Annotated in this window: 54 protein-coding genes (2 of these 54 cut by a window edge); 16 read left to right on the top strand and 38 right to left on the bottom strand. The window is 69.7% G+C overall.

Annotated elements, in window-relative coordinates; all coding sequences use genetic code 11:
* The 8 genes from FIU83_RS08200 to FIU83_RS08235 form a co-directional block, all read right to left on the bottom strand.
* A protein-coding gene (locus FIU83_RS08200; protein WP_253939571.1) for a formate dehydrogenase subunit gamma crosses the window boundary here: on the bottom strand, nt 1-89 show its 5' portion. Its footprint begins 973 nt before the window's first position; the window shows 89 of its 1,062 coding nt (coding positions 1-89); the start codon lies at nt 87-89; its stop codon lies off the left edge, out of view.
* Between the two features lie 10 nt (nt 90-99).
* A complete protein-coding gene (gene fdh3B, locus FIU83_RS08205) occupies nt 100-714 on the bottom strand; it encodes a formate dehydrogenase FDH3 subunit beta (RefSeq protein WP_152483599.1) in 615 nt (204 codons plus the stop codon).
* Between the two features lie 10 nt (nt 715-724).
* A complete protein-coding gene (locus FIU83_RS08210; protein ID WP_152483600.1) occupies nt 725-3,580 on the bottom strand; it encodes a molybdopterin-dependent oxidoreductase in 2,856 nt (951 codons plus the stop codon).
* Nucleotides 3,581-3,604: 24 nt separating this feature from the next.
* Entirely contained in the window at nt 3,605-3,808 is a 204-nt protein-coding gene (locus FIU83_RS08215) for a twin-arginine translocation pathway signal (protein WP_152483601.1), read from the bottom strand.
* A gap of 79 nt (nt 3,809-3,887) precedes the next feature.
* The gene (locus FIU83_RS08220; protein ID WP_152483602.1) at nt 3,888-4,490 is read right to left on the bottom strand and encodes a molecular chaperone; all 603 of its coding nucleotides are present in this window, start codon (nt 4,488-4,490) and stop codon (nt 3,888-3,890) included.
* Between the two features lie 4 nt (nt 4,491-4,494).
* A complete protein-coding gene (locus FIU83_RS08225; RefSeq protein ID WP_152483603.1) occupies nt 4,495-6,210 on the bottom strand; it encodes a 4Fe-4S binding protein in 1,716 nt (571 codons plus the stop codon).
* 185 nt (nt 6,211-6,395) lie between these two features.
* Nucleotides 6,396-6,953 carry a DUF3306 domain-containing protein gene (locus FIU83_RS08230; RefSeq protein ID WP_152483604.1) on the bottom strand — a complete coding sequence of 186 codons (558 nt, stop codon included), beginning with the start codon at nt 6,951-6,953 and terminating at the stop codon, nt 6,396-6,398.
* Nucleotides 6,950-7,381, bottom strand: a complete 432-nt coding sequence (locus tag FIU83_RS08235; protein WP_152483605.1) for a DUF3305 domain-containing protein — start codon at nt 7,379-7,381, stop codon at nt 6,950-6,952. The genes FIU83_RS08230 and FIU83_RS08235 overlap by 4 nt, the downstream gene beginning before the upstream one ends.
* A 205-nt stretch (nt 7,382-7,586) precedes the next feature.
* Here FIU83_RS08235 and FIU83_RS08240 point away from each other — a divergent pair, with 205 nt between their 5' ends.
* Nucleotides 7,587-8,432, top strand: coding sequence for a formate dehydrogenase accessory sulfurtransferase FdhD (locus FIU83_RS08240; protein ID WP_152483606.1), 846 nt, complete (start codon nt 7,587-7,589; stop codon nt 8,430-8,432).
* A gap of 15 nt (nt 8,433-8,447) precedes the next feature.
* Here the strand turns inward: FIU83_RS08240 and FIU83_RS08245 are convergent, their stop codons facing one another.
* Nucleotides 8,448-9,080 carry a helix-turn-helix domain-containing protein gene (locus FIU83_RS08245; protein ID WP_152483607.1) on the bottom strand — a complete coding sequence of 211 codons (633 nt, stop codon included), beginning with the start codon at nt 9,078-9,080 and terminating at the stop codon, nt 8,448-8,450.
* A gap of 153 nt (nt 9,081-9,233) precedes the next feature.
* On the bottom strand, nt 9,234-10,169 hold the full coding sequence (locus tag FIU83_RS08250) for a histone deacetylase family protein (protein ID WP_152483608.1): 936 nt from the start codon (nt 10,167-10,169) through the stop codon (nt 9,234-9,236).
* 111 nt (nt 10,170-10,280) lie between these two features.
* Between FIU83_RS08250 and FIU83_RS08255 the strand changes: the two genes are divergently transcribed.
* Nucleotides 10,281-13,028: a bifunctional acetate--CoA ligase family protein/GNAT family N-acetyltransferase gene (locus tag FIU83_RS08255; protein ID WP_152483609.1), complete on the top strand. Its 2,748-nt coding sequence runs from the start codon at nt 10,281-10,283 to the stop codon at nt 13,026-13,028.
* An 86-nt stretch (nt 13,029-13,114) separates the two neighbouring features.
* On the opposite strand, the gene pdxH is transcribed toward FIU83_RS08255, so the two are convergent.
* From pdxH to FIU83_RS08270, 3 genes are all read right to left on the bottom strand, one after another.
* Nucleotides 13,115-13,756, bottom strand: coding sequence for a pyridoxamine 5'-phosphate oxidase (gene pdxH, locus FIU83_RS08260; protein ID WP_152483610.1), 642 nt, complete (start codon nt 13,754-13,756; stop codon nt 13,115-13,117).
* A gap of 93 nt (nt 13,757-13,849) precedes the next feature.
* Nucleotides 13,850-14,197, bottom strand: a complete 348-nt coding sequence (locus FIU83_RS08265) for a branched-chain amino acid transporter permease (RefSeq protein ID WP_152483611.1) — start codon at nt 14,195-14,197, stop codon at nt 13,850-13,852.
* A complete protein-coding gene (locus FIU83_RS08270) occupies nt 14,194-14,895 on the bottom strand; it encodes an AzlC family ABC transporter permease (RefSeq protein ID WP_253939572.1) in 702 nt (233 codons plus the stop codon). Before FIU83_RS08270 ends, FIU83_RS08265 begins: the two co-directional genes overlap by 4 nt.
* Nucleotides 14,896-15,018: 123 nt before the next feature.
* Between FIU83_RS08270 and FIU83_RS08275 the strand changes: the two genes are divergently transcribed.
* Nucleotides 15,019-15,702, top strand: coding sequence for a cytochrome b/b6 domain-containing protein (locus tag FIU83_RS08275; RefSeq protein WP_152483612.1), 684 nt, complete (start codon nt 15,019-15,021; stop codon nt 15,700-15,702).
* Between the two features lie 148 nt (nt 15,703-15,850).
* Here FIU83_RS08275 and FIU83_RS08280 read toward each other — a convergent pair whose 3' ends face one another.
* The 5 genes from FIU83_RS08280 to FIU83_RS08300 all read right to left on the bottom strand — a co-directional run bounded on the left by FIU83_RS08280 (nt 15,851) and on the right by FIU83_RS08300 (nt 18,329).
* Nucleotides 15,851-16,321: a cytochrome c gene (locus tag FIU83_RS08280; protein ID WP_152483613.1), complete on the bottom strand. Its 471-nt coding sequence runs from the start codon at nt 16,319-16,321 to the stop codon at nt 15,851-15,853.
* Nucleotides 16,322-16,413: 92 nt separating this feature from the next.
* Nucleotides 16,414-16,806, bottom strand: a complete 393-nt coding sequence (locus FIU83_RS08285) for a DUF2069 domain-containing protein (RefSeq protein ID WP_152483614.1) — start codon at nt 16,804-16,806, stop codon at nt 16,414-16,416.
* The gene (gene wrbA, locus FIU83_RS08290; RefSeq protein ID WP_152483615.1) at nt 16,803-17,426 is read right to left on the bottom strand and encodes an NAD(P)H:quinone oxidoreductase; all 624 of its coding nucleotides are present in this window, start codon (nt 17,424-17,426) and stop codon (nt 16,803-16,805) included. Before wrbA ends, FIU83_RS08285 begins: the two co-directional genes overlap by 4 nt.
* A 37-nt stretch (nt 17,427-17,463) precedes the next feature.
* The gene (gene arsC, locus FIU83_RS08295; RefSeq protein WP_152483616.1) at nt 17,464-17,811 is read right to left on the bottom strand and encodes an arsenate reductase (glutaredoxin); all 348 of its coding nucleotides are present in this window, start codon (nt 17,809-17,811) and stop codon (nt 17,464-17,466) included.
* Between the two features lie 77 nt (nt 17,812-17,888).
* Nucleotides 17,889-18,329 carry a gamma-glutamylcyclotransferase family protein gene (locus FIU83_RS08300; protein WP_152483617.1) on the bottom strand — a complete coding sequence of 147 codons (441 nt, stop codon included), beginning with the start codon at nt 18,327-18,329 and terminating at the stop codon, nt 17,889-17,891.
* Between the two features lie 146 nt (nt 18,330-18,475).
* Between FIU83_RS08300 and smrA the strand changes: the two genes are divergently transcribed.
* Nucleotides 18,476-19,069: a DNA endonuclease SmrA gene (gene smrA, locus FIU83_RS08305; protein WP_152483618.1), complete on the top strand. Its 594-nt coding sequence runs from the start codon at nt 18,476-18,478 to the stop codon at nt 19,067-19,069.
* Nucleotides 19,070-19,153: 84 nt separating this feature from the next.
* Here the strand turns inward: smrA and FIU83_RS08310 are convergent, their stop codons facing one another.
* The 4 genes from FIU83_RS08310 to metH form a co-directional block, all read right to left on the bottom strand.
* On the bottom strand, nt 19,154-19,684 hold the full coding sequence (locus FIU83_RS08310) for a DUF934 domain-containing protein (RefSeq protein WP_152483619.1): 531 nt from the start codon (nt 19,682-19,684) through the stop codon (nt 19,154-19,156).
* Entirely contained in the window at nt 19,677-21,329 is a 1,653-nt protein-coding gene (locus tag FIU83_RS08315) for a nitrite/sulfite reductase (RefSeq protein WP_152483620.1), read from the bottom strand. The genes FIU83_RS08310 and FIU83_RS08315 overlap by 8 nt, the downstream gene beginning before the upstream one ends.
* Before the next feature lie 121 nt (nt 21,330-21,450).
* A complete protein-coding gene (locus FIU83_RS08320) occupies nt 21,451-22,779 on the bottom strand; it encodes an MATE family efflux transporter (RefSeq protein WP_152483621.1) in 1,329 nt (442 codons plus the stop codon).
* Between the two features lie 130 nt (nt 22,780-22,909).
* Nucleotides 22,910-26,611, bottom strand: a complete 3,702-nt coding sequence (gene metH / locus FIU83_RS08325; RefSeq protein WP_152483622.1) for a methionine synthase — start codon at nt 26,609-26,611, stop codon at nt 22,910-22,912.
* A 354-nt stretch (nt 26,612-26,965) separates the two neighbouring features.
* Between metH and nfuA the strand changes: the two genes are divergently transcribed.
* A complete protein-coding gene (gene nfuA, locus FIU83_RS08330) occupies nt 26,966-27,556 on the top strand; it encodes a Fe-S biogenesis protein NfuA (RefSeq protein WP_152485299.1) in 591 nt (196 codons plus the stop codon).
* 53 nt (nt 27,557-27,609) lie between these two features.
* Here the strand turns inward: nfuA and FIU83_RS08335 are convergent, their stop codons facing one another.
* Nucleotides 27,610-28,656: a DNA-binding protein gene (locus FIU83_RS08335; protein WP_152483623.1), complete on the bottom strand. Its 1,047-nt coding sequence runs from the start codon at nt 28,654-28,656 to the stop codon at nt 27,610-27,612.
* 294 nt (nt 28,657-28,950) lie between these two features.
* Between FIU83_RS08335 and FIU83_RS08340 the strand changes: the two genes are divergently transcribed.
* Both FIU83_RS08340 and FIU83_RS08345 read left to right on the top strand, forming a co-directional pair.
* Nucleotides 28,951-30,192, top strand: a complete 1,242-nt coding sequence (locus FIU83_RS08340) for a site-specific integrase (protein WP_253939573.1) — start codon at nt 28,951-28,953, stop codon at nt 30,190-30,192.
* Between the two features lie 37 nt (nt 30,193-30,229).
* Nucleotides 30,230-30,661 (top strand): SufE family protein, encoded by a 432-nt coding sequence (locus FIU83_RS08345; RefSeq protein WP_152483624.1) that lies wholly within the window; start codon nt 30,230-30,232, stop codon nt 30,659-30,661.
* Here the strand turns inward: FIU83_RS08345 and FIU83_RS08350 are convergent.
* From FIU83_RS08350 to FIU83_RS08385, 8 genes are all read right to left on the bottom strand, one after another.
* Nucleotides 30,625-31,023, bottom strand: a complete 399-nt coding sequence (locus tag FIU83_RS08350) for a ribbon-helix-helix domain-containing protein (protein WP_152483625.1) — start codon at nt 31,021-31,023, stop codon at nt 30,625-30,627. The genes FIU83_RS08345 and FIU83_RS08350 overlap by 37 nt on opposite strands.
* 93 nt (nt 31,024-31,116) lie before the next feature.
* Nucleotides 31,117-31,701 (bottom strand): DJ-1/PfpI family protein, encoded by a 585-nt coding sequence (locus FIU83_RS08355; protein ID WP_152483626.1) that lies wholly within the window; start codon nt 31,699-31,701, stop codon nt 31,117-31,119.
* Between the two features lie 99 nt (nt 31,702-31,800).
* The gene (gene yidD / locus FIU83_RS08360) at nt 31,801-32,118 is read right to left on the bottom strand and encodes a membrane protein insertion efficiency factor YidD (RefSeq protein ID WP_152483627.1); all 318 of its coding nucleotides are present in this window, start codon (nt 32,116-32,118) and stop codon (nt 31,801-31,803) included.
* Nucleotides 32,119-32,166: 48 nt separating this feature from the next.
* A complete protein-coding gene (gene hisI / locus FIU83_RS08365; RefSeq protein ID WP_152483628.1) occupies nt 32,167-32,607 on the bottom strand; it encodes a phosphoribosyl-AMP cyclohydrolase in 441 nt (146 codons plus the stop codon).
* Complete coding sequence (locus tag FIU83_RS08370; protein ID WP_152483629.1) at nt 32,604-33,074, bottom strand: Fur family transcriptional regulator; 471 nt, start codon at nt 33,072-33,074, stop codon at nt 32,604-32,606. The genes hisI and FIU83_RS08370 overlap by 4 nt, the downstream gene beginning before the upstream one ends.
* Nucleotides 33,075-33,144: 70 nt before the next feature.
* A complete protein-coding gene (locus FIU83_RS08375) occupies nt 33,145-34,107 on the bottom strand; it encodes an alpha-L-glutamate ligase-like protein (protein ID WP_152483630.1) in 963 nt (320 codons plus the stop codon).
* A gap of 3 nt (nt 34,108-34,110) precedes the next feature.
* Entirely contained in the window at nt 34,111-35,616 is a 1,506-nt protein-coding gene (locus FIU83_RS08380) for a UUP1 family membrane protein (RefSeq protein WP_152483631.1), read from the bottom strand.
* A 51-nt stretch (nt 35,617-35,667) separates the two neighbouring features.
* Nucleotides 35,668-36,519 carry an ATP-dependent zinc protease gene (locus FIU83_RS08385; protein WP_152483632.1) on the bottom strand — a complete coding sequence of 284 codons (852 nt, stop codon included), beginning with the start codon at nt 36,517-36,519 and terminating at the stop codon, nt 35,668-35,670.
* Between the two features lie 265 nt (nt 36,520-36,784).
* On the opposite strand from FIU83_RS08385, the gene FIU83_RS08390 reads away from it, so the two are divergent.
* Nucleotides 36,785-37,324, top strand: a complete 540-nt coding sequence (locus FIU83_RS08390) for a DUF3833 domain-containing protein (RefSeq protein ID WP_152483633.1) — start codon at nt 36,785-36,787, stop codon at nt 37,322-37,324.
* Between the two features lie 101 nt (nt 37,325-37,425).
* Here the strand turns inward: FIU83_RS08390 and FIU83_RS08395 are convergent, their stop codons facing one another.
* The 4 genes from FIU83_RS08395 to gorA form a co-directional block, all read right to left on the bottom strand.
* A complete protein-coding gene (locus FIU83_RS08395; protein WP_152483634.1) occupies nt 37,426-37,839 on the bottom strand; it encodes an ectoine synthase in 414 nt (137 codons plus the stop codon).
* 98 nt (nt 37,840-37,937) lie between these two features.
* Nucleotides 37,938-39,203: a diaminobutyrate--2-oxoglutarate transaminase gene (ectB, locus tag FIU83_RS08400; RefSeq protein ID WP_152483635.1), complete on the bottom strand. Its 1,266-nt coding sequence runs from the start codon at nt 39,201-39,203 to the stop codon at nt 37,938-37,940.
* Between the two features lie 117 nt (nt 39,204-39,320).
* On the bottom strand, nt 39,321-39,899 hold the full coding sequence (ectA, locus tag FIU83_RS08405) for a diaminobutyrate acetyltransferase (RefSeq protein WP_152483636.1): 579 nt from the start codon (nt 39,897-39,899) through the stop codon (nt 39,321-39,323).
* Between the two features lie 261 nt (nt 39,900-40,160).
* Entirely contained in the window at nt 40,161-41,522 is a 1,362-nt protein-coding gene (gorA, locus tag FIU83_RS08410; protein ID WP_152483637.1) for a glutathione-disulfide reductase, read from the bottom strand.
* Between the two features lie 149 nt (nt 41,523-41,671).
* On the opposite strand from gorA, the gene can reads away from it, so the two are divergent.
* The 8 genes from can to FIU83_RS08450 all read left to right on the top strand — a co-directional run bounded on the left by can (nt 41,672) and on the right by FIU83_RS08450 (nt 50,331).
* Nucleotides 41,672-42,325, top strand: a complete 654-nt coding sequence (can, locus tag FIU83_RS08415) for a carbonate dehydratase (RefSeq protein ID WP_152483638.1) — start codon at nt 41,672-41,674, stop codon at nt 42,323-42,325.
* A gap of 147 nt (nt 42,326-42,472) precedes the next feature.
* Nucleotides 42,473-44,047, top strand: coding sequence for an ABC transporter substrate-binding protein (locus FIU83_RS08420; protein ID WP_152483639.1), 1,575 nt, complete (start codon nt 42,473-42,475; stop codon nt 44,045-44,047).
* 107 nt (nt 44,048-44,154) lie between these two features.
* Nucleotides 44,155-45,201 (top strand): ABC transporter permease, encoded by a 1,047-nt coding sequence (locus FIU83_RS08425; protein WP_152483640.1) that lies wholly within the window; start codon nt 44,155-44,157, stop codon nt 45,199-45,201.
* Nucleotides 45,198-46,154 (top strand): ABC transporter permease, encoded by a 957-nt coding sequence (locus FIU83_RS08430; protein WP_216645075.1) that lies wholly within the window; start codon nt 45,198-45,200, stop codon nt 46,152-46,154. The genes FIU83_RS08425 and FIU83_RS08430 overlap by 4 nt, the downstream gene beginning before the upstream one ends.
* A 4-nt stretch (nt 46,155-46,158) precedes the next feature.
* Nucleotides 46,159-47,178, top strand: coding sequence for an ABC transporter ATP-binding protein (locus tag FIU83_RS08435; protein WP_152483641.1), 1,020 nt, complete (start codon nt 46,159-46,161; stop codon nt 47,176-47,178).
* Nucleotides 47,178-48,224 (top strand): ABC transporter ATP-binding protein, encoded by a 1,047-nt coding sequence (locus FIU83_RS08440; RefSeq protein ID WP_152483642.1) that lies wholly within the window; start codon nt 47,178-47,180, stop codon nt 48,222-48,224. The genes FIU83_RS08435 and FIU83_RS08440 overlap by 1 nt, the downstream gene beginning before the upstream one ends.
* A gap of 60 nt (nt 48,225-48,284) precedes the next feature.
* Complete coding sequence (locus FIU83_RS08445; protein WP_152483643.1) at nt 48,285-49,211, top strand: LysR family transcriptional regulator; 927 nt, start codon at nt 48,285-48,287, stop codon at nt 49,209-49,211.
* Between the two features lie 85 nt (nt 49,212-49,296).
* Complete coding sequence (locus FIU83_RS08450; protein ID WP_152483644.1) at nt 49,297-50,331, top strand: hydrolase; 1,035 nt, start codon at nt 49,297-49,299, stop codon at nt 50,329-50,331.
* On the opposite strand, the gene msrA is transcribed toward FIU83_RS08450, so the two are convergent.
* The 3 genes from msrA to FIU83_RS08465 form a co-directional block, all read right to left on the bottom strand.
* Nucleotides 50,312-50,926, bottom strand: coding sequence for a peptide-methionine (S)-S-oxide reductase MsrA (msrA, locus tag FIU83_RS08455; protein WP_152483645.1), 615 nt, complete (start codon nt 50,924-50,926; stop codon nt 50,312-50,314). The two genes, FIU83_RS08450 and msrA, sit on opposite strands and share 20 nt — an antisense overlap.
* A 41-nt stretch (nt 50,927-50,967) precedes the next feature.
* Nucleotides 50,968-54,999: a translocation/assembly module TamB domain-containing protein gene (locus FIU83_RS08460; protein ID WP_152485302.1), complete on the bottom strand. Its 4,032-nt coding sequence runs from the start codon at nt 54,997-54,999 to the stop codon at nt 50,968-50,970.
* Between the two features lie 108 nt (nt 55,000-55,107).
* A protein-coding gene (locus FIU83_RS08465) for an autotransporter assembly complex family protein (RefSeq protein WP_152483646.1) crosses the window boundary here: on the bottom strand, nt 55,108-55,398 show its final stretch. It continues 1,566 nt past the right edge of the window; the window shows 291 of its 1,857 coding nt (coding positions 1,567-1,857); its start codon lies off the right edge, out of view; it ends in the stop codon at nt 55,108-55,110.

The following is a 55,398-nucleotide window of genomic DNA, read 5'->3' on the forward strand; positions in this document are numbered from 1 at the left end:
GCCAGCGAGGAGAGCACCAGGCCGGCCAGCAGCACCAGCAGCGTCAGGAGCCGCCGGGCGGCCCCCGCGTGCGTCATCGAGATGCTCATGGTCGCCTCCTTACCCCTGCCGGGTGGCATCGTAGGCCAGGGAGTCGGCCTCGGCGCGGGGGTTGCCCGACCAGCCCCCGTCCCTATGGCCGCGCTGGACGACGCGCTGGCGGAAGATGTCGGCGACCTCCTGGGCATCCCCGGCGAGCAGCGCCTTGGTCGAACACATCTCGGCACAGAGCGGCAGCTTGCCCTCGGCGATGCGGTTGGCGCCGTACTTCTGGTACTCCTCCTCCGGAGTCTCCGCCGGCCCGCCGGCGCAGAAGGTGCACTTGTCCATCTTGCCGCGCTCGCCGAAGGCGTTCTGCTTGGGGAACTGCGGCGCGCCGAAGGGGCAGGCGTAGAGGCAGTAGCCGCAGCCGATGCAGAGGTCCTTGTCGTGCAGCACGATGCCGTCATCGCGCTGGTAGAGGGTCTCGGTGGGGCAGACGGCGATGCAGGGCGCATCGTCGCAGTGCATGCAGGCCACCGAGATCGAGACCTCGCTGGGCTCGCCGTCGTTGAGGGTCACCACACGGCGGCGCTGCACGCCCCATTCGACCTCGTTGGCGTTCTTGCAGGCGGTGACGCAGCCGTTGCACTCGATGCAGCGCTCCGCGTCGCACATGAATTTCATTGTGGCCATGGGGATCTCCTCAGCTTGCCTTCTCGATGCGACACAGGGTGCACTTGGTTTCCTGCATCTGGGTCACCGAGTCATAGCCGTAGGTGGTGGCGGTGTTGGCCGCTTCGCCGAGCACGTAGGGGGCCGAGCCTTTCGGGTAGCGGTCGTGCAGGCTCTCGCCCTGGAACATGCCGCCGAAGTGGAAGGGCATGAAGACCACCTCCGGGGCCACCCGCGGGGTCACCAGCGCCTTGACCTTCACGCGGCCGCCCTCGGCGCCCTCGACCCACACCATGTCGCCCTCGGCGATGGCCAGGTCGTTGGCGAGCGCCGGATGGATCTCGACGAACATCTCCTGCTGCAGCTCAGCCAGCCAGGACATCGAGCGCGTCTCCTCGCCGCCGCCCTCGTACTCCACCAGGCGCCCGGAGGTGAGGATGATCGGGTACTCCCCGGTCACGTCCTGCTCCTGGATGCTTTGGTAGAGCGTCGGCAGTCGGTAGTGGGAGGTCACGTCCGGCCAGGTCGGGTAGTCCTTCACCAGGTCGCGGCGGCTGGTATAGAGCGGCTCGCGGTGCTTGGGGATGGGGTCGGGGAAGGTCCAGACGTTGCAGCGCGCCTTGGCGTTGCCGAAGGGGGCGCACTCGTGGGCGATGGCCACGCGCTGGATGCCGCCCGAGAGGTCGGTCTTCCAGTTCTTGCCCTCGGCCGCGGACTTCTCGGCCTCGGTCAGGTCGTCCCACCAGCCCAGGTCCTTGAGCATGGCGTCGGTGAACTCGGGGTAGCCGTCCTCGAGCTCGGAGCCGTCGCTGAAGACGCCGTCGGCCAGCAGGTTCTCGCCGTCGCGCTCGATGCCGAAGCGGGCGCGGAAGGTGAGGCCGCCTTCGGAGACCTTCTTGCTGGTGTCGTAGAGGATCGGGGTGCCGGGATGACCCATCTCGGCGGTGCCCCAACAGGGCCAGGGCAGGCCGTAGTAGTCGCCGTCGGCGGGCCCGCCCTCGGCCTTGAGGTCGCGGAAGCTGAAGGTGTGCCAGTTCTGCTGGTGGGCCTTCAGGCGCTCGGGGCTCTGGCCGGTGTAGCCCACGGTCCACATGCCGGCGTTGAACTCCCGGGTCAGGTCCTCGATCACCGGTTCGGTGCCCTCGACCCGGATGTTCTTGAACAGCTCGTCGCTGAAGCCGAGCTTGCGCGACAGCAGGTACATGATCTCGTGGTCGGGCTTGGACTCGAAGAGCGGCTCGATCACCCGGTCGCGCCACTGGATGGAGCGGTTGGTGGCGGTGACGCTGCCGGTGGTCTCGAACTGGGTGGCCGCCGGCAGCAGGTAGACGCCGTCCTGGCGGTCGTGCATGACCCCCGCCACGGTGGGATAGGGGTCCACGATGACCATCATCTCGAGCTGCTGCATGGCCTTGCGCATCTCGGGCCCGCGGGTCTGGGAGTTGACCGCGTGGCCCCAGTAGAACATCGCCTTGAGGCGGGTGCGCTGGGAGATGTCCTCCTCCTCCTCGAGGACGCCATCGACCCAGCGCGAGACGGTGATGCCGCTTGAGTGCATCGGCTTGCCGTCGGCGTACTCGGTCTGGTCGAAGCGGCCCTGGAGCCACTCGTAGTCGAGGTCCCAGACCCGGGCCCAGTGCTTCCAGGCGCCCTCGGAGAGGCCGTAGTAGCCGGGCAGCGAGTGGGACATCAGGCCGAGGTCGGTGGCGCCCTGGACGTTGTCGTGGCCGCGGAAGATGTTGGCCCCGCCGCCGGACTTGCCGATGTTCCCGAGCGCCAGCTCCAGGATGCAGTAGGCCCGGGTGTTGTTGTTGCCGGTGGTGTGCTGGGTGCCGCCCATGCACCAGACGATGCAGCCCGGACGGTTCTCGGCCAGCTGGCGGGCGGTGTCGCGCATGGTCGCTTCCGGCACCCCGGTGATGTTCTCCACCACGTCCGGCGAGAAGGCCGCGACCTCCGCGCGCACCTGGTTCATGGCATAGACCCGCTGCTCGACGTACTGGCGATCCTCCCAGCCGTTCTCGAAGATGTGCCACAAGAGGCCCCAGATGAAGGCCACGTCGGAGCCGGGGCGGATGCGCACGTAGTGGTCGGCCTTGGCGGCGGTGCGGGTGAAGCGCGGGTCGACGACGATGATCTCGGCCTGGCTGCGCTCCTTGGCCAGCAGGATGTGCTGCATGGCGACGGGGTGCGCCTCGGAGGGGTTCGAGCCGATGAACATGATCGACCGGCTGTTCTGGATGTCGTTGAGCGAGTTGGTCATCGCCCCGTAGCCCCAGGTATTGGCGACCCCGGCCACGGTGGTGGAGTGGCAGATGCGCGCCTGATGGTCGGTATTGTTGGTACCGGCCAGGGCGGCGAACTTGCGCATCAGGTAGGCCTGCTCGTTGTTGAACTTGGCCGAGCCGAGCCAGTAGATGCTGTCGGGGCCGTGCTGCTCCGTCAGCGCGAGCACCTTGTCGCCGATCTCCTCGATGGCGTCCTCCCAGCTCAGGCGCTGCCACTCGCCGCCGACCAGCTTCATCGGGTACTTGAGGCGCCGGCTGGAGTGGCCGTGCTGGCGCAGCGAGGCGCCCTTGGCGCAGTGGGCGCCGCGGTTGATGGGGTGGTCGAAGGCCGGCTCCTGCTTGGTCCAGACGCCCTCCTGCACCTCGGCATAGACGCCGCAGCCCACCGAGCAGTGGGAGCAGACGGTCCGCTTCGTCTCCACCGGGGCATCGGACCAGGCGGTCTTTTCGGCGGCCTCGGCGCGCTGCATCATCGGCGCGCCCATGAAGCCGGCGGCGGCCAGCCCGCCGGTGGTGGCGCCGCTGCGCTTGAGGAACTGGCGGCGGGAAATGCCCAGCCCGGCGGCCCTCGGCGACTCGGATTTGGGTGTCAAACGCATGGCTGCTCTCCTGGCTCGGGGCCGTCAATCACGCAGGGTGGCGTAGAAGGCACGGATGTGGGGCGTCTCCCGGTACTCGCGGGAGGGCTCGGCCTGCGGGGCCTCGGCCCTGGTCTCGGCCTGGGCCAGGGTGACGTGACCGACCGCGGCAGCCGCGCCGGCGGCCGCGGTGCCGGCGCCAAGGGTCATGAGGAAGCGCCGGCGCTGCGGGTTGCGTGTGCTGGACATGTGGGTCTCTCCTGTCTCTCGCTGTCGCGGGCCCTGACGGGCTCTATCGTTATGGGGCTGTCACGGTGGTCGCGCGACGTCAGGGTTCGACGATGCGCACCGGATCCTGCTGTGCCTCGGCCTCGAGGCACCGGGCCTCCTGCTCGAGGAAGGCCTGGCCGAGTCGGCCCAGGCACGCCTGGAAGGGGGTGTCGACCCGGCCGAGATCGGCCAGGCACTCCGCCGCCCAGGGGGCGAGGTGGTCCATGAAGAAGCGCGCCTCGTCCGGCGCGCGGGCCTCGATCAGCATCGCCATCACCTCCGCCAGCGCGGCGAGGTGATCCTCGGGATCGTGGCTGTGCTCGGCGCGCTGGAAGCCCAGCGCCTTGAGGTCCCGGCGCAGCGCGACCAGCGCCGCGTCCATCAGCTCGCCGTTGCGGTACCAAGAGGCGTAGGGGGTAACGTCGCCCTGGACCACCCCGACCAGGTGGCGGAAATGGGCGCGGGCCTGGGCCTCGGCGGTGGTCTCGCGCGCCGCGACGACAAGCCCCGCCCAGCGCTCGGCGAGCAGGCTGCCGTCGGCCTCGACCTCGAGCCCCGCCAGCCAGTCCAGGAGCTCGGCATCGGGGGCCTCGCGCAGCAGCCGGGCCAGCAGCCGGTAGACGTCGGCGCGCAGCGCATCGCTCTCGTTCAGCTCGTTCATGCGATCACACCCTCAGCTGCGATTCGGGGTTGCGGGCCATCTCCTGCCAGACGTCCTTGACGCGGCAGTCCTCGCACATCTCCAGGCGGGCCAGGGCGTCGCCGGCGAAGTAGGGGTGGTCGGCGAGCTTGGCCTTGAGGGTCTCGACGGTGCTCACGGTGGCGAAGGGCTTGCCGCAGTGGCGGCAGGGGAAGGCTTCCTCCTCGTGGCGCACCTGGCGCTCGCTGCGCGCCGCATCGGCCAGGAAGCCGGGATGCAGGGTGATCGCCTGCTCCGGGCAGGCCTCGGCGCAGAGCCCGCACTGCACGCAGTCGGCCTCGCGGAAGCTCAGCCTCGGGCTCGTGTCGCCGGCGGCCAGCGCCGGGGTCGGGCAGTTGGAGACGCAGGCCATGCACAGGGTGCAGGCGTCGCGGTCGACCGCGATATCGCCATAGGCGGCGCCGGCCGGCAGGCGGTGGCGCCGGCCGTCCGGAGCGCCCAGGCGCGCCAGGTGCTCCAGCACGACGTTGAGCCGGGTGCGCTTGTCGGTGCCGTCCAGCACCGGCGGCGTCTGCGTCAGCGGCGGCTCGACCGGCAGGGCATCGCGGCCGGCCGCGTCGCCGGCCTCGAGGCGCGCGATCCGCGTCGGCGCGTGGCCGAGGGCGGTCAGCAGGGCGCGGGCCTGGGCGAGCTGGTCGTCGATGAAGCGGGTCAGTCGCTCGGGCATATGGGGGTGGGACTGGAGGCGCACCTCGGCGGCGCCGGCGGCCAGGGCGGTCAGCCACTGGTCGTGACCGGCGGCGCCCAGCTCCTCGAGGGGCACGTCGATCACGTGGCCCGCCGACTCGCCCTCGGCCTCGAGGTCGCTCGCCTCGGCGAAGCGCACCACCGGCGCGGTGCCGCCGGCCTCGCGATAGGCCGCGAGCCAGCCCAGCAGGGTATCCTGCTGGCGGGCGCTCTCCGGCAGGCGGAACTGGATGGCGCCGGTGGGACAGGCGCTGCTGCAGCTGCCGACGCCGTGGCAGCGGAAGGGGTCGATCTCGATCCACGCCTCGATGCGGCCCTGATGACTCGCGACGGCATCGGCGGGGCAGACCTCCAGGCAGCGGGTGCAGCCCGTGTTGCCGCTGCTGGCGTGGGCGCAGAGGTCGTTGTCGATCTGGAAGTAGCGCGGCTTGTCGAACTCGCCGACCAGCCCGGCGAGGGCGTCGAGGCGCGCGTCGCGCTCCGGGTCCTGCCAGTCCAGGGCGACGTAGCCCGGCGGGGGCAGCTCGAGGGCGAGGACGGGCGTGGCGCCGAGATCGAGGACCAGGTCGAAGTGCGCGCGTCCGGCGAGCGCCCGGGCGAGATCCAGCGCGCCGCCGTCGCCGGGCACCCGGGCAATGAAGTGCCCCAGGTAGCCCTCGAGGGTCAGCGCTCGCGCCTGGGCACGCGACAGCGTCTGGCAGTCGAGGGCGGCGGACTCGGCGAGCAGGGCCTGCTGCTCCGCGGTGCTGCCACCGTCATCCTCGAGGGGCTCGGTGACGGCGAGGGTGGGCGCCGGGAGCCCCCGTGCCTGGAGGGCCAGGGCCCCGCGCCGGACATCGCGTTCGTTGCCGAGGATCAGGGCGTGGCCGTCGCTCTGGTAGCTGACGCGGGCGGGGCTCAGGTTGACGGGCCAGGAGACGCGGCGCCGGGCGGCCTCCCTGGCGCGGCGGTTGCGGTCGTCATCGACCGGCATCAGTTCGATGTGCTGGTTCATGCGGTCTCACGGTTGCGTGCGTGCGGTAGGCGTCTTGTCATTGTTCTGTGCCTCAGATCAGTCTTGGTCGATTACGCGGCGGGCGCAAACGCTGCCTTGGTCTAATGCATGGGAGGGATGCATCACCCCGATAGGCCGGATCAATGGCGCGATGGGGCCAGCGGGCCTCGGCGCCGTCGCGGCCGTCATTCCCGGCGCTCATCGTCAGGCGCCTCGGCCTCGTGGGCGATATCGGCGTCCGGGGCGGGATCGGACGCCTGCGGCGCTGGCTCGCGAGCGTCCTGGTCGTCGCCGTCCGTAGCCCGCGATGCGACCTGCTCCGGCGCCTCGTCACCCGGCACCTCGTCGTCGCCCTCGGCCTCTCGGCGGGTCCACTGGCGCAGCCGCTCAGCCACGTCCTCGGCGAGTGGCTTGAGCTTCTCGCGGAAATCGTCGTCGTAGTCGTCGAGGCCGTCGCGCACGCCGTAGTGGCTGGCGGCGAAGAGGCGACGCAAGGCGCGCCGGCGAAGCCCCGCGCTGACGCCGGAGGCCAGGTAGGCCTTGATGTCGCTGCCGGGAGGCAGGGTGTCCGGGTCGGGCAGGGTGTGATCGAGGCTGCCCGGCTCGGGCTCTCCGTCGGCCGTCTCCGGGGCCGCGTTCAGTGGCGCATGCGTCGCCTCTCCGGGCACGGCGGCCTCGGGCTCGGGCGGGGTCTCCTCCGTCTCGCCGCGCTTGCGACGCGACCAGCGTTCCAGGCGGCTCACGACTCGGCCTCCCGGGCGCGTCCGGCGCCCTGGCGCTTCTTCTTGCGCCCCTCCTCGGGCGCCTCGCCGTGGTGGGCGAGGTAGGCCTCGAGCCAGGCCTGCAGGGCCAGCGGCATGTCGACCTCGAGCACCCGATGCTCGCCGTCGAGCCAGCCCGCGGCGACGTCCTGGCTGGCGGTGATGGCATCGGGGTGGGGCGTCCCGTCCGCCTCGCCGGCGCGTACGAACAGGCGCGGAGTGCGGCTGGTCAGGTTGAAGCGGTAGGCGGCGCGCTCCGTCATGTAGAGCTGCAGGTCCAGCCGGCAGGGTCCGGCATCGCCGGGCGCGAGGTTCGCGATGCGCCAGCGGGTCGTGGCAAAGCCCTTGACGGTGACCGGCTCGCCGACGATCTCGAAGCTCAGGGGGCGGGTGCTGCTGTTCGACGCCATGGGTCAGTCTCTCCGGAGACAGGCGGGGGGAGGGGCGCGCGTCACGCGTCGCGACGAGTGCCGATGTGGTCCACATTAAAGAAAAATCTGATATGAATGACACTGATCCGAGTCAACGAATCAGAGCCACCGCCCCTCACACAGTAAAGACAGCGTGGGGCCCGAGTGCCATCATCGAAGATCAACGTTCTGTCGAGGAGCCGTGATGCACGACATCAGCCTGAGCCGGGCGCGCCTGCCCGCTACCCTGGAGATCGAGGTGCTCGACGAGTTCGGTGAGGCGAGGCCCCAGGCGATCGCCGCGGAGCGCGCGCTGACCGTCTACCTGAACAAGCGTGAGATCGTCACGCTGATGACCCTCGGGGCCGACCCGGAGGCGCTGGTGGTGGGCTATCTGCGCAACCAGGGGCTGCTCGGCGAGGCCCGGGACCTGCAGGCGGTTCACGTGGACTGGGAGGTCGAGGCGGCGGCGGTGGTGACCCGACGCCTGCCGGACGACCTGGAGGAGCGCCTGGGACAGCGCACCGTGACCACCGGATGCGGCCAGGGGACGGTGTTCGGCCGGTTGCTCGAGGCGACCGCGCTGCGCCCGCTGCCGGCCACGGTGTTGCGCCAGTCGGTGCTCTATCGGCTGCTGGACCACCTCGGTGCCTACAACGAGACCTACCGCAGTGCCGGCGCCGTGCACGGCTGCGCGCTGTGTCGCCAGGCGGCGGTGCTGGACTTCGTCGAGGACGTGGGGCGCCACAACGCGGTGGATACCCTGGCAGGGCGCCAGTGGCTGGCCGAGGCCGACAGCGGTGACGCGGATATCTTCTACACCACCGGGCGGCTCACCTCGGAGATGGTGCTGAAGGTCGCGCAGATGGGCATCGGCGTGCTGGTGTCACGCTCGGGCGTGACCCAGAAGGGCGTGGAGCTGGCCGAGCGCTTCGGCGTGCTGCTGATCGCCCGGGCCAAGGGCCGTCACTTCCAGGCCATCCACGGGGCGGGGCGGCTCGAGCTCGACGCCATGCCGACCCGCCGCCCGGGGGATCGGGCGCGCGCCTGAGGCGCCGGGGGAGCCTCAGGGCGTGCCGTCGCCCCGGGTGCAGACCGACAGCACCACGGCATCGGCCTCGCTGACCGACACCAGGGCGTGGCCCATGGCGCTGTCGAAGTAGATGCTGTCGCCGTCGACGAGGGTCAGCGGCTCGTAGTACTCGGTATAGAGGCGGATCTCGCCCTCGAGCACCATCAGGAACTCCTCGCCGTCGTGGCGCACCCACTCGGTGAACTCCTCGAAGGCGCGGGCCCGCACGATGGTCTTGAAGGGGATCATGCGCTTCTGGGCGAGCTCGCAGCTGAGCAGCTCGTGTTCGTAGGTCGGGGTGGGGTGGCGCTCGCCGTGGCCGCGGCGCGTCAGGTCCCGCCGCCCCATGGTGCGGGTCCGGACCTTGGGCGGCGAGAGCAGCTGGGGCAGGTCGATGCCGAGGCCGTCGATCAGCTTCTGCACCGCGGAGAAGGTCGGTGAGATCTGGTCGTTCTCGATCTTGGAGAGCGTCGAGCGGGCAAGCCCGGTGCGCTGGCTGACGTCTTCCAGGGTCCACTGGTTGGCCAGGCGGATCTCCTTGACGCGCTCGCCCAGGCGTAGCGGTTCGACGAAGGGCTTGCGGCCGGCGGCGATGCGCAGGGCGGCGCCCTGATCGGTGGTGGTCATGCGCGGATCACTGTCCTTGTTCACTATCGGAAACCAGGTTTCCCTCAAGCGTACCATACCCGGCGGGGCGCGTGGTGCGGGATGCGCCCGCCCTGGCGGCGCGGGTGGCGGGGAAGGCACGCAGCGGCGTTTCCCGCCGGCGGGAAACTCCGCTCAGTGGCCGTACGGCAGGCCGAGCAGGGCGGAGAGGTGGGCCTCGGCGCTTCGCCCGAGCGAGTCCAGGTCGTAGCCCCCCTCCAGCACCGAGACCAGGCGCCCGTCGGCGTACAGGGCGGCGATCTCCAGCGCCAGGTGGGTGATCCAGTAGAAGTCCTCGTCCTCCAGGCAGAGTTCCGCCATGGGATCCTCGCGGTGGGCGTCGAAGCCCGCCGAGACCAGCACGATCTCGGGCTTGAAGGCGTGCAGGGCCGGCAGCCAGTCGTCCTCGATGGAGCGGCGGAAGGCGACGCTGTCGGTGCCGCAGGGAAGCGGCGTGTTGACCACGTTCTGCCACTCGCTGCGCAGGTAGCGCCAGGGGTAGAAGGGGTACTGGAAGCTGGTGCAGACCAGCACCTCGGGATCGTCCTTGAAGATATCGATGGTGCCGTTGCACTGGTGCACGTCGAAGTCGAGGATCGCGATCCGGCGCGCCCCGTACTTGGCCCGGGCGTGAGCGGCGCCGACTGCCACGTTGTTGTAGAAGCAGAAGCCCATGGCGTCGGCGGCCTCGGCGTGGTGGCCGGGCGGGCGCACCGCGCAGAAGACGTTGTCCGCCTGGCGGCGAAACACCTGATCGACGCCTCGCACCACCGCGCCGGCGGCGACCCTGGCCGCCGCGAGGCTGTCGGGGTTCATCATGGTGTCGCTGTCCAGGGTGACGATGCCGTGCTCCGGCACGCACTTGTCCAGGGCGCGCAGGTGGCGCAGGGGGTGCACCCGGGCCAGCTGCTCCTCGGTGGCCGCCTTGGCATCGGACTGCATGGTCTGCTGGAGGAGGCCGGCGCGCATCAGCCGGGCGCGGATGGCGTCCAGGCGCAGCGGGCTCTCGGGATGTTCGGGCCCCATGTGGTGCAACTGGCAGTCCGGGTGGGTAATGTAGGCGGTGATCATGCGCTGGCTCCGGGAAGGCTGAAGTCACCTTAATCGTGACCCCCGCCTGCCGGACAGTGTCCATAAGTCGTAAACGTGACGGGGCGAGCCCCCGCGCAGGGAGGTCCTGGCTTGAGCACGCGCTTTCTTCGTCACTTCTTCGAGCCCGGCACCATTGCGGTGATCGGGGCGTCCGAGAAGCCCCACTCCATGGGCGGCCTGGTGATCCGCAACCTCCGCGAGGGCGGCTTCAAGGGCAGCGTCTGGGCGGTCAACCCCAAGGGCTACGACGCGGTCTTCGCGGCGCCCTGCGTCACCCGGGTGTCGCACCTCCCCGAGGTGCCGGACCTCGCGGTGATCTGCTCGCCGATCCAGACGGCGCCCAGGCTGATCGCGTCCCTGGGGCGTTTCGGGGTCAAGGCCGCGCTGGTGCTCTCCGGCGGTGCCCACCTCGACCGCGACCATGGGGACAAGGGCTCGATCCGCAGCCGCATGCTCGCCGCGGCCCGCGCCTCGGGCATCCGCGTGCTCGGCCCCGAGTGCATGGGGCTGATCGTCCCGGGGCGCAAGCTCAACGCCTCCTACGCCAGCCAGCCGGTCAAGGCGGGTCGCGTGGCCTACCTCGGCCAGTCAGGGATGCTCGGCAACGCCATGATCGACTGGGCCGCCGGTCGCGGCATCGGCTTCTCCCACCTGCTCACGGTGGGCGACAGCGTCGACGTGCTGCTGCCCGACCTGATGGACTACATCAACCAGTTCTCGCCGGCTCAGGCGATCCTGCTCCACCTCGAGCGCATCATGGACGCCCAGCACTTCATGACCGCGCTGCGCGACGCCTCGCGCAACCGCCTGGTGCTGGCGATCAAGAGCGGGCGCACCGCCGAGTCCGACATCTCGGGCCTTCCGCCGACGCCCGGCGTGGCCAATCGCGACCAGATCTTCGACGCCGCCTTCGCCCGGGCGGGGGTGGTGCGGGTCAACGACTCCGACGAGCTGTTCGATGCCCTGGAGACCCTGTCGCGCATGAAGCCGCTGAAGGGCGATCGCCTGGCCATCGTCTCCAACGGCCTGGGGCCGGCGATGCTCGCCATCGACAAGCTGATCAACGCCGGGGGACGGCTGGCCACCTTCAGCGAGGAGACCCGCGACGCCCTGCGACGCGACGACTTCGACATGAGCAAGCCCGGCGAGAACCCGGTGGACCTGGGGGGCAACGCGACCCCGGAGCGCATGGTCGAGGCGCTGGAGATCGTCGCGGCCGACCGCGGCGTCGATGCCGTGCTGGTGGTGCACGCCCCGACGCGGCTGGCGCCCTCCAGGACCACCGCCCAGGCCGTCATCGCCGCCCGACGGCGTTTCCGGCGCAACCTGCTGACCAGCTGGATGGGCCTCGAGGAGGCGCTCTCGGCCCGTCACGAATGCAACCTGGCGGGGATTCCCACCTACCTCTCCCCGGAGAAGGCGGTCAAGGCCTTCATGCACATGGTGGACTATCAGCGCGTGCAGGCCTTGCTCCACGAGATTCCGCCGAGCCTGCCCTTCGCCACCACCGCCACGATCCGGGGCCGCTGTCGGCAGCTGATCGAGGAGGCCCGGGCGGCGGGTCGGGAGACCCTCGCCCACTCCGAGACGGCTCAGGTGCTCGCGGCCTACGGGCTGCCGGTGGCGCCGAGTCGCTACCCCCAGACGCCGGAGGAGGCGGCCGAGGCGGCCGCCGACTTCGACGGTCCCATGGCCCTCAAGGTGGTGCACGAGTTCAACTGCCGGCCCTTCCGCTACCGCCAGCATCCCCACAAGATCTCCGCCGGCCTGCTCCAGGACCTGGCGACGCCGGAGCAGGTCGCCGCGGCGGTGGGGCGCCTCGGCGACCGGGTGCGCGAGAAGTTCCCGGAGGCCGCGATCCGTGAGTACTGCCTGCAGGCCATGCAGCGCGGCAAGCACTCCATGCAGCTGTGCGCCGGCATCACCCGGGACCCGATCTTCGGGCCGGTGATCGTGTTTGGCATCGGTGGCTACAAGGTCAACATCCTGGCCGACCGCCAGGTGGCACTGCCGCCGCTCAACATGAGCCTGGCGGCGGACGTGGTGGGGCGCACCCATGCGGCACGACTGATCCGCGAGCACTCCAGCCAGCCCGAGCGCGACCTCGAGCGGCTCTGCGAGCTGCTGGTGACGCTGTCGCAGATGGCCAGCGACCTGCCGCAGCTGCGCGGGCTGGAGCTCAACCCGCTGGTGCTCAACCGCGATGGCCTGCTGGCCGTGGACTTCGCCCTGGACCTCGGCACCCCGGCGCGCTTCGCGATCATGCCCTATCCCGAGGAGCTCAGGGAGTGGGTCACCCTGAAGAACGGCTGGGAGGTCGAGGTGCGCCCGATCCGCGCCGAGGACGCGCCCTTGATCACCCGCTTCCACGATCAGCTTTCCGAAGAGAGCATTCGCTTCCGCTATTTCCACAACAAGGCCGACCTCACCCAGCGCGACCTGTCGATCCTCTCGCATATCAACTACGACCGGCAGATGGCCTTCATCGCCGAGCATCACGGCGAGGACGGCTCCCAGGAGATGCTCGGCGTGGTGCGAGTCTGGAACGATCCGGACAATATCCGCACCGAGTTCTCGGTGATCGTTCGTGACGACCTGCAGGGGCTCGGCATCGGCAGCCTGCTGATGAACAAGATGATCGGCTACTGCCGCAGCGTCGGCACCCTGGAGATGATCGGCAAGATCATGGTCGACAACCACCCGATGCGCGCCCTGATGAAGCACCTCGGCTTTCGCCTGCGCTACAACATGGAGGAGCAGGTGGTGGATGCCGTGCTTCGCCTCAACGAGCCGGAGAGCGAGTGGCAGCGCCATCGCCTGGAGAGCCAGCCGGACTGACGCCGGTAAACGCCACCCGGAAAGCGATGCGGCCCCCGCCTGCTGGCGGGGGCCGCGTCCTCTGCGTGCCGGGGTGTCGGTCGGGATCAGGGCGCCAGGCGGAAGCGGTGCCAGCTGCCGTCGCGGCGCTCGAAGCGCAGGCGGTCATGGAGCCGGCTGGGCTGGCCCTGCCAGAACTCGATCATGTCGGGGATCACGCGGTAGCCGCCCCAGTGGATCGGGCGGGGGATCTCCTGGCCCTCGTAGGCGTGCTCGAAGCGCTGCTCGCGCTCGGCGAGCCAGGTGCGATCGGGGATCACCACGCTCTGGGTGGCGACCCAGGCGCCCAGCTGGCTGCCCCGGGGGCGGCTGGCGAAATAGGTGTCCGACTCCTCCGGGCTGACCTGCTCGACCCGGCCCTCGACGCGGACCTGGCGGGAAAGGCTCGGCCACCAGAACACCAGCGAGGCGTGGGGGACGTTGGCGAGCTCGCTGCCCTTGTGGCTGTGGTAGTTGGTGAAGAACACCATGCCCCGCTCGTCGGTGCCCTTGAGCAGCACGATTCGAGCGTGGGGCCGCCCCTGGCTGTCGGCGGTGGCCAGGGTCATGGCGTTGCCGTCGCTGCCCTCGGCATCGAGCGCCAGGGTCAGCCACTCGTCGAACAGCGTCATGGGCTCGTCGGGGGCATCCGCCTCTTCCAGCCGGCCGCCCTCGTAGTCGCGCCGAATGTCGGCAATGTTGCGTGTCATGACCGTCTCCTTGAACTATTGCGTCATGCTCGCCGGTCGTCGCCCCGAGCTCAATGCCCTGGATCAACGAACCGCGGGAAAATCCCTCCCAGCTTACGGGGTCCAGCCCAGCTGCACCATGGCCATGTAGGCGCCGGTCCCCCCGGCGATCGACAGCAGGGCGTGGCGCCGCCACAGGTGCAGCCCCACCACGGTCAGCGAGGCGAGGATCAGCGGCCAGCCGTCGGGGGCGACGTTGAGTCGGCCGTCGGCCAGCGGGCGGAAGTCGCGCAGGGCGTAGATCACCAGGATCATCATCACCGCCGGCGGCAGGTAGCGTCCCAGGTGCAGGATCAGGGGGTGCTCCGCCTGGCGGGCCAGGGCCACGAAGGGCAGCACGCGAGTGGCGAAGGTCGCCGCGGCGCAGACGGCGATGAAGGTCAGCAGCTCGATGGGGCTCATGGGCGCTTGGCCTCGCGGTGGGACTGGCGGCTCCGGTGGTCGGCCAGCAGCACCAGGGTGGTGGCGCCGATGGCGCCCAGCAGCAGGTGGCGGTCGGGCAGCAGCGCCAGGGCACCGAGGCCGGCGGCCAGGGCGATGGCGAAGGGCAGCCACTGGCGCAGCCGGCGGGCCTGCTCCAAGGTCAGCACGATGAACAGCGCCGTCAAGGCGAACTCGATGCCGCGGCTGTCGAAATCCAGGGTGGTGCCGATCAGCACCCCCGCCGCGCTGCCCAGTACCCACCAGAGCTGGTTGAGCAGGCTGAGGCGGAAGGCCTGGGCGTGGTCCAGGCCGTGCTCTCCGCCATGGGTGGTCAGCAGCGAGTAGGTCTCGTCGGTCAGCGCGAAGATGAGGTAGGGCTTGCGCCAGCCGGCGCCCTGGAAGCGCTTGAGCAGCGAGAGGCCGTAGAAGAGATGGCGGGAGTTGAGCATCAGGGTGGCCACGGCCACCTCCACCAGGCCCGCCCCGGCGGCGAGCAGCGCCACGGCGAGGAACTGGCCGGCGCCGGCATAGATCACCAGTGACATCGAAAGCGCCCCCCAGACGGGGATGCCGACCTCGATGGCGAGAATGCCGAAGGCCGCGCCCAGCGGCAGGTAGCCGAACATCACCGGCAGGGTCGTGACGCCGGCCTCATGCCAGGCATGGCGCTGTGGCACCGTGGACCTCCTTGTCGTCGTGTGCGATAACGCGGTGTCGGGCGAGCCTTCTCGGGTCGACGCGATCCGGATCGCTCGCCAAACGCAGGTCATACTATTGCAGGAAGGCAAGGAGGCAGCAATATGCACCGCATCAGCGTCTGGGATATTCCGATTCGTCTATTTCACTGGGCGCTGGTGGGCGCCGTGGCGGTGTCCTATTACACCATGAAGACGCCGGGGGCTCCCTTCGTCTTTCCCGTCGAGATCCACGCTCGGGCGGGCCTGGTGGTGCTGGGCCTGCTGATCTTCCGCTGGGGCTGGGCGCTGGTGGGGAGTCGCCATGCCCGGCTCCGGCACTTCCTGTACCGGCCGCGCGTCGTGCTGGGCTACCTGCGAGCCCTGGGGCGTGGCGCCCTGCCGCCCTATGCCGGTCACAACCCCCTCGGCGGCCTGGCGGTGCTGGTCATGCTGGCGTCGCTGAGCGTGCAGGCGGTCAGCGGCCTCTTCCTGAGCGACGACATCTTCTTCCAGGCGCCGCTCCACGATCGGGTCGCCTCGGCGACCAGCGATGCGCTGCGCACCCTGCATCACTGGAACGGCCAGCTGCTGATCGTGCTGATCGGCCTGCACCTGGTGGCGCTGCTGTTCCATCGGCTGAAGGGAGAGCGCCTGGTCGGGGCCATGGTCCACGGTACCAAGCGACTGGACGCGCCGCCCCTGGACGTGGCCACGGAGCCCCGCGTCCGTGACGCGGGCCGGGCGTGGCGAGCGGCCGGCCTGCTGCTGGTGGCGCTCGCCGTGGTGGCCTGGCTCTGGTGGCTGTGACGGTCGGGCCGCGTTCGGTCGGGCCGCGTTCGGTCGGGCCGCGTTCGGTCGGGCCGCGTTCGGTCGGGCCGCGTTCGACCAGATCATGATCCCCTAACGCCGGGAGGCGGCCCGATGGGCCGCCTCCCGGTGCGAGCAGATCGCCGACTCACTCGGCCTTGTAGTTGTCGTGACACCCCTTGCAGGTCTTGGCGACCGCCGCGACCTGGCGACGCATGGCGGCCACGTCGTCGCCCTGGGCGAGCTCGGCCAGCTTGGCGCTCTCCTCGATCAGGGACTGTTGGCGAGACTCGAAGTCGTCCCAGTTCTCGCCGATGTCGGCCAGGGCGTCGGTCTCGATGCCGTGGCCGTCGCCCTGCAGGGAGCCCTCGACGAAGCCCTCCCAGGGCAGGGGCGCCACGGCGGCGAGGTTCTCGGCGCGACGGGTGAACGTTTCGGCGTCGAACTCGATCTTGCCCTGGGCCATGTCGCCCAGCGGGCCGATCTGCCAGGCCATGACGCCGAGGGCGTCCTGGCGATACTCGATGGCCTTGTCGACGTCGGCGGCCTGGCTGTTGGCGGCGGCGGCCAGCGAGAGCATCAGGGTGGCGGCGACGAGGGGGGTGCGCATCCGGGTCATCACGATCTCCTTTCGTGTCGGGTTGGGCGTGTCATCGAGCTTGTCGCGCGATGCGACACGCCCAACCAGCCTAGCACGTTTGCTCCTCGCCGCTAGCCGGCCCGCTGCTGGCGGCTGCGAAAGCGCGCATACCCCATGCAGCCGACGAACAGCGCCAGCGAGACCAGCGCCTCGGCCGCGCCGCGCAGTCCCTGTTCGGGCAGGGTGGCGACCATCACGCCCTGGGTGAAGTAGAGGAGGCTGACGAAGGAGAGCCAGGCATGGCCGCGCGGGCGACGGGCGATGATCGACGGCAGGAAGAGCACCAGCGGCAGCACGAAGGCCACCAGCGGCACCAGGGGGTTGCCGTCGGTGCTGACGAGCGCCCCGCGGTAGAGCGTGAGCGCCAGCAGCACGGCGTAGCTGCCGATCACCAGCCGGCGCGAGGCGTCGGTCAGGTGGTCGAGTCCCTTGCGGGCCTCCAGGCCCTCCAGCCACTGTCTCATTTGGCCTCCCGGCGCGATGCCTCGAGGGCCAGGGCGAGCCGCGCGACGCGCTGGCCCTGGGCGAAGGCCAGCGAGCGCTCCTGCTCGTCCAGCGGCCGGTCGCTGCGGGTGCCGGCCAGGTGGCTGGCCCCGTAGGGCGTGCCGCCACCGGCGGTCTGCATCAGTTCGATCTCGCTGTAGGGCAGGCCGGCATAGACCATGCCGTGGTGAAGCAGCGGCAGCAGCATCGAGATCAGCGTGGTCTCCTGGCCGCCGTGCAGGCTGGAGGTGGACGTGAAGGCGGTCGCCGGCTTGTCGATCAGGGCGCCGCCCAGCCAGAGCTCGCTGGTGCCGTCGATGAAGTGCTTGAGCGGGGCGGCCATGTTGCCGAAGCGGGTCGGGCTGCCGATGGCCAGGCCCGCGCAGTGGCGCAGGTCCTCGAGGGTGGCGTAGACAGCGCCCTCCTCGGGAATCTCGGGCGCCACCGCCTCGCAGGTGGCCGAGACGGCGGGCACGGTGCGCCGGCGCGCGTCGATGCCCGGGCACGCCTCGACGCCGGCGGCGAGGCGCTCGGCCATGGCGCGGGTGGCGCCGTGGCGAGAGTAGAAGAGGATCAGCACGTACGGACGGTTTGCGGTCATGGGGGTTCCTGGGTGACCTGGGAAAGCGGGCGAGGGCTCAGTCGAGCAGCGCGCGGATGGCCTCGGGCGGGCGGCCGATGATGGCACGGCGCCCGTCATCGGCGATGGGGCGCTGCAGGAGCCTGGGGTGGGCGACAATGGCGTCAATCACCTGAGCGGGGTCGTCGCGGTCGGCCCCCAGCGCCTTCCACTCGGGCTCGTTCTGGCGCACCAGGCTCGCGACCTCGCCCTCCAGGCGCTGGATCAGGGCCTCCAGCTCGGCGGCCTCGAGCGGCGCATCGAGGTAGCGGCGGACGCTCGTCTCGACGCCAGCCTCCTCGAGCAGGGCCAGGGCCTCGCGCGACTTGGAGCAGCGCGGATTGTGGTAGAGGGTGATAGCGACCATGAAGACTCCTTGAACCCTGAGGAAGGCCGACATTGTAGAAGGCGGCGATATCGCGCCACAACCCGCCCGCGGCCGCGCTACCCCGGATCGCCGCCGGCGGGCTCGGGGAGGCGGCGATAGACCCAGGCGCTCGTGCCGTCGCGCAGGGTGAGGCGCACCCGCTCATAGCGGATGCCCAATCGCTCGTAGCGATCGAGTCGGGCGAGCTCCTCGGCGGTGACCGAGAGCCTCAGGCCCTCCACCTCGCATTCGCCACAGGAGGCCAGGTCGAGCCCGCGGCGGCGAAAGCCCTCGAGCACCGCCGGCCTGGGCTCGCCGGCGCGGCCGTAGACCAGCCAGCGGATCGGGGCATGGGTTAGGGTGCCGTAGACGAAGACCCGGTGGGGGCCCTCCTGGATCGGCGGCAGGTGCCCCGGGCGCTCGTAGGTGAAGGGGCTGAGCATGGTCAGCCACAGCCAACCGGCCAGGGCGAGCGGCGAGGCGATGGCCAGGGCGGCGAGCCCGTGTCGCAGGCGCATGGCGCGTCCTTGTCGTCGTGAGTGGCGGGTGAGGGACCGAGGAGCCCCGGGTGCCCGGCTATCCTGCCACGAACCGGGCGCGCGCTTAAGCCGCCCGCGAGGCTCTGCTAGGATGGGAACTCCCCTTGACGCCCCGGAGGTGCCCCATGAGCCAGCCCCATCGCAACGACGAGGATTTCCAGGCGCTGATGGGGGACGTGCGCCCCCTGGCGAAGACCGCCAACCGGGCGGACCCCGGCCGCCGACGCGGCGCGCCCAGCGAGGCGCAGCTGGCCCGGCGCGAGAGCGCGGCGGCCGAGACGCCGGGGGGCGGCCCGCTCTCGACCGACTTCATCGACCTGCTGCCGCCCTTCGATCCGCTGCTCTTTCGCCGCGACGGCATCCAGACCGGCGTCGTCGACCGCCTGCGCCACGGCGGCTACCCGGTCCAGGCGAGCCTGCACCTGCTGCGTCGCCCGCTGGAGGAGTGTCGCCGGCTGCTGGCCCCCTTCATCCGCGAGGCCTACAGCCACGACCTGCGCTCGGTGATGATCATCCACGGCCGGGGCCGCGAGATCGACAGCCCCGCCAACGTGCTGCGCTCGTGCCTGGCGAAGTGGCTCGAGAGCCTCGACGAGGTCCAGGCCTTCGCCTCGGCGGGCCAGGCGGACGGCGGCCTGGGCGCCACCTGGGTGATGCTGCGCAAGAGCGAGCGGGCCAAGGCCAACAACCGGGAGCGCCAGCAGAAGCGCCGCGGCTGAGGTCGCGGGCGCCCGCTGAGACAGACACGACGCCGCCGGCCCGAGGGCCGGCGGCGTTTTGCTTGCTACAGGGGGGCGATGGCCTCAGGCCAGGGCGGGCTCCCGGAGGCGACCGGCGAGCTCGCGCAGGCGATGGCGGAACAGCGGCTGCGGGTCGTCGGTGCCCGGCTGGTAGCCGCGGCTGAAGGTGCTCAGGGCGTTGAGCGCGTCCGGGACGAGCTGATCCTCGCGCAGCGAGAAGGCGTTGACGCCGCAGCGTGACAGGTAGAAGAGCTGGTCGATCAGCACGTCGCCGACGGCGCGGATCTGCCCGGCATAGCCGTAGCGCTCGCGCAGCAGCCGGGCGATGGAGTAGCCGCGGCCGTCGGTGAACTTCGGGAAGTCGACGCCGATCAGCGGCGCCTGGGCGAGCTCGTCGGCCAGTTCCGCGGTGAGCTCGGTGTCGCTCGGCAGCCAGGGGGCCAGGTCGGGGCGCCGACCGGCGTCCCGCCAGACGTCCAGGCGAACCAGGGCCGGGCCCTCGGCTGGGGCGGTGTCGCCGTCGTGGCGGGGCCAGTCGGCCTCGACCGAACGGCCATCAACGATCAGCGGGCGAGTGGCAATTTGCTCAGGCATAGACACGCTCCTTGAAGGGTTTGAGGCCGATGCGGCGATAGGTGTCGAGGAAGGTCTCGTCGGGCTGGCGGCTGCCGACATAGACCTGCAGCAGCTTGTCGATCACGCCCGGCACGTCCTCGCGGAAGAAGGAGGGGCCGAGGATCTTGCCCAGGGAGGCGCCGTTGCCCTGGCTGCCGCCCAGCGAGATCTGGTAGTACTCCTCGCCCTTCTTGTCGACGCCGAGGATGCCGATGTGGCCGACGTGGTGGTGGCCGCAGGCGTTCATGCAGCCGGAGATGTTGAGCTCCAGGGGCCCCAGGTCGTAGAGGAAGTCGAGGTCCTCGAAGCGCTCCTGGATGGCATGGGCGACCGGGATCGACTTGGCGTTGGCCAGGCCGCAGTAGTCGCCGCCGGGGCAGCAGATCAGGTCGGCCAGGGTGCCCACGGTGGGGTTGGCCATGCCCAGCGCCTCGAGGCGCTGCCAGAGTGCCTCGATGCGATCCACCGGCACGTCGGTGAGCACCAGGTTCTGCTCGTGGGTGACCCGCAGCTCGCCGTAGCCGAACTCGTCGGCCAGATCCGCCACCGCGGCCATCTGCTCGGAGGTGACGTCCCCCGGCGAATGCTCGCGGCGCTTGAGCGACAGGGTCACCGCCTTGTAGCCGGCCACCTTGTGGTCGGTGACGTTGTTGGTGACGAAGCGGGCGAATGCGCGGTTATCGCCGCGCAGCCGCTCGTAGGCCTCGATGGCCTCGGCGGGCACCGCGCGGCGCTCCGGCTCGACGAAGTGCTTGGCCACGGCCTCGAGCGCGTCGGGCGTGAGGGTCTGGGGGCCGTCCTTGAGGTGGGCCCACTCCTCCTCGACCCGGCGGCGGAACTCGTCGACGCCCAGCGCCTTGACCAGGATCTTGATGCGCGCCTTGAACTTGTTGTCGCGGCGGCCGAACTGGTTGTAGACCCGCACCAGGGCCTCGAGGTAGGTGAGCAGGTGCTGCCATGGGAGGTCCTCGCGCACCGTCTCGGCGATCATCGGCGTACGGCCCAGGCCGCCACCGGCCAGCACCTTGACGCGCACCTCGCCGTCGCGGTTGCGCCACAGGCGCAGCCCGACGTCGTGAACCTGGATGGCGGCGCGATCCTCGTCGGCGCCGGTCACGGCGATCTTGAACTTGCGCGGCAGGAAGGCGAACTCCGGATGGAAGGTCGACCACTGGCGGATCAGCTCGCACCAGGGGCGAGGATCGACCTCTTCGTCGGCGGCGATGCCGGAGAACTGGTCGGTGGTGGTGTTGCGGATGTCGTTGCCGCTGGTCTGGATGGCATGCATCTGGACGCTGGCGAGCTCGGCGAGGATGTCCGGCACGTCCTCGAGCTTCGGCCAGTTCAGCTGCAGGTTGGTGCGCGTGGTGAAGTGGCCGTAGCCGCGATCATAGCGGGCGGCGATCTCACCGAGCTTGCGCAGCTGGTAGGAGGCCAGCATGCCGTAGGGGATGGCGATACGCAGCATGGGTGCGTAGCGCTGGATATAGAGGCCGTTCTGCAGGCGCAGCGGCAGGAACTCCTCCTCGCCGAGCTGGCCGGCGAGATAGCGGCGCATCTGGTCGCGGAACTGGGCGACGCGTTCATCGACCAGGGTCTGGTCGTGGGAGTCGTAGCGGTACATGCAGCGCGATCCTGAATCGAGAAAAGGGGGACGTTGGCGCCACCATACCCGCTCGGATTTATTCTATAAAAGAATAAATCTTCATAGTTTATATGCAGAATGGAATGAGGGCGGTGCTCGGCTAGAGCGCCAGGGACTGCCAGCGCCGCCGCTGCCAGATCAGCATGAACCAGGCCGAGTTGAGGCAGCGGTAGCCCAGCTGCACCCACCAGATGCCCACCAGGCCCTGTTCGAGGGCCACGCCCACCCACCAGGCCAGTGGCAGGAAGACCAGCCATTGCAGGGAGAGGGTCGCGGTCATCACCGTGCGGTTGGCCCCGGCGCCGAGCAGCGCCTGGGCGAACACCAGGGCGGCGGCATCGAGCACGATCATGACCGCCGTCAGCTGAAGCGGCAGCCGGCCCAGCGCGACCAGCGCAGGGTCGTGGAGGAAGAGGCCCAGCACCGACTCGGGGAGCAACACCATCGGCAGGGCGAGGATCGCGAGGGCACACCAGGCCAGGCGCACCACGTCCCAGCCCCAGCGGTGGGCGTCCTGATGGGCCTGGCGCCCCAGCGACTGGCCCACCAGGCTCATCGCCGCCATGCCGAGCCCCACCCCGGGCAGGATCAGCAGCAGCGAGAGGTTGACCAGCACGTGGCCGACCGCCACGCTCGGCGTGTCGATCCGCCCCAGGATCCAGAACAGCACCGCGTAGCCCGCGGCGAACCACAGCTGCTGGAAGGAGTGGGGCGTGGCGAGGCGCAGGGTGGTAGCCAGCACGCCGCGACGGGGGCGCTCGGCGAGAAAGCCGCTGGTGGTGGCGTGACGCAGGCTGAGCCCGGCCCAGATGGCGAGCCCGGCGAACAGCGAGAGGCTGGTGCCGGCGCCGGCCCCGGCCGCGCCCATGGCCGGCAGCCCGGCGAGCCCGAAGATCAGCCCCAGGCTCGCCACCACGTTGATGACGTGCATCACCAGGATGATGCGCAGGTAGAGGCCGGTCTGCTGGATGCCGTTCCAGTAGCCGCGAAAGCAGAAGATCATCGCCACCGGCACCAGCGACGTGACGCGCCACTGGAAGTAGCCGGCCGCCTCGGCGTTGACCGCCGGATCCTGGTTGATCAGCGCCAGCAGGGCCGGGGCCTGCCACAGGCAGAGCAGGGTCAGCGGCCCCGCCACGGCCAGGGCGATGACGAGCCCGGCGTTGAGTGGCAGGGCGCGCCGGCCCCAGTCCTCCTCGCCATGGCGCCGCGCCGCCTGGGCCTGCACCCCCGAGGAGAGCCCGAAGACCACGGCGGTGATCAGGAACATGGCATAGCCGCCGATGCCGACCCCCGCCAGGGGCACCTCGCCGAGAGAGCCCACCAGGGCGGCATCGATCAGGTTGAGCAGGCTCTGGGTGAGCATGCCGCCGATGATCGGCAGGGCGAGGCGCAAGATGGTCTGGCGTCTGGAGGTCTCAGGCAGCATGCCGGCCTCCATGGATCGGCAGGGCAAGGCGCAGGATGGTCTGGCGTCGGGAAGTCTCAGGCAGCATGCCGGTTTCCAGAAATGACGAAACCGGGCCCGCTGAGCGGGCCCGGGGCGAACGAGGCGGCCATCAGCTCGGGTCGTAGGAGAGCACCGGCGACAGCCAGCGTTCCATCTCGGCCAGCGTCATGCCCTTGCGTTCGGCCAGCGCCTCGACCTGATCGCGGGTGATCTTGCCGGTCGAGAAGTACTTCGACTGCGGGTGGGCGAAGTACCAGCCGGACACCGCGGCGGCGGGCCACATGGCGAAGCTGTCGGTGAGCTCGAGGCCGGCGTTGGCCTCGGCCTCGAGCAGCCGGAACAGGGTGGCCTTCTCGGTGTGATCGGGGCAGGCCGGATAGCCCGGCGCCGGGCGGATACCCTGGTACTTCTCGGCGATCAGCGCCTCGTTGTCCAGCGCCTCGTCGGCGGCGTAGCCCCAGAACTCCTTGCGCACCCGCTCGTGCATGCGTTCGGCGAAGGCCTCGGCGAGGCGGTCGGCCAGCGCCTGGACCATGATGGCGTTGTAGTCGTCGCCGGCGGCCTTGTAGCGGTTGGCGAGTTCCTCGACGCCGTGGCCGGTGGTGACGGCGAAGCCGCCAATCCAGTCCGGCTTGCCGGCATCCTTCGGTGCGATGAAGTCGGCCAGGCTGTAGCAGACGCCCTCGCGGTTCTTGGTGGTCTGCTGGCGGATGTGGTGCAGCCGCTCGATCACCTCGCTGCGCGACTCGTCGGCGTAGACCTCGATGACGTCGTCATCGACGACGTTGGCCGGCCACTGGCCGATCACGCCGCGGGCCTGGACCAGCCCCTCGTCGATCAGCTTGCGAAGCATCGCCTGGGCGTCGGCGAACAGGCTGCGCGCCGCCTCGCCGACCACCTCGTCATCGAGGATCTTCGGGTACTTGCCGGCCAGCTCCCAGCTCATGAAGAACGGCGTCCAGTCGATGCGCTCGACCAGCTCGTTGAGGTCGTAGTCCTCGAATACCTTGAGGCCGGTGAAGCCCGGTGCCGGCGGCGTGTAGCCGTCCCAGTCGAGGACCGGCTTTCGCGCACGGGCCTCGGCGTAGGACAGATCCGCCGCCTTGGGCCGACGCTTGGCGTTGCGCTCGCGCACGACCTCGTACTCGGCGCGGATCTCGGCCACGTACTCGGGCTTGAGCGCCGGGGAGAGCAGCTTGCCGGCCACGCCCACGGCCCGCGAGGCGTCGGTGACGTAGATCACCGGATGCTCGTAGCCCGGCTCGATCTTGACCGCGGTATGGGCCTTGGAGGTGGTGGCGCCGCCGATCAGCAGCGGGAGCTCGAAGCCCTGGCGCTGCATCTCCTTGGCCACGTGGACCATCTCGTCCAGCGAAGGCGTGATCAGGCCGGAGAGGCCGATGATGTCGGCGTTCTCTTCCCTGGCGGTCTGCAGGATCTTCTCCGCCGGCACCATCACGCCGAGGTCGATCACCTCATAGTTGTTGCACTGCAGGACCACGCCGACGATGTTCTTGCCGATGTCGTGAACGTCGCCCTTGACCGTGGCCATGACGATCTTGCCCTTGGTTTGAGTATCCTCGCTCTTTTCCGCCTCGATGTAAGGCAGCAGGTAGGCCACCGCCTGCTTCATGACCCGCGCCGACTTGACCACCTGGGGCAGGAACATCTTGCCGGCGCCGAAGAGGTCGCCGACCACGTTCATGCCGTCCATCAGCGGCCCCTCGATCACTTCGATGGGGCGCGTGGCACGCTGGCGGGCGAGCTCGGTGTCTTCCTCGATGTAGGCGGTGATGCCCTTGACCAGGGCGTGCTCGATGCGCTTCTCGACCTCCTCGTTGCGCCACTCGAGGTCTTCCTTCTTGGCGCCGCCGGAACCGTCGCCCTTGTACTCGTCGGCGATCTCCAGGAGGCGCTCGGTGCTGTCGCTGCGGCGGTTGAGCACCACGTCCTCGACCGCCTCGCGCAGCGCCTCGGGGAGGTCGTCGTAGACCGCCAGCTGGCCGGCGTTGACGATGCCCATGGTCAGCCCGGCGCGGATGGCGTGGTAGAGGAACACCGAGTGGATCGCCTCGCGCACCGGATTGTTGCCGCGGAACGAGAACGACACGTTCGACACCCCGCCGGAGACCATGGCGTGGGGCAGGTGCTCGCGGATCCAGCGGGTGGCCTCGATGAAGTCGACGGCGTAGTTGTCGTGCTCCTCGATGCCGGTGGCGATGGCGAAGATGTTGGGGTCGAAGATGATGTCTTCGGCGGGGAAGCCGATCTCGTCGACCAGCAGGCGATAGGCGCGCTGGCAGATCTCGGTCTTGCGCGCGAAGGTGTCGGCCTGGCCCTGCTCGTCGAAGGCCATCACCACGATGGCGGCGCCGTAGCGCATGCACTTGGTGGCCTGCTCGCGGAAGATCTCCTCGCCTTCCTTCAGTGAGATCGAGTTGACCACCGCCTTGCCCTGGATGCACTTGAGCCCGGCCTCGACGATCTCCCACTTGGAGGAGTCGACCATGATCGGCACCCGGGCGATGTCGGGCTCGCCGGCGATCAGGTTGAGGAAGCGCACCATGGCCTCCTCGGACTCCAGCATGCCCTCGTCCATGTTGACGTCGATGACCTGGGCGCCGTTCTCGACCTGCTCCAGGGCCACCTCCAGGGCGGTGGTGTAGTCCTCTTCCTTGATCAGGCGCTTGAAGCGCGCCGAGCCGGTGACGTTGGTGCGCTCGCCGACGTTCACGAACAGCGAGTCGTGGGTGATGTTGAACGGCTCGAGGCCGGACAGCCGGCAGGCCAGTGCGCGCTCAGGCACCTCGCGCGGAGGCAGGTCCCGGATTGCCCGATGGATGGCGGAGATGTGCTCCGGCGTGGAGCCGCAGCAGCCGCCGATGATGTTGACCAGGCCGCTCTCGGCGAACTCGGCGACGATGGCGGCCATCTCCTCCGGCGTCTGGTCGTACTCGCCGAACTCGTTGGGCAGGCCGGCGTTGGGGTGCGCCGAGACAAAGGTGTCGGCCTTGTCGGAGAGCTCCTGCAGGTAGGGGCGCAGCTCCTCGGCCCCCAGCGCGCAGTTCAGGCCCACCGAGATCGGCCTGGCGTGGCGGACCGAGTTCCAGAACGCCTCGGTGGTCTGGCCCGAGAGCGTGCGGCCGGAGGCGTCGGTGATGGTGCCGGAGATCATCACCGGCAGGCGTTCGCCGCGATCCTCGAACAGCTCTTCCAGGGCGTAGATGGCGGCCTTGGCGTTGAGGGTGTCGAAAATGGTCTCGATCAGGATCAGGTCGCTGCCGCCCTCGATCAGCGCCTCGGCGGCCTCGCGATAGTTCTCGCGCAGCTGATCGAAGGTGACGTTGCGCTTGGCCGGGTCGTTGACGTCCGGCGACAGCGAGGCGGTGCGCGAGGTCGGGCCCAGCACGCCGGCGACAAAGCGCGGCACGCCGGTCTCCTCGGCCACGGCGTCGCAGACCGCGCGGGCCAGGCGTGCCGACTCGCGGTTGAGCTCGGCCACCAGGTCTTCCATGCTGTAGTCGGCCTGGGAGAGGCGGGTGCTGTTGAAGGTGTTGGTCTCGACGATGTCGGCGCCGGCTTCCAGGTAGTCGCGATGGATGCGCGTCACCAGGTCGGGGCAGGTCAGCGCCAGCAGGTCGTTGTTGCCCTTGAGGTCGCTCGGCCAGTCGACGAAGCGTTCCCCACGAAATTCCGCCTCGGAGAGCTCGGCGTTCTGCAGCATGGTCCCCATGCCGCCGTCGAGCATCAGGATGCGGCGCGAGAGGCTGTCATGAAGCGAGGCGGTTTGGGGGGTGGGAACGGCGGCCATGGGCGGGTCTATCTCCAGCGAAGAGGCGTCAAGGGTCGGGCCGGCGACGGTGCGCCTGGGGCGTCTTGTCTCGGAAAAACGCGGCCGGCCGGTGGCGACCCGCCGGGACGTGGCACGTCGGCGGGACGCCGGGAAAGCCGCTTATCCTAGCAAAAGCCGGCGCGCCGGGGCAGGGGCGCTACGCGAACGTCTTTCATGCGGTGCGTGACCGGTCCTCATGCGGCTCGGGAGGTAAAACCCAGCAAATCAGTCGGGATTGTGTCGGCCGCGCCGGTCGCTTACCATTGAGGCATCACCCTTTCTGCCTCCGTCGCGATGGTCTTAGCGGCGGCAGGTCACGATAGCGAGAGCATGATGAGCGACAGCATCCAGATTACCGATAGCGCCCAGGACTACCTCGCCGAGCTGCTCGAGAAGCAGAACGTCGAGGGCATCGCGGTGCGCATCTTCATCACCCAGCCCGGCACGCCCTACGCCGAGACCTGCCTGGCCTACTGCCGTCCCGGCGAGGAAGAACCCAGCGACGAGCTGCTGGAGCTGCCGAAGCTGCGCGTCTACCTCGACAAGAACAGCCTGGCGTTCCTCGAGGAGGCGGTGGTCGACTTCAATGCCGATCGCATGGGTGGCCAGCTGACCATCAAGGCGCCCAACGCCAAGATGCCCAAGGTCAACGCCGACAGCCCGCTCGAGGATCGCGTCAACTATATCCTCTACAGCGAGATCAACCCGGGCCTGGCCTCCCACGGCGGCGAGATCAAGCTGGTCGAGCTGACCGAGGACCAGGTGGCGGTGCTGGCCTTCGGCGGCGGCTGCCAGGGTTGCGCCGCGGTCGACCTGACCCTCAAGGACGGCGTCGAGAAGACCCTGCTCGAGCGGATTCCGGAACTCGCCGGCATCCGCGACGTGACCGACCACTCGGATACCACCAACGCCTACTACCGCTGAGGCGGCGACAGGCGCAAGGCGATCGGGCGGTCATCGACCGCCCGGCCTCGCTCTCACTCCTCTCCGGAAGGCTCCGCATTGGCGGGGCCTTTCTCGTCTTCGGTCTCGTCCGCTCTCTCATACCCCTCGCGGTGGGCGTCCACCGGCGCCTGCCACAGGCAGCGATGCAGCTGGGTCTCCAGTTCGCGCAGGCGGCGCGCCTGTTCCGCCAGCAGCTGCTTCTGTTCGTCGATGCGCCCCTGCAGCAGCGCCTGCTCGTGCTGCTGGGTGCGCGTGCGCTCCTCGGCCTGGCGGCGCGCCCAGTCGGTCTCCCGATGACGCTTCTCCTCCTCGGCCAGCGCGCTGCGCGCCTCCTGCACCAGCCGCTCGGTCTTCTCCAGGCGGGCCTCCAGCTGCTGGTGGCGCTGGGCGTGGGCCTTGTCGGCGGCCTGGCGCTCCTGGCGCGCCTCGTCGAGCAGGGCCATCAGCCGCGACTCGCTGCTCTCGTGGCGCTTCTCCTCCTGGGTCAGGCGCTCCTGGTGATGGGACGCCTGCTCGGCCAGCGCCTGCTGATGCTCCTGGGCCTTGCGCTCCTGGGCCTGCTGCAGGTCGGCGAGCTGCTGCTCCAGCCGCGCCTGGGCGCGACGGAGCTTCGCCTCGCGCTCCGCCAGGGCGTCGCGCTCGGCCTCCCGGCGGGCGAGCTCGCCGCTCTGCTCGGCCAGGCGCTGCTCGGTGCTCGCCAGGTGCGCGGAGAGCGCCGACTCCCGCTGCTCGGCATCCTCGGCGCGGCGTGACGCCTCGAGGGCCTCCTCGCGGGCCGTCTCCACGCGGCCGTCGGCCTCCTGGCGATAGTGGGCGAGCGCCTCGTTGGCGGCCGCCTGGGCCTTCTCCCAGAGCCCCTCCGCGAGCTCCTGCAGCGCGGGCGGCATGCCGCGGGGCGGGGGCTGGTCGCGATTCTCCTCGCGCTGGGTGCGCCACTCCCGCAGGTGCTCGCTGATGGTGGTGAAGCTGCCGGTGCCGAGCACCTCGCGCACCTTGTGCACGCTCGGGGCCTCGCCTTTCGCGAGCAGGGCGTCGATGGCCCGCTGGACATCCTCGTACCGCACGCCGCTGCGCGCCATGGTCGTCTCCTCGTGGTGATCTGCCGGCCGTTCTTGTGGGCGGCGTTCGGGTTCAGGGCGCCAGTCTACCCGGGGCTGAGCGGATATTGAAGCTTTTTACATATTACGTACTACGTAATTATATTTACGGTACATGAGATAAAATCAAGATTACGCGGCTTATCTTGATTATATGCCGTCGTAAGGGCGATACTCGGCGGCCAGGCAGGCGGCGACCCGCGAAGCAAGAAGGCTCCGGGTGCGGCCAGCATTCGCCGCGACACGGCGGGCGCGAAAGACGGACAGCGAGGCGCGATGAAAGACGAGGATAATCAGCAGGTTGGAAAGGGCGAGGCGGACGCTGACCCGGGGTCGCTCATGGCGTTGGCGATCGCGCCGGGGCGAGATCCGGCCGCGGAGCCTCGCCGCCCCCCCGTACCCGGCGCGCATATCGAGGCGGCGAGCGACGCCGAGGCGGTGGCGCGCTGGCTCGCCGAGTATCGGGCGAGCGGCCAGACGCGGCGCGCCTATCGGCGCGAGGCGGAGCGGCTGCTGCTGTGGCTGGGCGAGCAGGGCAGGGGGCTCGGCGAGCTGCGTCGCCAGGACCTGGATGCCTTCGAGGCCTTCCTCGCCGACCCGCGGCCGGCCGAGCGCTGGATCGGCCCGGTGCGGCCCCGCGAGGACCCGCGCTGGCGGCCCTTCCGGGGGCCCTTGTCACCGGCGAGCCGCCGCCAGAGCCTGGTCATCCTGCAGGGCATGTACGCCTGGCTCGTGGAGGCGGGCTGGGTCGGCCACAACCCCTTTCGCCTGATGCGCGACAAGCGCCGCCGCCTGGACAATCGCCAGGGCGGCATCGAGCGCTACCTGGAGCGGCCACTGTGGGACTGGTTCTGGGCCTGGCTCGATCGGCCGCTGCCGGCGGACGCCACGCCCCGCCAGGCCTTCGAGCGGTCACGCCGCCGGCTGGTCTTCGGCTTCGCCTACCTGCTGGCCCCGCGCATCGGCGAGATGAGTGCGGCGCGCATGAACGACTTCGTGCGCCGCGAGGGGCGCTGGTGGTGGCGGGTGGTGGGGAAGGGCGGCAAGGCGGCGCAGGTGCCGGTGCCGCCGGACATGCTGGCCCTGCTGGCGGCCTGGCGGGAGGCCCTGGGCCTGCCGCCCCATCCCGCATCGGACGACGACGGCCCGCTGCTCAGGGCGCTGGATGGCGCGCGGGGGCTGGGCGACAACCGGCTCTACCGGCTGATTCGCGACGCCTTCGGCGAGGCGGCCAATGTCCTGGAGGCCGAGCAGGGCGACGAGGCCCGCGAGGCCGCGGCGCGCCTGCGCCAGGCCACGCCCCACTGGCTGCGCCATACGGCGTTGACCCACCAGGCCCAGGCCGGCGTGGAGCTTCGCTACCTGGCGGGGACCGCGCGCCACTCGCGGCTCGACACCACGGCGCGCTACCTGCATGCCGAGGACGAGGAGTGGCATCGCCAGCAGGCGCGCCACGGCCTCGCCGCCGGGCCCGGAGACGACGAGGCCGGCGGCGGAGGATCGAGATGGGGCGCCTGAGTCGGTATACTGGTGCCCACTGTCCCGAGGAGAGATCATGAGCACCGAGACCACCGCCGAACAGGCCCAGCAGGAGCTTCTCGACGAGTTCGAGATGTTCGACAACTGGATGGATCGCTACCAGTACATCATCGACATGGGCAAGCAGCTGCCGGCCTTCCCCGAGGAGTGGAAGACCGACGCGCTGAAGATCCAGGGCTGCCAGTCCAACGTCTGGATGCACCATGAGCGCGACGGCGAGCGACTCCGGTTCCAGGCGATCTCCGACGCCGCCATCGTCTCCGGGCTGATCGCCGTGCTGATGCGCATCTACAACGACCGCCGCCCGGCGGACATCCGCGACACCAGCCCGCACTTCCTCAAGGACCTGGGGCTCGACAAGCACCTCTCGCCGACCCGCAGCAATGGCCTGAATGCCATGCTGGAGCGGATCTACCGGGTGGCCGAGCAGGAAGCGGCCTCGGCGTGACCCCCCGCGCTGGCGGCGTGACGTTGCCGCTCCCGTGCCAGGATGCCTTCGGCATCCAGGTCGGCGAGGGATTCCTGCGGCTGGGTCGGCACCTCACCGGCGAGCTGCAGCGCGTGGAAGCGCCCACAGCAGACACGCAGGAAGGAGGCGAAGTTGTCGGGGTCGCGCCCCGCCTCCACCCACTCCCGTGACAACCGGGAGAGTAGCTGGCTCAGCCCCAGGCCGTCGCGATGGCCGATCTCTTCGAGCACGCCCCAGAAAAAGCCCTCGAGCCGTACGCTCGTGCTGACGCCCTCTAGGCGCACGGAGCGCGTGTGCGACGCCCACAGGGCGGGGTCGGCGTCGGTGAATAGCTTGCACATGGTCCCGGTCTCCTTGGCGGCATGGTCCAGGCGCACCGCTCGGGGTGCCAGGCGACAGCATGCCGCCTGGCCGGGGGATCGGCAAGCCGGGCCTCAGGCGTGGCTGATGCGCGTACCGAGACGCGCGAGGAACTGGCCGATCCAGGCGGGGTGGGCCGGCCAGGCCGGTGCGGTGACCAGGTTGCCGTCGGTCACCGCGTCGTCCACGGCGATATCGGCATAGTGGCCACCCGCGAGCTCCACCTCGGGACGACAGGCCGGATAGGCGGCGCAGCGGCGCCCCTCCAGCACCCGGGCGGCGGCCAGCAGCTGGGCACCGTGACAGACCGCCGCCACGGGCTTGTCCGTGGTGAAGAAGTGCTGGACGATCTCGATCACCCGGGCATCGAGGCGCAGGTATTCCGGTGCGCGACCGCCGGGAATCACCAGGGCGTCGTAGGCGGCCGGGTCGACCGCGTCGAAGCCGGCATTGAGGGCAAAGCGGTGGCCCGGTTTCTCGGTGTAGGTCTGGTCGCCCTCGAAGTCATGGATCGCCGTGGCCACGGTGTCCCCGGGGCCCTTGCCGGGGCAGACCGCGTCGACGCGATGGCCCACGGCCTGGAGGGCCTGGAAGGGGACCATGGTCTCGTAGTCCTCGGCGAAATCGCCGCAGAGCATCAGGATGCGCTTGCCGGACATGGGGGTTCTCCTCTTGGCTGGGTTGCACGGAGAGGCCAGTCTGGCATGGGCGGTCGGGGGAGGGGTGGTAGCCGGCTACTACAGCCAGCGGTGCGTCGGTCAGTCCTGACGGGGGCGGCAGCGGAAGTGCTCGTCGAGTTCCGGGTCCTCGCGGCACAGCGTCTCGCTGGGACCGCCCGGCACCGGATCGATGCCGCCGGCGGCGCCGGGATGGCAGCGCGCGATGCGCTTCACGCCCAGCCAGCCCCCCTTGAGGGGCCCGTGTACCTTCAGCGCCTCCGCCGTGTAGGCCGAGCAGCTCGGCCAGTAGCGGCAGCGCGGCCCGAGCAGCGGGCTCAGCGTGACCTGGTAGAGCCGGACCAGGGCGATCAGAAGCCCGCCAAGGGCGCGTGAGAGCAGGGCCGCGAGGCGTTTCACGGCTCGGCCTTGTGCATCTCGGCCCGGCTCATCTCAACCCTTTTCACCTTAGCCCCTGGCGTAGAGGGTGTCGGGGTCGATCAGCGGGTCGCTGTCGATGCGCGCCTCGTCGCCTTCCAGGGCCACATAGAAGCAGCTGCGCCGCCCGCTGTGGCAGGCCGGCCCCGTCTGATCCACATGCAGCAGCAGGGTGTCGCCATCGCAGTCCAGGGCGGCGGCCTTGAGGTGCTGCTGCTGGCCCGAGGACTCCCCCTTGCGCCACAGCTTGCCGCGGGAGCGCGACCAGTAGCAGACCCGGCCGGTGCGCAGGGTCTCGTCGAGGGCCTCGCGATTCATCCAGGCCATCATCAGCACCTCGCCGCTGTCGTGCTGCTGGGCGATGGCGGGAATCAGGCCGTCGGCGTTGAAGGCCACGGCGTCGAGGATCTCGCCAAGGGGCCGGCGGCTGTCACGGGGGGCCCGTTCGAGGGCCTTGAAGGTCGTGCTCATGGCGTCTCCGCGGAGAGGGCAGGAGAGGGGGCCTGGCGGCAGGCGTCGCACTGGCCCAGCAGCTCGATGGTCTGGCGCTGGACCTCGAAGCCGAGCTCCCGGGCGCGTCGCGAGAGGTGGTCGTTGACCTCGTCCAGGTGCAGCTCCTCGACGCGCCCGCAGTGGCGGCAGATCAGCAGCTGGAAGCCGTGGGCGTGTTCCGGGCAGGGGCAGGCCACGTAGGCGTTGAGGGACTCGATGCGGTGCACCAGCCCCTGGTCGATCAGGAACTCGAGGGCCCGGTAGACGGTGGGCGGGCGCGCCGCCGCGTGTTCGGCCGCCAGGCGGTCGAGCAGCTCGTAGGCCTTGAGGCCGCCGCGGGTGGTGGCGATCAGCTCCAGCACGCGGCGGCGAATCGGCGTGAAGCGCGCGCCGCGCTGCTGGCACTGCTGCTCGGCCTGGCGGATCATGTCGCGTGGATCGGTCATGGCACCCGGGGCGGTGGCTGGAGGAAGCGCATATTCTACGCGGCCGCCCGCCGAGGGGCCACCCGGGGTCTCAGGCGGACTCGCGAAGCTCGCTCGAGCGGGCGAAGTGATGCTGCGAGAAGGCGATGCGCTCCTCGGCGGCGACGCCCTCCGGCTGACGTTCGATCAGGTCGAGTCGCGAGCGCAGCCCCTCGCCGTTGGCCATCTGGATCGCCAGGCCCGGCCGGGCATTGAGCTCCAGCAGCATGGGGCCGTGGGCGCGGTCGAGCACCATGTCGGTGCCCAGGTACCCCAGGCCCGTCATCTCGTAGCAGCCGGCGGCGAGCAGCAGCAGCGTCTCCCAGCCGGGGATATGCAGGCTGGCGAGCTCGTGGCCGGTATCGGGGTGGTCGTGACAGGTGCGGTCGAACTGCACGCCGCGGATCGCGGTGCCGCTGGCGATATCGATGCCCACTCCCACGGCGCCCTGGTGCAGGTTGGCCTTGCCATCCGAGGCCGCCGTGGAGAGGCGCATCATCGCCATCACCGGGTAGCCCTTGAAGACGATGACCCGGATGTCGGGCACCCCCTCGTAGGTGTATTCGGCGAAGGAGTCGTCGAAGTTGATCAGCGCCTCGACCAGCGCCACGTCCGGCGAGCCGCCCAGGGAGTAGAGCCCCGAGAGGATGTTGGAGACGTGGCGCTCCACGTCCTCGAGGCGCAGCTGAGCGCCACTCGGCTTGATGTAGCGGTCGCCCTCGACCCGCTCGATGACCAGGATGCCCTTGCCGCCGCTGCCCTTGGCCGGCTTAATCACGAAGCCCGAGTGGCCGGCGAGCATCTCGCGGATGTGCTTGACCCCGAACTGGGTGGTCACGGTGCCGATCAGGGCCGGCGTGGTGATGCCGTATTCCTGGGCCAGCAGCTTGGTCTTGAGCTTGTCATCGACCAGCGGGTAGAGCCGCCGGTTGTTGTAGCGGCCGATGTAGCGGATGTTGCGCCGGTTCATGCCGATGATGTCCTTGGCGCGCAGGCGCGCGGGGGTCGTCCACATGCCTCAGTCCTCCGTGACCGGCTTGAAGCGGCGCAGCTCGAGCAGGCGATAGCCCGTGTAGTTGCCGAGCAGCAGGATCAGGCCCATCAGCATCAGCTGCACGCCGAGGAAGTTGAAGGTGATGTGGCGGATCCAGGGGTTGTTCATCGCCAGGTAGGCGAGCACCGCCGTCATCAGGCTGCCGCCGCCCTGGATCAACACCTGCTTGGGCCCTTCCTCCTCCCACAGGATCGACATCCGCTCGATGGTCCAGGAGAGGATGATCATCGGGAAGAAGGTGATGGTCAGGCCGGCATTGAGCCCGAACCGGTAGGAGAGCACCGAGAAGACCGAGATGATGGCGATGACCGTGATGATCACCGCCGTCACTCGCGCCACCAGCAACAGGTTCAGGTACGACAGGTAGTTGCGGATTACCAGGCCCACGGCGACCACCATCAGGAAGCCGACCAGGCCGGTGACCAGGGTGGTCTGGATGAAGGCCAGGGCGATCAGCACCGGCATGAAGGTGCCCGAAGTCTTGATGCCCACCAGCACCCGCAGCAGCACCACCACCAGGGCGCCAATGGGGATCAGCAGGATGGTCTGGAACAGGGCCTGCTCCTCGAGAGGCAGGCTGTGGATCGAGAAGTTGAGCAGGGTGTCGTCGGCCAGCTGGCTGCGCACGGCGGCGGCGGCCGGCTGGTTGCGCGAGAGCATCGAGAAGTTGATGCGCGAGTTGGTGCCGCCCTGGACCTCGAGCACGGCCTGGCCGGCGGACTCCCAGAGCAGCAGGTTGTCCGGGCGTCCCTGTGCGCCGCTACGCGGATCGAACAACGCCCACTCGTCCTCCTCGAAGACCTGGATCCACGACATCAGGTTCTGGCGGCGCCGGCCATGATCCAGCATCAGGCCGCTGACCTCGCGGGCCGGCACCCCGGCCTGGTTGAGCAGGCGCACCAGCAGCGGCGTTCGATCGAACTGGGTCAGCAGCAGCCGCGCGTTCTCGCCCTGGCGCTCGTCGGTGAAGTCCTGGATCAGCTCCCGGGCGAAGGTGAAGTGGTCGGCGCTGCGCGACCAGGCACGATCGATCACCTGGCTGGCCGCGGTGTCATAGGGCGACTCCCAGAGGATGTCGCGGCGCAGGGGAGGGGACTCGATCTGGGTGTTGCGCGCCTCGGGGGCCACCAGGGCCTGGACGCTGTAGTAGAGCTGCTGGTCGCCGGTCGCCTCGCGGGTGGACCACTCTGCACGACGCCCCCCTTCTTCCTCGAGGAAGGCCAGGCCGTAGCCCGGCGAGGCGGTGTGCTCGGTGAGGATGCGATAGCCCTGCTGGCTCGAGGGCAGCGCCATGTTCACCTTGGCCGGCCCGCCGTCGGCGGTGAAGTTGACCTGGGCCTCGATCTCCCAGACCTGGCGCAGCTCGCCCGGCGTCCAGGGCACCTCGAACTGCACGTGGCGGTGGATGCTGAGGGCGGCGCCGGAGACCAGCAGGAGGGCGACGATCAGGTAGAAGGGCAGTCGTGACATGTATCTTCCTTGGGGGTGACGGGCGATCCGAGGCAGGCCCGGATGAAGGCGTCAGCCCTCGGGGCTGGCATCGGCATCGGTGGCTTCGTCGGCGCCGGCATCCGCTGCCGGACGCCCACCGGGAAACTCGGGACGCGCATGGAGGTACTGCTCGGCGACATCGATGATGGCGATATCGAGCAGGAAGCGGCGACCGAGCAGCACGGGATGATCGAGGTGCGTGCGGTCATTCAGGGTGAACTGCACCTTCTCGCGCAGCGGCCCCAGGGTCATCAGCAGGCTGATCACCGGCCGGGACTCCTCACCGGTGGCCTGGATGATGCGCACGCGCCGATCCACCGGCGCCTCGATCCACTCGCCGCGCACGCCCTCGACGACGCTGTCGTCCTCGTTGAGCCCCAGCTTGAAGCGCACCCAGTCCTCGCCGTCGCGCTCGAAGCGGGTGATCTCGGTGGCGGAGAGCGAGGACGTCGTGGCGCCTGAGTCGATGCGCGCCTTGAGGTAGGTGCCGACGTCGGGCAGGCCGATCCATTCGCTGCGGCCCAGGACCTCCTTGTTGTCGAGGCTGGTCCGCTCGGCGTCGACGCACTGGCGGGTCGCATCATGGGGCGCGTCCGGCGGCCCGAGTCGGGCGACGTCACCGCGCAGCTGACGCAGCAGGCTGCCGACTTCCCGCACGTCGGCGGTCAGCGCCTGCTGATGGCGGAACTGGCGATCCAGGCGCGCTTCCTGGCGCGCATCGCAGCGGGCGATCAGCGAATTCTCCAGCTGCGCGACCCGCGTCTCGAATTCCGCGCTGGTCACCGGGGGCGGCGACGGCGCTCGCTCAGGGAGGAAGGTGCAGCCACCGAACAGCAGGGAAGTGAGGGCGAGGGTGCCGGCAAACGGCAGGCGTAGACGCATGGACAGGGCTCGAACAGCAGAGTGATGCATGATGATAAGGAGTCGTCGCCAGCCTTGTCCAACGTCGACGCACGGCGACAGTATGGTTGAGCTCATCCTGCGGGAATGACGCTATTTAACATAATATACATTATACGACCATTATGGTGGCGCGCCGTGAAGCCGCCATCGCGCGCTTCACCGGCCCCGCAGCGATGACCGGATGGCACCATCGACGGCGATCCGCTAGCCTACGCTGTACATTACCAAATCTACTGGATAGATCATGTACAAGAAATGGCGCTATCGCTTTCTCACCCTGCTATCTATCCTGCTGCTCGCCGGCTGCAGCGGCATCGACGTCGAGCGCTACGCCGGCACCACGCCGCGGCTCGACATCGGCGAGTACTTCGATGGACAGGCCCGCGCCTGGGGCATGGTGCAGGACTACCGCGGCGAGGTGCAGCGGCGCTTCACGGTGGTGATCGACGGCACCCTCGAGGGAGACACCCTGACCCTCGACGAGCGCTTCACCTACCAGGACGGCGAGACGGATCGCCGCGTCTGGACCTTCGAACGCCAGAATGATGCCACCTGGCTCGGTCGTGCCAACGACGTAGAGGGACCCGTCGAGGCGCGCCAGGCCGGGCACGTCTTCAACATGCGCTATCGACTGCCCGTCGAGGTCTCGGGCCGCGAGCTCACCTTCACCATGGACGACTGGATGTACCTTCAGCCCGACGGCCGGCTGATCAACCGCACGGCCATGAGCAAGTTCGGGGTGACCCTGGCCGAGATCACCATCGTCTTCGATCGCACTCCCTGAACGACGCCGCCCCAGATCCCGGGGATCTGGGGCGACGCGACGATCGGTGCGGCGTCGGGTGTCAGGCACCCGACGCCGCATCGGCACGACTCATGCCGTGATCAGAGTGGCGTCTTGTCGTCCGGCTCGTCGGCCGGCGCGTAAGAGCCGTCCTCGCGGTGGATCTCGTTGCCGGTCAGGCCCGGCGTGAACACACAGGCCAGGTGCATGGTCTTGCTGGCCCGCAGCAGGTGCTCGTCGTGCTGGTCGAGGATGTAGATGTCACCCGGTTTGATCGGCCAGATCTTGCCGTCGGCCAGGGTCTCCACTTCGCCTTCGCCCTCGATGCAGTAGACCGCCTCGAAGTGATGCTTGTAGTGGATGTGGGTCTCGGTCCCTTCATAGATCCGAGTGATATGGAACGAACAGTTGCCGCCATCGTCGGCCAGCGACAGCCGGGTGCTGTCCCAGTTGCCGTTCTCCGCCTTGACCAGGCGGTCAGACTTGCGGGCTTCCTCGAGATTGCGAACGATCATGAAGTCTCTCCAGTAATGTCGATGGCGAACCGGCCGAGCCCTCGGCCGGTCGAGGACCGGGCCGCCCCACCGCGTGATCGGGCGACCCTGTCAGCGTATCAGCTCAGCGCCTCGCGCGCGCTGGCCTCGAGGATATCCAGGCCACGGGTCAGCTCCTCGTCGGTGATGGTCAGCGGGCAGAGGCACTTGACCACCTCGCCGTCCTGACCGCTGGTCTCGATGACCAGCCCGTGCTCGAAGGCCTTGTGGGTGATCTTGTCGGCGATATCACCGCTGCCCACGTCGATGCCGCGCATCAGCCCGCGGCCGCGCTCGCTGGCCTCAAAGCCCATCTCGTTGAGCATGGCGGCGATCTTCTGGAAGCGCTTGGCGACCACCTCGCCCTTGCGGGTCACTTCCTTCTCGAAGGCGTCGTCGGCCCAGAAGGTGCGCAGCGCGGCGGCCGCGGTGGTGAAGGCCATCGCGAAGCCGCGGAAGGTGCCGTTGTACTGGCCGGCCTTCCAGACGTCGAGCTCCGGGCGCATCAGCACCTGGGCGAACGGCAGCCCCAGGCCCGAGAGCGACTTGGAGTTGGTGACGATGTCCGGGGTGATGCCGGCGTGTTCGAAGCTGAAGAACTTGCCGGTGCGGCCGCAGCCCGCCTGGATGTCGTCGGCGATCAGCAGGATGTCGTGGTCGCGGCAGATCCGCTCGAGGCGCTTGAGCCAATCGAGGCCGGCGACGTTGATGCCGCCCTCCCCCTGCACGGTCTCGACGATCACCGCGGCCGGCACGTCCAGGCCGCCGGACTTGTCGCCGAGCAGTTTCTCGAAGTAGTCCAGGGTATCGGCGCCCTCGCCCATGTAGCCGTCGAACGGCAGGAAGCTGCCGCCGACCGTGGGCACGCCGCCCGTGGCCTCGCGGAACTTGCGGTTACCGGTGGTGGCCAGCGCCCCCATGGTCACGCCGTGGAAGCCGTTGGTGAAGGTGACGATGTTGTGGCGGCCCTTGGCGTTGCGCGCCAGGCGGATGGCCGCCTCGACGGCGTTGGTGCCGGTCGGCCCGGGGAACTGGACCTTGTAGTCAAGGCCGCGGGGCTTGAGGACGACCTCCTCGAGGGTCTCGAGGTAATCGCGCTTGGCGGCGGTCCAGAAGTCCAGGCCGTGGATGATGTTGTCCTCGGCGAGGTACTCGAGGAGCGCCTGCTTGATCTGCGGGTTGTTGTGGCCGTAGTTCAGGGTGCCGGCACCGGCCAGGAAGTCGATGTACTCGCGGCCGTCCTCGGCGGTCAGGCGCGCATTCTGGGCCTTGGTGAAGACCACCGGGAAGGAGCGTGAATAGGTCCGAACCTCGGATTCCATGCGTTCGAGAATCTGGGTCTGCATGAGCGACCTCCTATGGGTCTTGGACAGGTGTAGGGGAAACGGACCGTGGCGACGGTCGTGAGAGACGCAGGGGCCCGGGCCGCCCGCCGGGCAGCCGGACCCATGTGTAGCGGGTGATCAGATGCGATCGGTCTGGAAGGGGCCGATGCGCACGAGGTTTTCCGGGTCATGCTCGCCGCCGAGCTGGTCGGTGGAGAAGTACTCGCGGCTGTTGAGCGGGGCCTGCCAGCGATCGGCGAGGCGCCGGAACAGGCCCCAGGAGGCCTGGTTGTCCGGAGTGATGGTGGTCTCGAGGTGGTGCACCTCGGCCATCTCCGGGCGGGTCATCACGGCTTCCACCAGGCGGCGCGCCAGTCCGGTGCCGCGCGCCTTCTCGCCCACCGCCACCTGCCACAGGAAGTAGGTGTCGGGCGCGTTGCTCTTGACGTAGCCGGAGACGAAGCCGACCACTTCACCTTCCTCGTTGGTGGCCAGGGCGCAGCTGTCGCGAAACTGGGTCGCCAGCAGCAGGTAGGCGTAGGCGGAATTGACGTCCAGCGGGGGGCAGGACTTGACCAGCTCGTAGATGCCCCAGCCGTCATCGGGGTTGGGCTTGCGGATGAACAGCGGCGAGGCCTCGTGGCCGACCACGGCGTCGGCCACGGTGGGCCGTGCCAGGTCGGCGGAGGGTGTAAAGGGCTCGGTGGTTGCGGTCATGTCGGTGGTTCGCTGTAGCGAATGTGAGCGGGATTATAACAGCGCCTTATTAGCAATTCAAAATCATGGTTATCCAGGCGCTCCGTTATCATAAAATATCATTATGCCGAAGGGGTCCAGGCCCCGCCATGCCAGGCCCGGCGCCCGTTCACCACGCCTTCAGAATAGCCCATGGTGGAATCGCGGGAGCGTTGAGGCGCCCCAACGCAAACGGGCCACCCAGAGGGTGGCCCGTGGCTTATCGCGTGCCGCAGCCGGCGCTCAGCGGCGGGTCGGCGTGCGCATGGTGACGAACTCCTCCGCGCCGGTGGGGTGGATGCCCACGGTGGCGTCGAAGTCGGCCTTGGTGAGCCCCGCACGCACGGCCACCGCGATCCCCTGGATCACTTCGCCGGCCTCCTCGCCTACCATGTGGGCACCGACCACCACATCGCTTTCGTCGTCGACGATCAGCTTCATCAGGCACCGCTCGCCGCTGCCCGAGAGGGTGTGCTTCATGGGGCGGAAGTCCGCCGTGTAGACCCGGATCTCGCCGCAGGCCTCCCGGGCCTCGGCCTCGGAGAGGCCCACGGTGCCGATATTGGGGTGGCAGAACACCGCCGTGGGGATATGTCGGTAGTCCAGCGGGGCCGGCTCGCCCGGCTCGAAGTGATGGCGGACCAGCTGCATCGCCTCGGCCAGCGCCACCGGCGTGAGCTCGGGGCCCCCGGTCACGTCCCCGAGCGCCAGGATCGACGGCACCGAGGTCTCGAAGCGCTCGTTGACGGCCAGGTGACCGCTGTCGGTGAGGGCCACGTCCAGCGCCTCGAGCCCGAGCCCCTCGAGGTGAGGACGACGGCCGGTGGCCGCCAGCACCGCGTCCACCTCGAGCGTCTCGCCGCTGGTCAGGGTCACCCGGAGGCCGCCCTCGACCTTCTCGATCGCCTCGATATTGGCGCCGAAGTGCAGGTTGACGCCCTTCTTGGCCATCTCGTCCCGGGTGAACTCGCGCACTTCCTGGTCGAAGCTGCGCAGGAACAGGTCGCCGCGATAGACCAGGTGGGTGTCGCTGCCGAGTCCGTTGAAGATGCTGGCGAACTCCACCGCGATGTAGCCGCCGCCGAGCACCAGGAAGCGCTCCGGGAAGGTCTCGAGATCGAAGACCTGGTTGGAGTTGACCGTGAGCTCCTTGCCGGGGAAATCCGGCACCCAGGGCCAGCCGCCCACGGCCACCAGGATCTTCTCCGCGCTCACGGTCTCGTCGCCGACCTCCACGTGATGGGCGTCCACCACCCGGGCCCGGGCGTTGATCAGGCGCACCCCGGCGCTGTCCAGCAGTCGACCGTAGATGCCGTTGAGTCGCTTGATCTCGCCGATCTTGTTGTCGCGCAGGGTCGCCCAGTCGAAGCGCGGGGGCTCGGCCAGGTGCCAGCCGAAGCCGCCGGCATCCTCGAAGGCCTCGTGAAAATGGGCCGCGTAGGAGTAGAGCTTCTTGGGCACGCAGCCGACGTTGACGCAGGTGCCCCCCAGGTAGCGATCCTCGGCCACGGCGACCCGGGCGCCGGTGGCCGCCGCGGTGCGGGCGGCGCGCACGCCGCCGGAACCGGCGCCGATCACGAAGAGGTCGTAGTCGTACTCGGACACAGTAGTCTCCTGATGGTGGTGTCGTCTTGATTGGCCGCGATCATACCAGCCGCGGACGGGGCCAGGGAGGGCCATTCCATTGACCCTGGCTATGGCGGTGATCAGAATGCGGGCGACCCATGGCCCGTTCTCCAGAGAAGCCTTCCTCCATGAAAACCGAAATGCAGCAGCTGCTCGATCGCAATCGCGACTGGGCGGATAGCGTCCGTCGCCAGGATCCCGACTTCTTCGTGCGGCTGTCGCAGCAGCAGAACCCCGACTATCTGTGGATCGGCTGCTCCGATTCCCGCGTGCCGGCCAACCAGATCATCGACCTGCCGCCCGGCGAGGTCTTCGTCCATCGCAACGTGGCCAACCTGCTGCATCACAACGACATGAACGCCCTCTCGGTGGTCCAGTTCGCGGTCGATGTGCTCAAGGTGAAGCACATCATGATCGTCGGCCATTACGGTTGCGGCGGGGTCAAGGCGGCCGTGACCGGCGACGAGTGCGGCATGGTCGACTACTGGCTGCACTCGGTCCGCGAGCTCTACAGCCGCCATCGCGGCGACCTGGAGTCACTGCCGCTCGGCGAGCAGGTGGATCGGATGTGCGAACTCAACGTCCAGGCCCAGGTCGACAACCTGTGTCGCACCAAGATCCTCCAGCGGGCCTGGCAGCGCGGCCAGGCGCTCGCCGTCCACGGCTGGGTCTATGGCCTGAACGACGGTCGCGTCACCGACCTGGAGTGCAGCGTCTCGGGGCTCGACCAGGTCGCTACTCTCTACCGTATCGGTCGCCTGACGCCGGCCAGCGAGGACTGATGTGTCGTTCGCCCCGGCGGGCTCATTCGCCGGGCGCATGGCCTGTGTCGAAATTTCGATTGGGCATGGGCCACCGGGCTCTCTATGTTGTGTCGGGACCGTCGCGGTCATTACACCAATAACAAGTCACCCGGCATGGAACGACACATGACTTTCAAGAAGACCCTGCTGGCGAGCGTGATCGGCGCCGCCATGACCACCGCCGTGCTGCCCTCCGTGGCCAGCGCCGAGACCAGCCTGCGCATGGCCTACGATGCCGACCCGGTCTCGCTGGACATCCACGAGCAGCTCTCCGGCGGCATCCTCCAGCTCTCCCACATGAGCTTCGACCCGCTGGTGCGCTGGAACAAGGATCTCTCCTTCGAGCCGCGGCTGGCCACCGACTGGGAGCAGGTGGACGACACCACCATGCGCATGACCCTGCGCGACGACGTGACCTTCCATAGCGGCAACGCCTTCAGCGCCGAGGACGTGGTCTGGACCATCGAGCGCCTCAAGCGCAGCCCCGACTTCAAGGCGATCTTCGAGCCGATCGCGAGCGTCACCGCCGTCGACGACACCACGGTGGAGATCACCACCACCAAGCCCTACCCGCTGCTGCTGAACCTGGCCACCTACGTCTTCCCCATGGACAGCGCCTTCTACGGCGGCACCGACGAGGACGGCGACCCCAAGGACGAGATCGTCAAGAACGGCAACTCCTTCGCCTCGACCCACCTCTCCGGCACCGGCCCCTACGTGGTCACGGAACGCCAGCAGGGGGTGCGCATCGCCTTCGAGCGCTTCGATGACTACTGGGACGAGGCGTCGCCGGGCAACGTCGACGAGATCGTCATGACCCCGATCAGCGAGAACGCCACCCGCGTGGCCGCCCTGCTCTCCGGCGACGTCGACTTCATCGCCCCGGTGCCGCCCAACGACCTGGAGCGGGTGCGCGAGGACGAGGACGTCCAGCTGGTGACCATGTCGGGCACCCGGATCATCTTCTTCCACATGAACCAGGAGCGCGTCGAGGCCTTCCAGGACCCCCGCGTGCGCCAGGCCTTCGCCTACGCCGTCAACCAGGAGGGCATCGCCGACCGCCTGATGAAGGGCTTCGCCACCCCCGCCGCCCAGTTCTCGCCGGACGGCTACGCCGGCCACGTCGCGGACCTCGAGCTCCGCTATGACCTCGAGCGGGCCAAGGAACTCATGGCCGAGGCCGGCTACGAGGACGGCTTCGAGATCACCATGATGGCGCCCAACAACCGCTACGTGAACGACGCCAAGATCGCCCAGGCGGTGGCCGCCATGCTGGCGCGCATCAACGTGACGGTGGACCTCAAGACGCTGCCCAAGGCCCAGTACTGGGGCGAGTACGACGATCGCGCCGCCGACATGATGATGATCGGCTGGCACGCCGATACCGAGGACTCCGCCAACTTCCACGAGTACCTGACCGCCTGCCCGGACCCCGACACCGGCGCCGGCCAGTACAACGCCGGCAACTACTGCAACCCGGAACTCGACAAGCTGGTCGCCGAGGCCAATCTCGAGGTCGACCTCGAGAAGCGCGCCGAGATGCTCCAGCAGGTCGAGCAGACGCTCTACGACGAGGCCGCCTTCGTGCCGCTGCACTGGCAGGACCTGGCCTGGGCCTCGGCCGCCAACGTCGACATCGAGCCGGTGCTCAACGTGATGAACTTCCCCTACCTCGGGGACCTGGTCATCCACGAAGAGTAACCCCTGCCGCACGCCGGCCCCCTCGGGGCCGGCCCTCGAAACCCTGACCCCTGTGGCGCGCTCGATGCCCGAGTGCGTCACCGCGTGTTGCACACGGGACGCCAGCCATGATCGCTTTCCTGATCAAGCGCCTCTACCATGCCCTGCTGGTGATGTTCGTCATCAGCATCATCGCCTTTGCCATCCAGGACAACCTGGGCGACCCCATCCAGCAGATGGTCGGCCAGTCGGTGCCCGAGAGCGAGCGCGAGGCCCTGCGCGAGGAGCTGGGGCTCAACGACCCCTTCCTGGTGCAGTACCTGCGCTTCGCCGGTAACGCCGTCCAGTTCGACTTCGGCTACTCCTACACCTTCAACCAGCCGACCACCGAGGTCATCCTGCGCCACCTGCCGGCGACGCTGGAGCTGGTGGCGGCCAGTACGTTCCTCATTATCGCGCTGTCGGTCCCGATCGGCGTGTACAGCGCCATCCGGCCCCGGGCCTGGCTGTCGCGCTTCTTCATGGGGGTGTCGATCATCGGCATCTCGATACCGGTCTTCCTGACCGCCATCGTGCTGATCCAGATCTTCGCCATCGGGGTGAGCCTCTCGCCCTTCCCCGCCGACACCGGCTGGGGCGCCTGGCTCAACGAGGCGCTCTCCACCGACGGCGGCATGCCGGCCTACGGGCGCGGCGATCCGGTCAACGTCTTCGGCACCTGGGACAGCAACTTCGCCTCCCTGGAGGGGCTGACCTACCTGGTGCTGCCGGCGGTCTCGCTGGCCTCGATCATGCTGCCGCTGTTCATCCGCCTGATCCGCGCCGAGATGCTCGAGGTGCTGCAGTCCGAGTACGTCAAGTTCGCCCGGGCCAAGGGGATCTCGCTGCGCCGCATCTACTTCATCCACGCGCTGAAGAACACCATGCTGCCGGTGATCACCGTGGGCGGGGTGCAGATCGGCACCCTGGTGGCCTACACCATCCTCACCGAGACGGTCTTCCAGTGGCCGGGCATGGGGCTGATGTTCCTCAACGCCATCCAGCGTTCCGACGTGCCGCTGATCGTGACCTACCTGATGATCGTGGGGCTGATCTTCGTGATCACCAACACCCTGGTCGACCTCATCTACGGCCTGGTCAATCCCACCGTCAAGCTGACAGGGAAACCCGCATGACAACCACGAACTCTTCCATGGCAGCCGCGCCGGTGGCGAGCCGCTGGTCGCGTTTCCGCGGCTCCTACCTGCTCTACAGCTTTCTGCGCGACCCCATCGCCCAGGTGAGCCTCGCGGTGTTCATCGCCCTGGTCGGCGTCGCGGTGCTGGCCCCGTGGCTGGCGCCGATGGACCCCTACGACCTGGCACAGATCGACATCCTCGCCTCGGAGCTGCCGCCCTTCTGGGTCGACGGCAGCGATCCGGCCTACGTGATGGGCACCGACGCCCAGGGCCGTGACCTGCTCTCGACCATCCTCTACGGCGCCCGGGTGTCGCTGGTCATCGGCTTCGGCGCCGTGGCGCTGCAGGCCCTGCTGGGGGTCAGCTTCGGGCTGCTCGCCGGCTACCTCGGCGGGCGCGTCGACGCCTTCCTGATGCGCCTGGCCGATATCCAGCTCTCCTTCTCGACCCTGATGGTGGCCATCGTGGTCGGCGCCCTGGTCAAGGCGATCTTCGGCGGCGCCACCTACAGCGCCTACGCGGTACCGCTGCTGGTGCTGATCATCGGCCTGGCCGAGTGGCCCCAGTACGCCCGCACGGTGCGCGCCTCGGTGCTCGCCGAGAAGGGCAAGGAGTACGTCGATGCCGCCCGGGTGATGGGCTTCTCCAGCCGGCGGATCATGTTCCGCCATATCCTGCCCAACACCCTGTCGCCGATCTTCGTCATCTCCACGGTGCAGGTGGCCAACGCCATCATCTCCGAGGCGGCGCTCTCCTTCCTCGGCCTCGGCATGCCCGAGACCCAGCCGTCGCTGGGCTCGCTGATCAAGTCCGGCTTCGACTACATCCAGTCCGGCTCCTGGTGGATCACCCTGATCCCCGGCCTGGTGCTGGTGGCGCTGGTGCTGGTGATCAACCTGCTCGGCGACTGGCTGCGCGACGTCCTCAATCCGCGACTCTACAAGGGCTGATCCCATGGCACTCCTCGATGTAACCAACCTCGACGTGCGCTTCGCCCTGCGCCGCGGCGATGTCCAGGCCCTGCGCGACGTCTGCTTCAGCCTGGAGCGCGGCGAGCGCCTCGGCATCGTGGGCGAGTCCGGCGCCGGCAAGTCGGTGGCGGCCTTCAGCCTGCTCAACCTGATCGCCAAGCCCGGCTACATCGCCGGCGGCAGCATCCGCTTCGATGGCCAGGAGCTCACCGACATGAGCGACCGGGCGCTCCGCCACGTGCGCGGCCACCGCATGTCGATGATCTTCCAGGACCCGATGATGACCCTGAACCCGGTACTGACCATCGGCGAACAGATGGTCGAGTGCCTGAAGGCACACCGGCGCATCTCCACCCGGGAGGCCCGGGCGATTTCGCTTGGCAAGCTCGAGCAGGTACAGATCCCCTCGCCCGCGGCGCGCCTGGACCAGTACCCCCACGAGCTCTCCGGCGGCATGCGCCAACGGGTGATCATCGCCATCGCGCTGCTCCTCGACCCGGACATCATCATCGCCGACGAGCCGACCACGGCGCTGGACGTGACCATCCAGGCCGAGATCATGGCGCTGCTGCTCGAGCTCTGCGAGAAGCACAACGTCGGCCTGATCCTGATCACCCACGACCTGGGCGTGGTCAGCCAGGTCACCCAGCGCATGCTGGTGATGTACGCCGGCCGGGTGATCGAGCAGGGCCCGACCCGGGAGATCATCAACGACCCGCAGCACCCCTACACCCAGGGGCTGATCAACGCCCTGCCGCAGATGGCCACGCCCGGCGCGCGGCTCAACCAGATCCCCGGCAGCATGCCGTCGCTGGACAACCTGCCGAGCGGCTGCGCCTTCCACCCGCGCTGCGGCTTCGTCGAGCGCGCCGACGGCTCGACCCGCCACGCCTGCACCGACGACGTGCCCGACTTCGTGACCTCCGGCAACTGCCGGGTCGCCTGCCACATGGTCGCCGAGATGCTCGATCGCGAGCGCATCCCGGCCGAGGAGATCCGCTGATGAGTTCGACTGCCCACGCCACCGCCGCCGAGCCCGCCTCCCCGCTGCTGGAGATCCGCGGTGTGGAGAAGCGCTTCTCGCTCTCCGGCGACTTCCTCGAGCAGCTCAAGTTCAAGGGCGGCAAGCTGGTCCGCGAGCAGAAGCACGTGCACGCCATCAACGGCGTCGACCTTCAGATCCAGCGCGGCGAGGCGCTCTGCGTGGTCGGCGAGTCCGGCTGCGGCAAGTCCACCGTGGCGCGCACCGTGATGGGCCTGATCCACCCCAGCGCCGGCGAGATCCGCTACGACGGCGAGCGCATCGACGACCTCTCGCACCAGGCGCTGATGCCCTATCGCCGCCGCATGCAGATGATCTTCCAGAACCCCTATGCGTCGCTGAACCCGCGCATGACCATCCAGCAGACCCTCGAGGAGCCGATCCGCCTGCACCATCCGGACTGGTCGCCCCAGAGGGTCAAGGAGCAGGTCGCCGAGGTGATGGCCTCGGTGGGCATCGCCGCCGACTGGGGCGGGCGCTACGGCCACGAGTTCTCCGGCGGACAGCGTCAGCGCATCGCCATCGCCCGGGCGCTGGCGGTGGACCCGGAGTTCATCGTCGCCGACGAGCCGATCTCGGCGCTGGACGTATCCATCCAGGCCCAGGTGCTCAACCTGCTGATGGAGGCCCAGCAGCAGCGCAACCTGACCTACCTGTTCATCACCCACGACCTCGCCGTGGTCGAGCACTTCGGCACCCGGGTGGCGGTGATGTACCTGGGAAGGGTCTGCGAGGTGGCACCCACGGCGACGCTCTTCGCCCGGCCGCGCCACCCCTATACCCAGGCGCTGATGTCGGCCATCCCGCGCCTCGAGGACGATCGCCCCCAGCACATCCGCCTGCAGGGCGAGGTGCCCACGCCGGTCAACCTGCCCTCGGGCTGCGTCTTCCACGGGCGCTGCCCCCACGCTGACGCGCGCTGTCGCAGCGAGGTCCCAGCGCTGATCGCCACCGACGACGGTGGCCAGGTGGCCTGTCACGCCGTGGAGGAGGGGCGCATCGACTGATGCCCCGGCGGGTGTGGCACAATGCCGGGTGTGACACCCGGCCCTGGCTCGAGGATCGACATGGAACTGCGTTGGCTGGAAGACTTCATCGTCCTGGCCCGGACCCAGCACTTCTCACGGGCGGCGGAGGAGCAGAACGTCACCCAGCCGACCTTCTCGCGACGCATTAAGCTGCTCGAGGAGGGCATGGGCACCACCCTGGTCAACCGCCAGACCCTGCCGCTGACGCTGACGCCGGCCGGTGAGGAGTTCCTGGCGCTGAGCCTGGAGGTGACGCGCCGGGTCGCCGCGACCCGGCAGCGGCTGTCGCAACTGGCCGAGGAGCAGGCCAGCCAGCTGCGCCTGGCCGCGCCCCAGAGCCTGCTGGCGCACTTCCTGCCGGCCTGGCTCGCCCGCTTCACCACCCCGCCGCCGCTGACGCCCTACCTGCGGGCCACCGGCTGGCTGGCCAGCGACTTCTTCGAGGCGCTCGCCCGGGACGAGTGCGACCTGGTGCTCACCTACTGGCCGCGGGTCGAGGGTCCCCAGATGCCCGAGACCGACGGCCTCGAGCACCGCTGCCTCGCTACCGAGCGGTTGGTGCCGGTGTCGCTGCCCGACCCCGACGGGCGTCCCCGCTTCGTCCTGGAGACGGGGCCGCGGGCCAGCCTGCCGCTGATCGCCTACCACCCCCGCGGGCTGACGGACATGGCGCTGCGCCGCCATCTCGAGGGCATCCCCGGTGCGCCGGACTTCCGGGTGCTTCACGAGAGCATCCAGAGCGGCAACATCCGTGAACTGGTCGGCCTGGGCTATGGGCTCGGCTGGCTGCCGGAGCGCGTCGTGCGGGAGACGCTGGAGGCGGGCACCCTGGTGCGCGCCGGAGATGCCCGCTGGGACGTGCCGCTGGAGATCCGTCTCTATCGCCGGCAGGAGGTCGGCCAGCCGGCCATCGAGGCGCTCTGGGAGTCGCTGGCGACCCACGGCGAGTCGCGCCGTGCGCGCTGAGCGGTCTGACTCATGAGCCCCCTTTTGGCCGGGCGCCCCTGGCGGCTGCCCCGGCCCCTCTGCTTGTCCTGACCAGGAGTCTCGCATGGACGCCCCCTCGCCCACCGCCGGCTTCCGTCCGCCCCCGGGGCTCGGCAATCGCCACGTCCAGACCCTGCTGCCGCGGGCCCTGCCCCGCGTCGCCCTCAAGGTGGACCGCGAAGTGCTCGAACTTCCCGACGGCGACTTCGTCGAGCTGGCCTGGGCCCGGCCGGCCCCCGTCGAGGCCGACGCCCCCGTCATGGTGCTCTTCCACGGGCTAGAGGGCTCGCTCGACTCTCCCTATGCCCGCACGCTCCTGAGCGTCGCGGCCAGGCTGGGCTGGCGCGCCGTGCTGATGCACTTTCGCGGCTGCGGCGCTTCCCCCAACAGCCTACCGCGCGCCTACCACAGCGGCGACACCGCCGATGCGGCCTTCCTCATCGACCGGCTGGCAGAGCGCTATCCCGGGGCCCTCAAGGTCGCGGTCGGCGTCTCCCTGGGCGGCAACATGCTGGCCAAGCTGGTGGCGGAACGCGGCGGCCAGCACCTCGACCTGGCGGGCGCCATCGTCATCAGCGCGCCGCTGGACCTCGCCGCCTGCGCCGACACCCTGAGCCGGGGCTTCGCCCGGCTCTACGAGCGCCACCTGCTCGCCTCGCTCAAGCGCAAGATGGCCGCACGCCTGGCGCGGGAGTCGCTGCCGCTGGCGCTCGGGCCCCGGGAACTCGCGGGGCTCACCAGCCTGCGCGCCTACGACGATGCCGTGACCGCCCCGCTGCACGGCTTCGACGGCGCCGCCGACTACTACCGGCGCGCCTCCGCTGGCCCGCGGCTCACCGAGGTGACGCTCCCTACCCTGGTGCTGCACGCCGACGACGACCCCTTCATGCCGCCGGCGCTCTTCGAACGCTTCCCTGCTCCTTCACCCGCGGTGCGACTGGAGCTCTCCCGTCACGGCGGCCATGTCGGGTTCGTCGAGTGGCGCCACGGCCGCCCCGCCTCCTGGCTGGCTCGCCGCGTCGCCCGAGAGCTCCGGGCGTGGGCCGTCCCCCGGCGCGACGCGTGCCGGGCCGAGGCGATCAGCCGATCGGGCAGCTGACCCCGGTCCCCTTCAGCCCGCAGTAGCCGTTGGGGTGCTTCGCCAGGTACTGCTGATGGTACTCCTCGGCGTAGTAGAAGACCTCGAGGGGTTCGATCTCGGTGGTCACGGGGCCCTGGCCCGCGCGCGCGAGAGCTTCGCCGTAGGCCGCGCGGCTCTGCTCGGCGACCTCCCGCTGCGCGTCGTCGCTGGTCAGGATGATCGAGCGGTACTGGGGCCCGATGTCGTTGCCCTGGCGGTTGCCCTGGGTGGGATCGTGGGCCTCCCAGAACACCCGCAGCAGGGTCTCCAGGTCGACCACCCGCGGGTCGAAGACCACCCGCACCACCTCGGCATGACCCGTGCGCCCGCTGCAGGTCTCCTCGTAGGTGGGGTTCGGGGTCACGCCACCGGCGTAGCCCACGGCGGTGACGTGCACCCCGGGCAGCTCCCAGAACAGGCGCTCGGCGCCCCAGAAGCAGCCAAGGCCCAGCACGATCTCCTCCAGGCCTTCGGGCCAGGGCGGGTGCATGGCGTGGCCATTGACCAGGTGGGTGCCGCTGATCGGCAGCGGCGTGTCGCGGCCCTCGGGGGCGTACAGCGGCGAAGTGGTCATGGTGTGGCTCCTTGGTTCGTCTTTCTCGTGTCGCTTGTGGCTCATCGTGTCAGCGCCGGAGGATCGCCCGGCAGGCTGAAGGTGTAGATCAGGTCGACCGCCTGGTTGGCGCCGGAGACGGCCTCCACGTAGAGGTCTCGCCACAGCTTGTAGCGCAGCGTCAGCTCGGCGATCGGCGAGAAGACCCCGACCCCATAACCGACGCTCAGCCGGTCGGTCAGGTTCCCGGTCACGACCACCTGGCTGTCGTCGCCGCTGCCGGCGGTGTCGAGGCTCAGGTCGTCGACGCCGAAGGCCTCGCCGATCGCACCCACGGCGCCGCCGGCCTGACCCAGGGTGACGCCGATCAGCGCCGAGGTCAGGGCGCTGCCGCCGCTGCTGTCGTCCGGCGCACGGCCGCGCAGCACGTAGGACAGCGCCCGGGACTCGTCCATGGCCGGCTCGGAGAAGATCTCCAGGCTGGGATTGGCCGCGGGCCCGGTGACGCGCAGCCCCGCCACCACGTCGTCCTGGGTATTGTCCGGGTTGCGCACCGCCTCGAAGTCGAGCAGCGGCTGGCCCGGCGGGCCGCTGAAGTAGAGGATGCCCTCGCGGATGATCAGGTCCTGGCCGAAGGCCCGGAAGCGCCCGTCCTCCAGGTTGACGTTGCCGAACAGCTGCACCGGGCCGTCGGACTGGCGCACCTGCAGGTCGCCGCGCAGGTCGGTCTCGAGCCCGTAGGCCTCGAGCCGCATGTCCGGTCCCAGCACCAGGTCCACCTGGACGTCCAGCGCCATGCCGGCCTGCTGCATGGCCTCGGCGGTGCCCGCGCCCGGCTCGTCGCTGGCGGCCTGGCGGTCGGCGGCCTCGGCCTCCTCGCGGGTGACGATGACCTCGTCGGGGCTCGGCGAGACCGCCGAGGCAGGGACCTTGCCGACCTCGAGCCGGGCCCAGGGAATGCCGACCTCGCCGCGCACCTGCAGCCGGTCCGGATTGGCGCGGATCGACAGGTCCGGGGCGATGTGCAGTCGACCGAACCCCGGCAGCGCGGCCAGCAGCGGCGCGTCGCGCCCTTCCAGGTCGAGGGCCGCCTGCCACGCAGCCGACGAGGGCCAGCGGGCATCGCCGGTGATGTTCATCCGGCCTTCCTCGCCCTCCAGGTAGCCGTCGATGTCGGCGCGGTCGCCGGACAGATCGACCTCAAGCTCGCCGTCGGCCACCGACAGCGGCAGCCCGAGGCCCTCGGCGCGCAGGCCGGCCAGCGCGAGGCGGCCGTCCAGCCGCGGTTGCTCGCGGTCGCCGGTGATGTCGATACCGGCGTCAAGCGCGCCTTCCAGGGTCTCCATGTCGGCGATCAACGGCCGGTACGGCGCCAGTCGCACGTTGTCGATCTCGAAGCGCCCGTCCAGGCGGCCGGCACCCATGGGCTCGATGATGCCCAGGTCGAGGCGCATCGCGCCCTGTTCGCCGAAGGTCAGCCCCAGGTCGACGTCGGCACGCTCCTGATCGGCGTCGAGGGCGAGCGAGAGCCCGGTACCGGGCACCGACCACGGCTGGCCATAGGCGTCCTGGCCGTTGATCTCGGCCTGGCTGTCGAGATTGGCGCTGGCCTGCCAGCGGGCGCCGCCGTTCGACCATTCGGCCACCAGGCCGCCCTCGGTGGCGCCGTCGATGGCCCATCCCGGCGGCATGGCGTCGTTGATCAGGTCCATCGGCAGCTCGCGGATCGCGAGCTCGGCGCGTCCGCTGTCCGGCGACGCCGACAGCGGTGCCGTCAGGCACAGCCCGCCGCCCTCGGCGCGGGTCAGGCAAAACGGCTGGACCTCCACGGCGCTGGCGGTCAGGTCGGCATCGAAGGCCAGCGCCTGGTCGAGGCCGAGGCTGCCGTAGGCGGTCTCGGCGTCCAGCGGCGTCAGCCGCCCGCGATAGTGCTCGCGGGCCTCGTCCAGCGCGCCCTCGAGGGCCAGGTTCAGCGCCGACAGCGGCCCGTCCGGGTCGCCTTCCACGTCGAGGGTCAGGCGATGCTCGGAGAGCCGGCCGTCGAGGCCCAGCGCGATAGACGGGAAGGCCTGGCCGCCGGCGGCGACGTCGTCGGCGGCCAGGCTCAGGTCGAGGCTCGGGTCGTCGAGGCCGGCCACCTCGCCGTCCAGGCGCAGCCGGGCGAGGCGGTTGTCGCCGAAGGCCAGCCGATCGCCGCTCAGGGCCAGCGACAGCTGCGGCCGCTCGACGCTGCCGCGGGCCTCGATGTCGCCGTCGAGCGCTCCGTCGAGCTCGGGATGGAGGGTGTCCAGTCGCGGCATGTCGATGCGGGCGTCCAGGTCCAGCTCGCTCGGCGCGACCCGGCCCGAGGCATCCAGGCGATTGTCGCCCTGGCGCAGGCTCAGCGAGGCGATGTCCCAGTTCATGTCGTGATCGCCGGACAGCTGCCCCGAGAGCGAGAACGGCTGCTCGGCGAGTTCGCCGTCCACGGCAAGCGTCGGCACGCCGAGCCGCCAGCCATCGGCGCTCTGGGAGAAGGCCACCTGCAGGCGACCGTCGAGACGGCCGGCCAGTCCCTCGACGAAGGGCTCGGGGTCGAAGCCGTCGACGTCGAGCCGCGCCGACACCGAGAGCGCCTCGGACCAGTCGATCCGTCCCTCGCTGGTCAGCGTGCCCTCCGGCGGCGTCAGGCGCAGCGGCGCCCAGTCGAAGCGCTGCAGGTTGCCCCGCCCGTTCAGCGCGATGTCTGTGCGCGGCAGCGACGGGCCCTGGGCGGCGAGTCCCAGGCTGACCCGATAGTCGTCGAGCGTGCCCTGGGCATCGAGATCGAGGTTCTCGACCCGCCACGGCTCGGCCGGACTGTCTTGCGCCGTCTCGCTCGCGCCCTCGTCCGCGCCGTTATCCGAGTCCTCGGGCGCCGCCACGGCGCCGGGCAGCGGCCACTGCAGCTCGGGGCTGGTCAGGCGGGCGGAGAACGGCATTGTCGGGTCCAGGGCGTCGAGGCGGGCCGTCAGGCTGGCTTCCATGGGGCCGCTGGCGGTAAGCGCCACGTCCAGGTCGCCGAGATCGCCGGTCAGGGCCAGCTCGAGCCGCTGGCCGGCCAGGGCCGGCAGGCGTTCGGGCAGGTAGAAGTCGGCGCCCAGCTGCACGTCGAGGGGATAGTCATCGCGCAGGGTGACCTCGGCCTGGAGGGTGGCATAGGCCTCCCGGGAGGCGGCGGCGAGCGGGTGCACGGCGATGCGCTGGTCGCGGGCGGTGACGCTGAGGTCGAGCCTGTCGATGACGTAGGCCTGCGCCCCCTCGAAGGCCGCGTCTTCCACGGTCAGACTCGGCACCTCCACCGCCAGCGGCAGGGTGACGTCCGGCAGCCGGAGGCGCTCCTCGACCGGAGAGTCCGTCGACGGCGGCGAATCGCTCACGCCTGCGGCGGCCGGGGCGACGCTGGCCGGCAGCGGCGAGCGCACCGCCACGGCGGCGTCGATCGCCGCCGCCGTGAGCACATCGTCGCGGCTTTCCGCCTCGCTCAGGGCGAGCCGGTTGCCCGGCGAGATCGAGGGCGTCAGCCGCAGCCCGACCAGCCGCGTCGGCGACAGGGTCAGGGCGTTGCCTTCGGCCTCGGCGCCGCTCTCGAAGTGCCGCCAGCCAAGGCGGGTGCCGTCGGCGAGACGCACCTCGACGTCATCCAGCAGCAGCTCGCGCAGCGCCACCGGCAGCGGCAGCTGGATCGGCTCGGGCGGGCCGCCGTCGCCCTCTTCCGCCACCGGCTCCTCGGCGGCGTCGCTCGCGCCGAGGCGGATGCGGGCGCCCTCCACGGCCAGGCGGTCGATGCACAGCCGCCCCTGGAGCAGGCAGTTGTCGGCCCAGGCGAGCTCGACGTCGGACACCGCGACGCTGGCCGGGCCGGCCGTCAGGCGCAGCCCCTCGATCCTGAGGGTGTCCAGAGGTGCGCCCTCGACGCGCTCGACCTCGAGCAGGCCGAGCCGCTCGGCCTGGGTGAACAGGGCGCTGGTGCCCCAGGGCGACAGGGCCAGGCCCAGCAGCAGCATGACCAGGCCGATCAGCCACAGCGGCAGCAGGATCAACAGCCGGAGCAGGGCCCAGCTAAGGCGGCGCATTCTCACGATGACGACTCTCGCGACGGCGTCGTCCGGGGCATGGTGAGCCACGGACGACGGGGGTGAACGGTGACGATGATCGGCGCCCGGCGCACGCTAGCACTCACGCTAGAACTCCGGGCCGATGGCGAAGTGGATGCGATAGGCGTCGTCGCTGTCGAACGGGTGGGCGACATCGAAGCGGATCGGCCCCACCGGCGAGATCCAGCGCACGCCGAGGCCGGCGCTGGTGTTCAGCTGCTCGGGCCACCAGTCGGTGAAGGCGTCGCCGGCGTCGACGAAGCTGGCCAGCCACCAGGGGCCGGTGATCCGGCGCTGGGCCTCGACGCTGCCGACCAGGCGCTGCTCGCCGCCGACCAGCTCGCCGTCGCTGTTCTCCGGCGACAGGGTCTCGTAGCC

It is taken from the genome of Halomonas sp. THAF5a, assembly GCF_009363755.1.
Lineage (GTDB): Bacteria > Pseudomonadota > Gammaproteobacteria > Pseudomonadales > Halomonadaceae > Halomonas.

Bases quoted from the DNA above. Each gene is read 5' to 3' on its own strand.
- FIU83_RS08390 (WP_152483633.1), top strand. From the start codon at position 36,785: ATGTACAAGAAATGGCGCTATCGCTTTCTCACCCTGCTATCTATCCTG.
- can (WP_152483638.1), top strand. From the start codon at position 41,672: ATGAAAACCGAAATGCAGCAGCTGCTCGATCGCAATCGCGACTGGGCG.
- FIU83_RS08420 (WP_152483639.1), top strand. From the start codon at position 42,473: ATGACTTTCAAGAAGACCCTGCTGGCGAGCGTGATCGGCGCCGCCATG.
- fdh3B (WP_152483599.1), bottom strand. From the start codon at position 714: ATGGCCACAATGAAATTCATGTGCGACGCGGAGCGCTGCATCGAGTGC.
- FIU83_RS08370 (WP_152483629.1), bottom strand. From the start codon at position 33,074: ATGACCGATCCACGCGACATGATCCGCCAGGCCGAGCAGCAGTGCCAG.
- FIU83_RS08350 (WP_152483625.1), bottom strand. From the start codon at position 31,023: ATGTGCAAGCTATTCACCGACGCCGACCCCGCCCTGTGGGCGTCGCAC.
- FIU83_RS08265 (WP_152483611.1), bottom strand. From the start codon at position 14,197: ATGAGCCCCATCGAGCTGCTGACCTTCATCGCCGTCTGCGCCGCGGCG.
- FIU83_RS08425 (WP_152483640.1), top strand. From the start codon at position 44,155: ATGATCGCTTTCCTGATCAAGCGCCTCTACCATGCCCTGCTGGTGATG.
- FIU83_RS08460 (WP_152485302.1), bottom strand. From the start codon at position 54,999: ATGCGCCGCCTTAGCTGGGCCCTGCTCCGGCTGTTGATCCTGCTGCCG.
- msrA (WP_152483645.1), bottom strand. From the start codon at position 50,926: ATGACCACTTCGCCGCTGTACGCCCCCGAGGGCCGCGACACGCCGCTG.
- FIU83_RS08240 (WP_152483606.1), top strand. From the start codon at position 7,587: ATGCACGACATCAGCCTGAGCCGGGCGCGCCTGCCCGCTACCCTGGAG.
- FIU83_RS08440 (WP_152483642.1), top strand. From the start codon at position 47,178: ATGAGTTCGACTGCCCACGCCACCGCCGCCGAGCCCGCCTCCCCGCTG.
- FIU83_RS08320 (WP_152483621.1), bottom strand. From the start codon at position 22,779: ATGCTGCCTGAGACCTCCAGACGCCAGACCATCTTGCGCCTCGCCCTG.
- ectA (WP_152483636.1), bottom strand. From the start codon at position 39,899: ATGACCGCAACCACCGAGCCCTTTACACCCTCCGCCGACCTGGCACGG.
- nfuA (WP_152485299.1), top strand. From the start codon at position 26,966: ATGAGCGACAGCATCCAGATTACCGATAGCGCCCAGGACTACCTCGCC.
- FIU83_RS08385 (WP_152483632.1), bottom strand. From the start codon at position 36,519: ATGCGTCTACGCCTGCCGTTTGCCGGCACCCTCGCCCTCACTTCCCTG.
- FIU83_RS08210 (WP_152483600.1), bottom strand. From the start codon at position 3,580: ATGCGTTTGACACCCAAATCCGAGTCGCCGAGGGCCGCCGGGCTGGGC.
- FIU83_RS08300 (WP_152483617.1), bottom strand. From the start codon at position 18,329: ATGCGCCTGCGACACGGGCTCGCCGCCCTGGCCATCGCCTCGCCGCTC.
- FIU83_RS08435 (WP_152483641.1), top strand. From the start codon at position 46,159: ATGGCACTCCTCGATGTAACCAACCTCGACGTGCGCTTCGCCCTGCGC.
- FIU83_RS08395 (WP_152483634.1), bottom strand. From the start codon at position 37,839: ATGATCGTTCGCAATCTCGAGGAAGCCCGCAAGTCTGACCGCCTGGTC.
- FIU83_RS08355 (WP_152483626.1), bottom strand. From the start codon at position 31,701: ATGTCCGGCAAGCGCATCCTGATGCTCTGCGGCGATTTCGCCGAGGAC.
- FIU83_RS08380 (WP_152483631.1), bottom strand. From the start codon at position 35,616: ATGTCACGACTGCCCTTCTACCTGATCGTCGCCCTCCTGCTGGTCTCC.
- FIU83_RS08215 (WP_152483601.1), bottom strand. From the start codon at position 3,808: ATGTCCAGCACACGCAACCCGCAGCGCCGGCGCTTCCTCATGACCCTT.
- FIU83_RS08335 (WP_152483623.1), bottom strand. From the start codon at position 28,656: ATGGCGCGCAGCGGCGTGCGGTACGAGGATGTCCAGCGGGCCATCGAC.
- FIU83_RS08315 (WP_152483620.1), bottom strand. From the start codon at position 21,329: ATGTACCGCTACGACTCCCACGACCAGACCCTGGTCGATGAACGCGTC.
- FIU83_RS08280 (WP_152483613.1), bottom strand. From the start codon at position 16,321: ATGACCCGGATGCGCACCCCCCTCGTCGCCGCCACCCTGATGCTCTCG.
- FIU83_RS08340 (WP_253939573.1), top strand. From the start codon at position 28,951: ATGAAAGACGAGGATAATCAGCAGGTTGGAAAGGGCGAGGCGGACGCT.
- arsC (WP_152483616.1), bottom strand. From the start codon at position 17,811: ATGGTCGCTATCACCCTCTACCACAATCCGCGCTGCTCCAAGTCGCGC.
- FIU83_RS08430 (WP_216645075.1), top strand. From the start codon at position 45,198: ATGACAACCACGAACTCTTCCATGGCAGCCGCGCCGGTGGCGAGCCGC.
- FIU83_RS08235 (WP_152483605.1), bottom strand. From the start codon at position 7,381: ATGGCGTCGAACAGCAGCACCCGCCCCCTGAGCTTCGAGATCGTCGGC.
- hisI (WP_152483628.1), bottom strand. From the start codon at position 32,607: ATGAGCACGACCTTCAAGGCCCTCGAACGGGCCCCCCGTGACAGCCGC.
- ectB (WP_152483635.1), bottom strand. From the start codon at position 39,203: ATGCAGACCCAGATTCTCGAACGCATGGAATCCGAGGTTCGGACCTAT.
- FIU83_RS08445 (WP_152483643.1), top strand. From the start codon at position 48,285: ATGGAACTGCGTTGGCTGGAAGACTTCATCGTCCTGGCCCGGACCCAG.
- pdxH (WP_152483610.1), bottom strand. From the start codon at position 13,756: ATGACACGCAACATTGCCGACATTCGGCGCGACTACGAGGGCGGCCGG.
- metH (WP_152483622.1), bottom strand. From the start codon at position 26,611: ATGGCCGCCGTTCCCACCCCCCAAACCGCCTCGCTTCATGACAGCCTC.
- wrbA (WP_152483615.1), bottom strand. From the start codon at position 17,426: ATGACCGCAAACCGTCCGTACGTGCTGATCCTCTTCTACTCTCGCCAC.
- FIU83_RS08225 (WP_152483603.1), bottom strand. From the start codon at position 6,210: ATGAACCAGCACATCGAACTGATGCCGGTCGATGACGACCGCAACCGC.
- FIU83_RS08345 (WP_152483624.1), top strand. From the start codon at position 30,230: ATGAGCACCGAGACCACCGCCGAACAGGCCCAGCAGGAGCTTCTCGAC.
- smrA (WP_152483618.1), top strand. From the start codon at position 18,476: ATGAGCCAGCCCCATCGCAACGACGAGGATTTCCAGGCGCTGATGGGG.
- FIU83_RS08275 (WP_152483612.1), top strand. From the start codon at position 15,019: ATGCACCGCATCAGCGTCTGGGATATTCCGATTCGTCTATTTCACTGG.
- FIU83_RS08285 (WP_152483614.1), bottom strand. From the start codon at position 16,806: ATGAGACAGTGGCTGGAGGGCCTGGAGGCCCGCAAGGGACTCGACCAC.
- FIU83_RS08250 (WP_152483608.1), bottom strand. From the start codon at position 10,169: ATGATCACCGCCTACATTACCCACCCGGACTGCCAGTTGCACCACATG.
- FIU83_RS08245 (WP_152483607.1), bottom strand. From the start codon at position 9,080: ATGACCACCACCGATCAGGGCGCCGCCCTGCGCATCGCCGCCGGCCGC.
- FIU83_RS08450 (WP_152483644.1), top strand. From the start codon at position 49,297: ATGGACGCCCCCTCGCCCACCGCCGGCTTCCGTCCGCCCCCGGGGCTC.
- FIU83_RS08310 (WP_152483619.1), bottom strand. From the start codon at position 19,684: ATGCCTGAGCAAATTGCCACTCGCCCGCTGATCGTTGATGGCCGTTCG.
- FIU83_RS08375 (WP_152483630.1), bottom strand. From the start codon at position 34,107: ATGTGGACGACCCCCGCGCGCCTGCGCGCCAAGGACATCATCGGCATG.
- FIU83_RS08220 (WP_152483602.1), bottom strand. From the start codon at position 4,490: ATGAACGAGCTGAACGAGAGCGATGCGCTGCGCGCCGACGTCTACCGG.